The sequence below is a fragment of the Brucella sp. NBRC 14130 genome (assembly GCF_040371715.1).
Classification (GTDB): Bacteria; Pseudomonadota; Alphaproteobacteria; order Rhizobiales; family Rhizobiaceae; genus Brucella; species Brucella intermedia.
Map to the genome: position 1 here is coordinate 454,641 of NZ_BAABTE010000003.1, position 57,175 is coordinate 511,815.

The following is a 57,175-nucleotide window of genomic DNA, read 5'->3' on the forward strand; positions in this document are numbered from 1 at the left end:
TTAACAGGCACCGCTCTCGCTGCAGGAGGGGCATTCTGATGCGCTTCTCCAGGCTGCGCCTTGTCGGTTTCAAATCTTTCGTCGAGCCCATGGAGTTCGTCATCGAAGGCGGGCTGACGGGCGTTGTCGGCCCGAATGGCTGCGGCAAATCCAATCTGGTCGAAGCGCTGCGCTGGGTGATGGGTGAAAACTCATACAAGAACATGCGCGCCTCCGGCATGGACGATGTGATCTTTTCCGGCTCGGCCACGCGGCCCGCGCGCAATACTGCGGAAGTCACGCTTTTTCTCGACAATTCTGACCGCACCGCGCCTGCAGCTTACAATGATGCGGACGAATTGCAGGTCTCTCGCCGCATTGAACGGGAGTCGGGATCGGTCTATCGCATCAATGGCAAGGAAGCGCGCGCCAAGGACGTGCAACTTCTCTTTGCGGACCAGTCCACCGGCGCACGTTCACCGTCGATGGTCGGGCAGGGGCGTATTGGTGAGCTTATTCAGGCAAAGCCTCAAGCCCGTCGTGCGCTTCTGGAAGAAGCGGCTGGCATTTCGGGCCTGCATACGCGCCGTCATGAGGCCGAGCTGCGCTTGCGTGCTGCTGAAACCAATCTCGAGCGTCTGGACGATGTGGTTGGCGAGTTGGGAAGTCAGATTGAAAGTCTGAAACGTCAGGCGCGTCAGGCGAACCGGTTCAAGGCACTTTCCGCAGATATTCGCCGGGCGGAAGCCGCACTTCTGCATTTGCGCTGGTCGCAGGCAAAGATGCAGGAAGGCGAGGCGCAAAGCGCCCTGGCGCAGGCAACCTCGGCTGTCGGTGACATGGCGCAAGCCCAGATGAACGCGGCGAAAGTACAGGCGGTCGGCGCACACAAACTGCCCGAACTGCGTGAAGCTGAAGCGAAAGCTGCGGCTGCATTGCAGCGTCTTTCCATTGCCAGAACGCAGCTTGATGAGGAAGGCGAACGTCTTCGTGCCCGCCGGGCAGAGTTGATAAAGCGTCTTGAGCAGCTTTCCGCCGACGTCGCGCGCGAAGAAGAAATGATGCGTGAGAACGCCGATATTCTGGCGCGTCTCGATGACGAAGAACAGGAACTGATCGCTGCCGCCGAAGAATCCGGCGAGCGCGATCAGGAACTGCATGCACTGTTTGAGGAAGCGGAAGTTCGCTTGCAGGACAGCGAGAACGCTTTGTCCCGCGTTACGGCTGAACGTGCCGAAGCTGCCGCAGAGCGTGTGCAGATCGAGCGGGCATTGAAGGAAACACGTGATCGTCGTGACCGTCTTTCTGTCCAGATGGAAGCGATCGAGCGCGACATCGCTGCTGTCGCGGAACAGATCGGTGGCCTGTTCGATCCTGCGGAAAAGCGCATCGTGGTCGACAGTTGTATGGAAGCGCTGGCATTCGCCGAGGAAATGGTTGCCACCGCGGAGGAGCTTGTTGCAAGTGCGCGCGAAGCCGAGGCCGCCAGCCGCCAGCCTTTGAGCGAAGCGCGCACGGAGCTGAACCGTATCGAAACGGAAGCGCAGACGCTGGCCCGCATTTTGAATGCCAGCGAAACGGGACAATTTCCGCCGGTGGTGGAAGAACTGCGTGTCGAGAAAGGCTATGAAGTAGCACTTGGTGCGGCACTCGGCGAAGATCTTGATGCGGCCAGCGATGAACACGCACCGGTCTACTGGGCTTACAATCCCGCAGCCAATGCCGATCCCGCTCTGCCCGACGGCGTGACACCTTTGGATCGGCTGGTAGAAGGGCCGCAGCAATTGCGCCGTAGGCTGGCACAGGTCGGCGTTGTCTCGGAAAGTGAAGGCAAGCGCCTGCAAACCATGTTGCGGCCCGGCCAGCGGCTCGTCAGCAAGACTGGTGCGCTCTGGCGCTGGGATGGTTATACAGCGAGCGCCGATGCGCCGACCCCGGCAGCCCAGCGACTGGCACAAAAAAACCGGCTGGCGGAGCTCGAACAGGAGGCGATTGCCGCGCGCAAACGTGCCGAGCAGGCTGAGCAGGATGTGCAGCGAACCGAAGCCGGCGTCCGCGAGGCGGTCGAACAGGAACGCGTCGCGCGTGATCAATGGCGTGCTAAGCAGCGCAAGCTTGATGAAGCGCGTGAGGCTCTGGCGGCTGCTGAGCGTGCAGCAGGCCAGTTGGCAACACGCCGTGCCGGTCTGGAAGACAGCAAGACACATCTGAAAGAAAATCTCGAAGAAGCGCAGATCCGTGTCACGGAAGCCGAAGACCGGCTTGACGCAATGCCGGATATCGATGCGATTGGCGAACGCCTTGCCGCATTGAGCAGCGAAGTCATGTCGGACCGCACTGCTCTGGCCGAAGCGCGCGCTGCTTACGAAGGGCTGCGGCGCGAGGCCGATGCCCGCAAACGGCGGCTGGAAATGATTGCGTTGGAGCGCCGCAATTGGAAAACCCGCGCCGAAAATGCGGACCGTCATATAGCTGCTTTGAATGATCGCCGTGCGGAAACGGCAGATGAGGCCGAGGTGCTTGCCGAAGCGCCTGACGAAATCGAGGGTCGCCGCCGGGCACTGTTGAACGAACTTTCGCAGGCCGATGCCCTTCGAAAACAGGCTGGCGATATTCTGGCCGAGGCTGAGGCTGCACAGGCGGAACTCGACAAGACGGCGGCCCTTGCTATCCAGCAATTGGCAGCAAGTCGCGAACAGCGTGCGCGTGCCGAAGAACGTCTTGCGGCGGCGGAAGAGCGGCGCAAGGACGCCGAAGCCCGTATTGCCGAAGCTTTGAACTGCCCACCGCATGAAGCTATCCGCCAGACAGGTTTAGGGCCGGACGAAGCTTTGCCTGATCCTGACCAACTAGAACGCCAGTTGGAGCGGTTGAAGATCGATCGCGAGCGGCTCGGGGCGGTTAATCTGCGCGCCGATGAGGAACAAGAAGAACTGTCCGGACGTCTGGGCATCATCGTCTCCGAGCGTGAGGACGTGATTGAGGCGATAAAGAAACTGCGCCAGGCAATCCAGAGCCTCAACCGTGAGGGACGCGAACGCCTGCTGGCTGCGTTCGACGTGGTGAATGTGCAGTTCCAGCGTCTGTTCACGCATCTGTTTGGCGGCGGCACGGCTGAACTGCAATTGATCGAAAGCGACGATCCGCTGGAAGCCGGCTTGGAAATTCTGGCCCGCCCGCCTGGCAAGAAGCCGCAGACCATGACACTGCTTTCCGGCGGCGAGCAGGCACTGACGGCCATGGCGCTCATCTTTGCTGTGTTCCTCACCAATCCGGCACCGATCTGCGTACTCGATGAAGTGGACGCACCGCTGGATGACCATAATGTGGAGCGTTACTGCAATCTGATGGATGAAATGGCGGCTTCGACCGAAACGCGCTTCGTGGTCATCACGCATAATCCGATCACTATGGCGCGCATGAACCGTCTCTTCGGCGTGACGATGGGTGAGCAGGGCGTGAGTCAGCTTGTTTCTGTGGACTTGCAGACGGCGGAACGGCTGCGCGAAGCGGGATGACGATCATAAAATCTTCAGAGCTAACAGCATGGGCGACAATTTCGGCCGCGTAAATCACTGGATGGTGTAATGTCCTAGCGCCACTAATATCCGCCAGGCTGCCATTGCTGACGGAAACGTTGATCGGTCGCGACGGCACGGGCCGGAGACATCATCAGATCGGCAAACTGAGCTTGAATATCGGGAAACGGCTCGCGCGCAAGGGCGATATCCGTGCGGCGCGGAACGGCGTCGTCGCTGAGCTGATCTGAAGAATACCATCGAGACAAAAATTGTAAGATTGGTCTGGATGGCGCAGACGATTGACTGGGCGTTTCTGGAAAAGCACTTCGGGGAAGTTTACAAGGATGGTGGTGGCCTGCCACCCTGACGCGGCTGATGGCAGGACCTGCAATCCTCAAGCACACCTTCAACCTGTCGGATGAGGCCGTCTGCGCCCGTTACCTCGACAGTCCTTATTTCCGTGTGCCTTGAGCTGGCGTTTGTGTGTGCCGGCGCAACTGTGTTGAAGTTGGGAGTGGGCCTCCCGAAGCCGACCTGCAGGGGCCGGCTTCAAACCACTCCATGCTGCTTCGTTTCAAGAGACGTGGTGATGAACGATGGAGAAAAGGCGGTGCGCGACGCCTTTAGGTGTGTGGCGAGAAGATGAGCGAAAGCGAACCGCTGACGACATATCGAAATGGGCTCAGACTCAGTCAAACCAGAACAAGGTTATCTTTGAGCAGGACGCAGAGGGTGGGATCGAACATCGGACCTGAACCTGGACGTCGGTCTCCTGATAGATGCACTTGCGGGTCGTCTGTCGGAAGAAAGTTCGAAAGCCCGTTTGCCAGAGTTCGCCGATGCAGTACGTGATCCGATGTGCGAGGAGGTCGCGCAGAGGAATGGACAGCCGCATGAGAGGTAGTTGTTACCCGCGGGGCGGCAATCATCTGCGCGCATCCACGCTCGATGCGGCACGAAGTTTGAGGAGACCTGTACCATGGCCAAAATTGAATATCTCATGCCCCGGGGACGGTGACTGTGGTTCAAGAGGCTTTGCTTGACCCCACGAGGCTTGAGCTCAATGCTTCTCAAGAATGATAGCTCGTCGTGGATAGTGTATTCACTTATAGGCCAACAGCCTTGCGCAGAGCCTCATTCATGCGGCTCTGCCAACCTTTGCCAGTAGCCTTGAAGCGTTGAACCACATCCTGATCGAGCCGGATCGTAACCGGTGTCTTGGGATCGTCGATACGCGGTCGGCCCCGAATGGCCTTCTCCATCTTGGCGGCCATTTCCGGGAGGGCTTCTTTGAAGGGTTTTGCCTTGGCAAGTTGTTCATCGGTGGCTTCTGGCGCATCAGGATCACTTGCGATCATCTTCTGGATTGCTGCCTCTTCTTCCTGAGTGAGAGGGCGCTTAGAGGAAAATTTGATACCCATCATAGCTTCCTTTCCTTTTGGCTTGCTGGACGCATGGAGATAACGGTGAGGCTTCCGAACCAATCGGCTTGAAGACGACGACGATAATGATCTGACCGTTGAATTCGCCGATTGCCATCAAGCGATCTGCCTTGGTAGGGAAGACCTTGGCCGACAAGAAGAATTCTAAATGCAAGTGTTGAGTTTCAATTGAGTTTGAACCAGTTTTCCATTTCGCTCTGATCCAATTGCGAGACAGATACCATTGTGTTTTCAAGAGCATGAATTCAACTGACTGGGACATGGTCAAACGGAAAACTGGTTCAATTTGAGATGAAATTCAACAGAATATTGTTACGAACCTTTTGCGTGTGCGCGCCCATGATAGTATCGATCGTTATTTAAGAGCGCTTACCTTAACTTAATGCTTATTTAAGCTAAGGGCCAATTGCTTAAATAACACTGCGCCCGCATAATTGGGCATGTCCGAATCAGATTCTAACCTTCGGCTAGGCCGCTTCGTCAAGACCCCTGTTGCGGGCGAAATCGTGCGTGCCTTCGTGCCGCCTTCACTGCCGCCCGAACCGCCGATCGACGTGCTGGCCCTTCTGGAGCGGCTAGGCCTGGCCGAACGCGCGTTGGGTCGTCTGGACGGGATCACGATGTTGCTCCCGCGTCAGGAGCTGTTCCTCTACATGTATGTAAGGAAGGAGGCCGTCCTTTCATCCCAGATCGAAGGCACACAATCGACTCTTTCGGACCTGCTCCGCTTCGAGACCGAGGCGCAGGTCGGCCAGCCGATTGACGACATCCGCGAAGTCTCGAACTACGTCGATGCGATGATGTATGGGCTGGAACGGCTGGAGGAGCTACCGCTGTCACTGCGTCTGATCCGCGAGATGCACGAACGCTTGCTACAAAGCGGACGCGGCGGGACGAAAAATCCCGGCGAGTTTCGACGGTCTCAGAACTGGATCGGCGGCTCACGTCCCGCCAACGCGCTGTTCGTACCGCCGACGCCGACCGAGATGGACGATTGCCTTGATGCGCTTGAGCGCTTCATGCACGAGGACGGCTCCCGTCTACCCGCTCTCATAAAGGCCGGACTGCTGCATGTCCAATTTGAGACCATCCACCCGTTCCTTGATGGCAATGGCAGGATCGGCCGCTTGCTGGTGACGTTGTATCTCTGCGTCAACGGTGTGCTGCGCAAGCCACTCCTCTATTTGAGCCTGTACCTGAAAACGCATCGCGCCGACTATTACCGCCTTCTTCAAGAGGTGCGCGAGCACGGGGCGTGGGAAGCCTGGCTCGATTTCTTTCTTACCGGAGTTGCGGAAACGGCCAATCAGGCGTTCGAGGCCGCTACCCGTATTGTTGATCTGTTCAAGGAAGACCGCGAGCGGATTACGACAGAGAGCGACCGGGCAGGCTCCGCACTGCGTATCCACGATTTGTTCCAGCAGAACCCGTTCCTGACGGCCAACCAGCTCGTCCAACAAACAGGGCTTTCGGCTCCGACCGTGAATGCGGCACTCGCCGATCTGGAACGGTTTGGCATCGTTGAGGAAATCACCGGGCGCAAACGGGGGCGCGTGTTCAGTTACCGGCGATATCTCGCCATCTTGAGCGAGGGAACCGACCCGCTCCCCATGACGGCTTAAAAGGGGAGTCCGTGCCGATAAAAACTACATCCGCCGCACAATTCGCGACCGCCTTCACTTGGCGTTTTCCTTGGACTGGTATTCGTCAAACAGTGCCATGATCTGTCGCATCATGACATGCATGGGGTCATCACCCATTTCCTGTGTGATCGAAACCAGCTGAGCCGGGAGGAAATCCGGCAGGCAACAGGGTATGGTCTTGAGGACGTCGCTGCGGTGATGCGTGCGCTCGCCACCATTGCCGAAGGCGTCGATATTTCGTTTCGCACGCGGCCCATGCTGTCGGATGTCGCGGACGAAATGGTGCTGGAAGCTGCATTGAACGGGCAGGCGGAGGCCATCGTGACGCACAATGTCAAGGATTTCCGTCCGGCACTTGGACTGGGTATGACCGTGATAACACCGGGAGAGATCGTCAGGAGACTGAACACATGACGCAGACCCAACGCTATAAATATCCGCTGCAACTTCCGCAATCCTTGAAGGAGACCGCCGCGCGTCTGGCGCAGGAGGATGGTGTGTCGCTCAATCAGTGGATCATTTCCGCCGTCGCACAGAAGATCGGGGCCGTGGAGACGGCCAGCGAATTCCTCAAGGCACGTGCGGGTACGACGAAACGCGGTGCTCTGACAGGCTTTCTGGACAAAGCGCCGGATATTATGCCCGTGCCGGAAGACAAGATGTGATGCAATGATGTGCTGGCAGGCATCTACGGTGAAAGCCTTTTTTGCTTGCTTGAGGGGGCCGGAACGAAGCCGCCCCTCAAGGCCGAGCCGCTTACCGCGGTGGCGCGTTCCGCGTCAGCCTTGACCGGCCGGCTCCGTCCCGGCGAGGGCTTGTGAGGCAGGAAGGCGGGCCTGCGCTGACAGGCAGCGCCAGCCGCGACGAGCCATGCAGACGCAGTGCATTGCCGAGTGAAGGGGAACCGATTCATGACCCGTGCCGCCCTCTATGCCCGCTATTCGTCCGACAATCAGCGGAAGCCTGCGCTCCCGCTTCGGTCGCGTGCTGCTCTTCGACCCGACCAATACGAAGTCGGCGGCCTATAATCCACTGCTCGAGGTGCGGAAAGGCGAATGGGAAGCCAGCGATGTGCAGAACGTTGCCGATGTGCTGGTGGATCCCGAAGGCTCGCTGGAGAAGCGGGAATCACTGGGAGAAGACATACCACTCGCTGCTGGTCGGCGCGATCCTGCACGTCCTCTATGCCGAAAAGGACAAGACGCTCGCCGGCGTTGCCGCCTTCCTCTCCGATCCGCGCCGGCCGATCGAGTCGGCGCTATCCGCCATGATGACCACCCCGTACGTCGGCGAGAAAGGCCCGCATCCCGTCATTGCCAGCGCCGCCCGCGAAGTGCTCAATAAATCCGATAACGAACGCTCCGGCGTGCTCTCCACCGCGATGAGCTTCCTCGCTAATCTCCTTATACAGGGTCAAGCGCCCTAAATTGACATCCAGCCTGGAACCTATCCGCCTCTCCCAACAATATAGAAATCATCGGGCGCTTGCGCCGCTCACAAAGCATTCATGCCATCTCCTTTCAATCCGGTCGAACCGAACGGGGCCGCTATTCAGCGGCCTCCCGGATCGTCCCGACGATCCATTCATTCAGGCTCTTGCCCGATGCTGCTGCGGCAATGACTGCGGCGGCATGGTCGTCAGGCGTGAGGCGGACATTGAACTTGCCAGAGAACTTCCGACGCGGCTCGATGCCCTTCTCCCGGCACATTTCGAGATACACGGCCAGCGACTTGCGGCCTTCCTCAATCAGATCGTGGACGCTCTCGGCATAGAAGTCGGCCCCACCATTCAGGCCGACAAACTCGCCGCGCAGCATCTGAATCTCGGGATCGAAAGCGATGACTGCCTTCTCACCATTGATTTCAACGACATTGTTCATGGCTTTACTCCGTGTTCGTCCAGCCATTTACGGATGCTGGCAACCGCACCTTTGTCCGTATCCGGTGACGGATGCGTGCGATGAAAGACGCGCACTTCGCCGAACAGGAACACGCCGACGCGCGAACCTTCCCGCTCGCTGACTTCCGCCCCGAGAACTACAAACAGCGCCTCTATGTCCGCCCAGCGGATCGAACCGTTGACTGGGCGGGCGAAGATCAGTTCCAGCGTGGCTCTGTGACGCTTTTTCATGGAGTATCCAGTATCATTTTTTAGTACCGTTTTCAAGCTCGATTTTGGCTCCCGAATCGGGCGATCCAGCGTCGGGGCCGAACATTTCATCGAACAGGTCGCCGAACCATCGCTCGAACACCTCGATCTCGGTTTCCGTGACCGGAACGGGATCGGGCCAGTCGTCGGTCACGGTCCATGTGGTGAGGGCGTGTTTCGGCGGCCTGCCGGAGAATGGCCACGGGTAAATGTGACGGCTTGCCAAAACCTGATGCAAAATCTTCCAACCGCGCCTCCAATCAAAGCGCATAGATTCCACCGTTCGCACAATGGCTAAAGCTTATCTGACTTCGCTGCTCTGCAACTGTTGTGAACTGATGTGAAAAAGATTTTCAAATTGAAATATTTCTGATAACAATATTTTCATAAAGATAAAAACAAACGGGAACCACGTGAATCTGTCAACTTTGATCGGGTCGTGCCGGGGTAGTCTGACCTCAAACCAGCAGAAGATCGCAGATTTTGTGCTCGCCAATCCATTCGCGGTCGCGACAATGGGTATTGAGGAGCTTGCACAGGCAACCTCTACCTCGTCGGCAACGATTACCCGTTTTGTGCGGGCGCTCGGATTGGGGAGCTTTACAGATTTCAGAGGGCTCGCGGTGCAAGGCTATCAGTCATTGCTGCGCCCCGTGGAAAATGTCGACCGCGCCCGTCACATCCCGCCCGGAAAAATTGCGGAGGACTCCTTCCAGAGTGCGGCGGAAAGCCTGCGGCAGGTTATGAGTGAAGCCGGGAATACCGCATGGGAGGGCGTTGCCGCCCAGATGATGCACGCGCCGCGTGTTGCCTTTCTCGGTTTTGGCGTCAGTGCGAACATGCTGCAATATCTCGCTGATAAATCGATCCTTTCTACCCAGTCGCAGATCATGCTGAACGGGGCAGGCGGGCTTGAACGTGTTGCCCAGAAAGTGCTTCGGCTGGGGCCTGGAGATCTTGTGATAGCGATGGCCTTGCCACGCTATTCACAGGCAACCGTTGATTTTCTGAAACTCGCGAGGGGCAGGGGAGCCTATTGCATTGCCGTAACCGATGGCCCTGCCTCGCCGCTGTGCCCACACAGTCATGAACAGATTTTTGTGCCTGCGAGCCACCCCGTTTTGCACAGTTCGACGATTGGGGCACTCGCTGCCTTCGAAGCGATTATTGCCGTGCTGACGGCACATCATCAGAGCGTCTCGGATGCCGTCTCCGTAACGCGCTCTCTCATGCCCTATCTTTATGCGGAGGATGAAGATCTGCCGCAGTCCAAATCGAGGACCACGGATGTCAGTGAAACCGAATAAGCCGGTAGAAGCACCGATCGTACGCGTTGAAAATGTCAGTGTTGATTTCAAGGGCGATGATGGCACGTTTCGTGCGGTCAGGAATTTGTCGTTCGAGATCCGACCGGGTGAAACGCTGGCAGTTGTGGGCGAATCCGGATCCGGTAAATCTGTCACCTCTCTTGCGATCATGCGCCTTGTGGAATTCGGTGGCGGCAAGATTACGGAAGGCGCTATCGAATTTACCAACCGCGATGGAGTTACACACGACCTTACCAGATTCGCGCTTGATGAGATGGAAGGTATTCGCGGCAACGATATCGCGATGATTTTCCAGGAGCCGATGACCTCTCTCAACCCGGTTTTTACTGTTGGCGAGCAGATTGCCGAAGCGGTGCGTTTGCATCAGAAATGTTCTTCTGCTGAAGCACGGGCTGAAGCACTGCGCATGTTGGAAAAGGTCCGTATTCCCGATGCCAGGCGCATACTTGACCGTCATCCGCACCAGTTGTCGGGTGGCATGCGTCAGCGTGTCATGATTGCCATGGCTCTTTCTTGCCGGCCGCGCCTGCTGATTGCCGATGAGCCTACCACGGCTCTGGACGTCACCATTCAGGCGCAGATTCTGCGTCTCATCCGCTTGCTGCAGGAAGAGATGGGCATGGCCGTACTCTTCATCACTCACGATATGGGCGTTGTGGCGGAAGTCGCAGACAAGGTACTTGTTATGCGTAGCGGCGAGAAAGTGGAAGAAGGCACAGTAGAAACCATTTTTGCTGCACCGCAACACTCTTATACCCGCGCGTTGCTTGCCGCAGTGCCACGTCTTGGAGCCCTTAACGGTGAAAACCTTCCGCGTCGTTTTCCTCTATTGAAAGCAGATGACAGCGGCTCGGACAGTTTTGCCGAGTATCCTCCGCAAGACACGATCAAATCACCTGACCCGGTATTGCAGGTGCGTGATCTGGTGACACGGTTCGATATCAGGAACGGGCTCTTCTCGAAACTCACTGGTCACGTGCATGCTGTGGAACAGGTCAGTTTCAGTTTGCACCAGGGTGAAACACTGGCGCTGGTCGGTGAATCGGGTTGTGGCAAGTCAACGACCGGACGCACAATTATGATGCTTCAGGAAGCCACTTCTGGAGCGGTCCTCTACAATGGCAAGGATATTTTCAAACTTGGAAGAGCGGAAAAGCAATCCATTCGCCGCAAGATCCAATACGTCTTTCAGGACCCGTTCGCATCCCTCGATCCGCGCCTGACTGTAGGCTTTTCAATTGCGGAACCGTTAATCACCCACGGACTCGCAAAAGGGGCGGAAATTCACGAGCGTGTAGTGGAATTGCTTCGGGATGTAGGTCTGCGGCCAGAACATGCACATCGTTATCCACATCAGTTCTCGGGCGGGCAACGTCAGCGCATCTGTATAGCGCGTGCTCTTGCGGGAGACCCCGATATTCTCATTACCGACGAGGCGGTTGCCGCGCTTGATGTCTCCATTCAGGCTCAGGTCATTAATCTGATGATGGAACTGCAGGAAAAACGCGGACTTTCCTACATATTCATCAGTCACGACATGGCGGTTGTTGAGCGGATATCCCATCGTGTGGCGGTGATGTATCTCGGGCAGATCGTTGAAATTGGTCCGCGGCGCCAGATTTTCGAGAATCCACAACATCCCTATACGCGACGGCTTCTCTCTGCGGTTCCAATTGCCGATCCCCAGCGACGTGAGCGCAGTCGCCCGCTTATCGAGGGGGAAATCCCAAGCCCGGTGCGTTCACCGGACGACATGCCGCTCGTCAGCTCTCTTATCGAGGTGGAGCCTGGCCATTTCGTAGCACGCCATCCCATCGGCGATTTTCATTGATCTTAGGAAGGAGTTGACAATGAAACTGAAGAACTTGCTGTTTTCGTCGGCGTTGGCCGCCGTGATGATGCTCCCGGGCGCGACGGCCTGGGCGAAATCCCTTACCGTTGCGGTACCAAATAACCTGACAGGTCTTGATCCAACGAACATCAATGACACGCTGTCGCAGACCTCGCTTCGTCTTATCTATCAGGGTCTTTTTGGCTTCGACAAGGATATGAAACTCATTCCTCTGCTGGCTGAAAGCTATGAAGCCAATGGCGAAGCGACCGAATTTACCATCAAGATTCGCAAAGGTATCAAGTTCCACGACGGCTCGGATTTCAATGCCGAAGCAGTCAAGGTCAATATCGAACGTCTTGCCAACCCAGACAACAAGCTTTCGCGCCGCAGCCTGGTCTCAATGGTCAAGGAAGTGCAGATTGTTGACGATGCTACAGTCAAATTGATCCTCAAGGAACCGTTTGGCGCGATGATCGCTTCGCTTGCTCATCCAGGTGCTATGATCATTTCACCGGCCGCGCTTGAAAAATATGGCAAGGAGATCGGACGCAATCCGGTCGGAACCGGCCCGTTCAAGTTCAAAAACTGGTCGGCAGATACGCTTGAAGTCGTGAAAAATGACAACTACTGGAAAGAGGGGCTTCCCAAGATCGATGGCGTTACGGTTCGTTCAGTGCCGGAATCGGGCGCGCGCTTTGCAATGCTCCAGACGGGTGAAGCCCAGTTTATCCCTTCCTTCCCTCCTGAACTGATGCAGGTCGCCGAAAAGAACCCGAATGTCGAGGTCGACAAAGATCCTTCTATCGTCGAGTGGTACGTTTCTCTCAATAATCTGAAAAAGCCTTTCGATGACGTTCGCGTCCGGCACGCGCTCAATTACGCCGTAGACAAGAAAGCCTATTGCAAGATCGTCTATAACGATCTTTGCGAGCCGGCAGATTCGATCATTCCCAAGAACCTTGCTTTCCATGTTCCGGTTGGCAATTACGAGTACAATCTCGACAAGGCCAAAGAATTGATGACGGAAGCAGGCCTGGAGAATGGTTTCGAAACGGAAATCTGGGCGAACTCCAATACGGAATCCATACGTGCGGTTCAGTTCATCCAGCAGCAACTGGCACAGATCAATGTGAAGGTGAACGTAATGCCGCTTGAGGCTGGCGTTGCTGCGCAGAAAATCTGGTCCATCGAGAAGCCGGAGGATGCTGCCGTACAGATGTATTATGGCGGCTGGTCTGCTTCGACAGGTGATGCCGATTGGGGTATTCGTCCGCTGCTTTATGGCCAGAGCTTTCCGCCAGCAATGTTCAACGTTGCTTACTTCAAGGACGCAAAGGTCGATGCTGCCATCGAAGGTGCAATCAGCACGGCTGATCCGGCCAGGCGGGCAGAATTCTACGCGGACGCACAAAAGGCCGCCTGGGAAGGCGCGCCCTGGATATTCCTCGGTGTGAACCAGAACCTATCGGCCAAGACCAAGTCGCTTTCCGGCGTCTATATGCTTCCCGATCGTGGTTTCCTGCTCGAAGAAGCAGCATTTGCTGACTAACAGCTCGTGAAAAGAGCGCTGGCCTTTGGGGGCCGGCGCTACCTTTCCGAAAGGGAATTTATGTTTTCCTATCTCATCAAACGGCTTGTTGCCACCCTACCTGTCATCGTGCTGGTGATGGTTTGCGTTTTCGCCTTTGTGCATATGCTGCCAGGCGATCCCGCCCGCCTCGTGGCAGGGCCTGACGCCAGCCCGCAGGATGTTGCCGCAGTTCGTTCGTCGCTTGGGCTGGATAGACCGTTGCCGGAGCAATTCACGCGCTATATAGCGCGCGCAGCTCAGGGCGACTTCGGTGTTTCGCTGAAAACGCGTCGTTCGGTCACCGAGGAGATTGGCGAACGCCTGATGCCTACCGTCTGGCTCACCGTATTTGCAATGCTCTGGTCATCGCTTCTCGGTTTGCTCATTGGCGTGATTTCCGCAGTAAAACGGGGCAAATGGCCTGATTATGCCGGAATGATCGTTGCAGTATCCGGCATTTCATTTCCGCCATTCTGGCTGGGCCTGTTGCTGATCAATATCTTTTCGGTGAAACTTGGCTGGTTTCCGACCGGCGGGTACGGTACGTGGCAGCATTACGTGATGCCTTCATTCACCCTCGGGGTAGGAGTTGCAGCCGTGATGGCGCGCTTTACCCGCTCAGCGTTTATCGAAATTGCGCGGGAGGATTATGTTCGCACAGCACGTGCCAAAGGCGTGCCGGAGCGCAGGGTCATATGGAAACATGCGCTGCGCAACGCTTTGATCCCAATTATTACAATGGTCGGTCTGCAATTCGGCTTTCTGCTCGGTGGATCGATTGTGGTCGAAAGCGTTTTCTCTTGGCCAGGTGTAGGAAGACTGCTGGTCGATTCCGTTTCCTATCGCGATTATCCCGTCATACAGGCATTGATCCTGCTGTTTTCGCTACAGTTCATCTTCATCAATTTGCTGGTTGACGTTCTTTATGCCTTTGCAAACCCGGAGATCCGCTACAAATGAGCACGACAACCGTTTTGGTGGAACCCTCCCAGAAAATGCGCAGACCATTAGCTGAATTCTGGCGGCGGTTCAAAAAGCAGAAGGTGGCCCTCGTGGCGCTCGTCTTTATCATTGCTTTGGTACTGGCGGCAATTCTGGCTCCCGTGCTCGCGCCCTACGATCCGAGTACACCCGACTATAATGCTGTTCTGCAAGGACCCAGTGCCGGGCATTGGGCAGGAACGGATGCCTACGGACGGGACATATTCAGCCGTATTATCTGGGGTGCGCGCATTTCGCTTGCCGTTGGCTTTCTTTCGGTGACGCTGGGTGCTCTTTTTGGTGTCACTCTGGGTATCGTTTCCGGGTTTTACGGCGGTTGGGTGGATTCGATTATCATGCGATTCTGCGATCTGCTGCTTGCTTTCCCAGGCATTCTGCTTGCTATAGCTGTAATTGCTGTGCTCGGACCTGGTATTACCAATGTGATCTACGCAGTCGCAATCTTCTCTATTCCGGTTTTTGCCCGACTTGCGCGCGGTACGACGTTGCAGTTGAAGCGAACCGTCTATGTCGATGCATCGCGGGCCATCGGCGTGGCTGATCGCGTTATCATGCTTCGTCATATCTTGCCCGGCACCTTGCCAAACGTCATCGTCTATTTTTCGATGCGTATAGGCACCTCCATTCTGACAGCCGCTGCCTTGTCCTTCATCGGTCTCGGCGCACAACCGCCAAGTCCCGAATGGGGCGCCATGCTGGCTGATGGCCGGACCTATATGGGCGTAGCTGACCATTTGACGTTATTCCCCGGCATCGCAATTTTTGTCACCGTGCTGGGCTTCAATCTTTTTGGCGATGGCTTGCGCGACGCGCTCGATCCGAAGCTACGATCCGACTGAGGAGCGGTTGTTATGCGAATCTATATCTCCGCCGATATTGAGGGAGTTGCAGGTGTAGTTGCTCCAGCGCAAGGGCAGGCTGGTCATGCGGAATATGAGAAGGCGCGCATTCTCATGACCGAGGAAGTAAACGCCGTAATCGAGGGGTTGGTAGAAGCGGGCGCGACCGAAATCCTTGTCAACGACTCTCACGGGCCGATGACAAATATCCTGCCATCTCTGCTGCATCCGGCAGCCGATCTGCTTCTGGGCAAGCCTAAACCGATGAACATGGCCTGCGGTTTGACGGCTGAGTTCGATCTGTTCCTTATGGTCGGGCATCATTCCATGGCCGGCAAGGGTGGGGTGCTTGCTCACACCACAAACGGTTTTGCATTCCGGGAAGTCCGCATCAACAACTTGCCTTACGGGGAACCGGGTATTTACGGTGCTTATGCTGGAGAGCTTGGCGTTCCAGTTGGTCTGGTTTCCGGCGATGATTGCACGAGGGACGAGAATATTGGATTTTTCCCGGATGCTGAATTTATCGTTGTCAAACAATCTTTCGGTCACCGGGCTGCGCGACAGATATCCGTTCAGCGGGCGCGCGCTATGCTAAGGGAAGGGGCGATACGTGCAGTCCGAGAAGCTGGTAGTAAAAAAGCCTTCCGGCTGAATGGGCCATACAAGACAGAATTCTTGATGAGCAATGCGGCACTCGCCGATCAAATGGCAATACTCCCCCCAGCCAGACGGGTTGATGCCGTCACGGTGGGTTTTGATTGTGTGACAATGGCAGAGGTGGTCGGCTGGATGACGGCACTTTCCGCCATGAGTTTCGCGTTGCGCTGACGCGATTGGATAAAGCAGAACTCCTTCCACATTGAGGTTAGAATGTCTGAAACGATGCCGGTTATCGCGCTGCATGGTGGTGCGGGAACGATACTGAAATCTATTATGACGCCGGAGCGCGAAGCGGCCTATCATGCTGCCTTACGCGCCTGTCTCGAGGCGGGGCTAAATATTCTGCGCGAGGGTGGCACATCGCTCGATGCTGTAACGGCTTCGGTCATGGCATTGGAAGACGACCCGTTGTTCAACGCGGGACGTGGCGCGGTCTATACCACCGACAGCACCCACGAAATGGATGCGGCCATCATGAATGGAATGACGCGTGAATGCGGTTCGATTTCAGGAATTTGCGGCCCGCGTCACCCCATACTTGCTGCACGCGCGGTGATGGAAACGACCGAGCATGTATTTCTGGCCGGTGATGGCGCCAGGCGTTTCTGTGAAAATGCCGGTCTTGAAATGCAAAGCCCGGAATGGTTCGGTACGGAACATCGGCTCCATGCCCTCAAGGTCGAAATGGACCGTCGCAAGAAGGGGCTTCCCGATGATGGCGATCCTGCTCGCAAGCACGGAACCGTCGGGGCGGTCGCGCTCGATCGCTTCGGTCATCTCGCTGCAGCAACTTCTACAGGTGGCATGACCGCCAAGACGCCCGGTCGCGTCGGTGATAGTCCCGTTATTGGCGCCGGAACCTGGGCGGACGATGCCACTGCGGCCATTTCGGCAACTGGACATGGCGAATATTTTATTCGCCGGGCGGTTGGACACGAGATAGATGCGCGTATGCGCTGGGCAGGGCAGGACTTGCACAAAGCAGCAGGCGACGTCGTGACCGAACTTGGTGAAATCGGCGGTTCAGGCGGGCTTGTGGCCGTGGACGCAAAGGGCAATATCTGCCTGCCCTTCAATAGCCCGGGCATGCATCGTGCATGGTGCGGTGTGGACGGTGTCGTTCATACCGGAATCTATCACCATTGATTTCGTATGCACACCCGTGTCAACGGCGGAATAAAATCAGGCCAAAGGGCGGTGTAAAAGTAGGCCGCTGGCGGCGTCGGCGATTTTGCGAGGGTTTCAGCCGGCCTTACTGGCTCGGCTTTGCGCGAGACGATAACTGTCGCCGTTCAGGGCGCCTCGAAGGCGCTTATCACCAGTGGAGGAAGGATCCCCCCAGATAATTGTCTATAGGTCTGGTAGTTAACAAGCGGCTTGCCGGGCAACCGGTCGGGCTGAAGCCTCGTGACAAAGGCCGCCATGGGCGGTCGAGCTATGCCACCTGGAGGCCCTTGGGTATTGGAAATGATTGGCACAGTGAACCGTGCAGCCGGGAGAGCCTGTGCCACCGTCGGTCTTGGAGATAGGCCAGAAAAGGCGAGCGAACGAATGCAGATCAGCCAACGGCAATCACGCTGGCGACAAGCCGGATGCTGATGACAAGGCCGATGCCGCCAAACGGCTTGGCGCAGTGGTATTATCCAGTGCCCAGCTGATCGGCAGGCAGATGGCGCGCGAGGATTTCGAAAAGTCCCTGCGGGCTGCAAATGACAATCAAAGGGATAAGAGTTGGAAATCGGGCTCGATAATCAGGACGATGAATAACGTCCACATTCCGTTTCTCCGTTGAAGATACAATATAGAAATGATATCTAGAAAGTGTGTCTATATGAGGAGATTACCATGGCCTTGAGCATCAAGACCGATGAAGCAGACCGGTTGGCGCGGGAACTATCCCGTCTTACCGGCGAGACCATGACTGACGCTATCACTCAGGCCATGCGAGAGCGACTGGACCGGCTTCGTGCCGAGCGCGAGGCGCAGCGCGATTACGTTGCGCGTATGAAAGCTTTCGTTCGTGATCGTGCCAGTCGTTATGACCGCCGTCCGGTTACGAAACAGGAATGGGACGAAGCCGTCGGCGATACCTCAGAAGAGCCAGGCTATCATCAATGATGATTGTCGACGCATCAGCGATCATAGCGATCCTCTTCGATGAGGTGGAAGCGCCGGAGTGCATGGATGCTCTCCAGTCTGATACGGCGCGTCTGATATCGGCGGTGAATTACGTCGAGGCCGGTACAGTTCTTGCGGGCAGGATCAGGGAGGGAGATCGGCATGCTGCGATTGCCGATCTGGATGCATTCCTTGCTGATTTCGGCATCTTGGTTGCGTCCATAGATGACAGGCTTGCACGAGCTGCGATGAAGGCGCGGGTGGAATACGGCAAGGGATTTGGAACGAGAGCCGGTTTGAACTTCGGTGATTGTTTTGCCTATGCCTTGGCAAAACGGCATTCCGCTCCCCTTCTCTATGTCGGTGATGACTTTGCGCTGACTGACATTCAATCCGCGCTATCACGCGGCCCCTGCCAAGGCTAGCGCTTAGCCTTCATGCTGCGGAAGCGAGCAGCTTGGCCCGTTCGATCCGCTCACGCTCGCGCGGCGAATGCATCGCTTCCCACAAATCCGTCCGGCGCTGCACGTTCACCCAGAAGTCAGGGCTATTGTCGAACACACGCGCCAGAATGAACGCGGTCGGAGCCGTCACCGTACGGCGGTCGTTGCAAAGCTCGTTCACATACTTGCGCGGAACCCCCATCGCCCCGGACAACGCCGATTGTGTCAATTCCCAAGGCTGCATGAACTCTTCCACCAGAATTTCACCAACTGTCGCGGGCTTACGTACGGTCATCGGCATTTTCGTCACCTCAACGATAGCTGTGATCGTCCAGATAAAGGCCGGACGCTTCACCCTTATTTCCACCTCATCGGAACGCCAACCGCTATTGCTTGGTGACGTGGATGGAATGAAAACCCTCAAGATTGCCTTTCACCGTCTGATTTCGTCAAGCTTCGCCCGGGAACATAGTTGCGTGCTCTCGACGAGAGTGCATATGGGCCAGACGACCTTCATAAAGAAAGGGTTCCGTCAAGGTGATCCCTCGGGTTTCGGATTGCGCAGTTTCCTGATCGATGATGCTGGCAATCCAAAGAGTTAACTTCGCCCACGCGAACACAAGAACATCCAGACCGATCGCGTCATTCTTAAACCGGGACCACCAGAGGAACTCGAAGTGGTCAAGCGCATCTACACCGATTTCGTAGAACGCGGATTGACCGAACCGCAAGTTGCCAGTCGCCCGGCGTGACGGATCATGGTTTGCGCGAAACGGCCGCAGCAAGGCCTCGGGATGTATCGCTCACCACATTTCAATGCAAAAGCGCGCCGGCTAGGGATCAACGTTTCGTTTGTCATGGGTGTTCCTGCGCCGTTTCGGAATTTGCCTGCCAACGGTTATATGACCGATGGCAGGCTGGCGATACAATCTATACGCTGCTAGGGGCTACAGAGCAAAATTAGCCTGAATAATTCATGTCGAGTTGACGGATGTAGCCTAACCTTTTGAAACAGCGTAAGAAATGGTTGTCGAAGCCGATCCGTGCAGTTTCCGGGAGACTACATCCGCCATGAACGATCATACGGTGCCGCTGAGCGGTTTGTCACCCATTGATGGCAAGAATGTTGTTGCCCGGTTTGACGGCGGAATGCTGTCATCGGATGGTGGCCTTCTGGCTTTGAATGAAGTCGAGAAGCGCTATCGTATTGCCGAGCGCCTGGCAGGCTGCATCAAGGATCCGCGCCGTTCAGATCAGATTGTACATGGTCTTTCGACGATGATCAGCTTCCGCATACAGATGATTGCAGCAGGTTATGAGGATGGCAATGATGCCAACCGGCTTCGCAGCGATCCGGTCTTCAAGATGGCGCACAATAGTTTGCCCTCAGGCCGGTCGCTGGCCTCTCAATCAACGATGTGTCGGCTGGAGAACCTTCCGGGCGTTCGTGAACTCCTCGCCATGGGCCAGGCCATGATCGACCTTTACTGCGCCTCCTTCCGGCAGGTACCGAAGCGGATCGTGCTTGATATTGATGATACTTTTGATGCTGTTCACGGTTGCCAGCAGCTTCGCCTGTTCAATGCCCATCATGACGAATACGGTTTTCAGCCGATTGTCGTCTTCGATGGTGACGGCCGGTTCGTCGCCGCAGTGCTACGCCCGGCCAAGCGACCAGGCGGCGCTGAAATCCGCGCCCACCTGCGCCGCCTTGTACGGATGATCCGAAACAACTGGCCCAATACCTGTATTCTGATCCGGGCCGACAGCCATTACACCAGCCCACTCGTCATTGACTGGTGTCGCGCCAATGACGTTGACTTCATCCTTGGCGTGGCGCCGACCACGACACTGCGCAAGCGCTTCGAGACCTCGGCAAAGGCGGGCAAGGTGCGCAGGTTCACGGCATTCTTCGATGGGGCGGCGAGCTGGAGCCGGGTGGAACGCATCATCGCGCGTATGGAAGCTGGTGCCCAGGGGACAGATACCCGCTTCATCGTGACCAACCTCACAGGCAACAGACCGAAAACGCTTTATGAGGGCGTCTACTGCCGACGTGGCATGGCCGAGAACCATATCAAGTCGTGGAAGACGCATCTGGCGGCTGACCGCACGTCTTGCACCAGAGCCACCGCCAACCAGTTCCGCCTCTTCCTGCATGCTGGGGCCTATTGGCTGATGTGGGGCCTGCGCGCTGCGATGCCGAAACGCTCACGCTTCGCCGTCGCTCAGTTCGACACATTGCGGCTGCGCCTGATCAAGATCGCAGCGCGAGTGATCGAAATGAAGACCCAGATCCGTCTCCATCTGCCGACCTCTTGCCCAAGCCAGAATATCCTGCGCCTCGTGCTTGAACGCATTCCAAAGCTGGCAACTTAAAAAAAGGGCGTAAACGCCCCGAAACCTCAACCCGTTCGTCGCAACTTCCAAACCCAGATGACACAACGACCGGTTAAAACCGGCGAATGTCCCCCTGTGAAAAACGCTCACTTCGGCACACGGCAATTTGCACGATGCGCGCCATATCCATTCCGCTATGAATTAACCGGGTTGGCTGTTAGTGATGACGGACTTACTTCGTCATTTCATCGACCGTCTTCACGAGCATAGGCAGGCCGTCTTCGGGGGTAAGATCGCCCCGCATAACCTTGGCAATGATGTCGCGTTCCGCGCGCCAGATGCGCACCGACGATCCGGTCGGATAGCCCTCCCACGGGCGCGCCAGCTCGATTTGGGATGCCACTGTTTTGAAGCGCGGTTCCTTTTCGTAAAAAGGAGCAAGATAATCAGCGCCGTCAGCCAGTTTGTTCGTCGGCAGATATCCTGTCGTTTCTACCACGATACTCTGTCCTTTCGGACCGGTGGCGAATTTCAGATATTCCCAGGCCGCCTTTTGCACTGCCTCATCTTGTGAAAGAATGATGCCCGCCGCGCCGCCCGTCGGGAGGCCGCCATTTTCCTTATCGTCAACCGGTACTCTTATCGTGTTCAGTTTGAAGCGGTCTCCTACAAGACCGATAATCTGTGCAAGGCGGGCGGGTGTATCGATGAAATAGGCTGTTTGTCCGGCTGCGAATTGCTGGCGCGCCTGTTCAAATTCCAACAAATTCTCGCCGCCCTCAGTCACGATACGACGGAGAATTTTGAGGGCTGCCAGACCCTTTTCATTGTCGAAACCGGCATTTCCCGTTTCAGGCTCGACGAGCTGCGTTCCTTTCTGCCGCAAAATGGTCTGCCAGAGCCAATCGTCGGGCCAATCGTAGATTGTATAACCGATACCCGCCATCTTCGGGTCTGCGTCATGGATTTTCTTGGCGCGCGCCAGAAGATCGTCCCAGGTCGCCGGTACCTCCTTGGGGTCCAAACCTGCTTTCTCGACGGCGCTTTCATTGACGTAAAGAATTGGGAGCGACGCGTTGAAGGCCATACCGTATTTGGTACCATCTACAACGCCGATATCGAGCATGGACTGTGAATAATTCTCCGTTATCCAGTTTTGTGGTTCGGCATCCAGAAACGGCTTGAGGTCCACGATCTGATTGCGCTTGGACAAAGTGCGCGCAAGCTCGGGCATAAGATGATAGCCGGGAAAGTAGATGTCTGGAAGCTGATTGGTGACGGCCAGCCGCTGCATCAGGAGATGGCCTTCGTCGTAGTCCTTGGCAGGAGCCCGGAATTTTATCTTGATATCCGGGTGTTCCTTCATGAAGGCTTGCGAAATTGGATCATGGAACTTCGCGAAGCCGGATTGTGCGTAGAGCACGTCCAGTGTCACCTCGGAGGCGGGTGCCGTTCCCGCCATACAAAGCGTCAGGGTTCCGGCGGCGATGAATTTTGCTATATGTTTCATATGTTCCTCCCTGGATTAAGACGTTTATTTATTGAGGCTTCTTATTTGACACCGGTCATGGTGATGCCCTGGATGAAACGCTTGCGCGCAATCAGGAAGCAGATCACGAGCGGGGCTGTAAGCATGGTGGCGGCCGCCGTCAGGGCTCCATAATTCGAGCCAGTTTCCGCGTCTGCGAAGAGCAGCATGCCAAGCGGTGGCGGAGCGAGCTGATTGTCGGAAATGACGATGAGCGGCCAGTAAAGGTCGTTCCAATGCGCGACGATCGAGAATACCGCGAAAGCGGCGATTGCCGGCATGGCGCTCGGCGTGACGATGCGCCAGATGATTTCAAGCTCGCCCATGCCATCAAGTCGTGCGGCATTGATGATATCGTCGGGAAAGCTCCTGAAAAACTGCCGGAACAGGAATATGGCGAAGGCCGACAGGAAAAACGGCAGCATCATCGAGAAATAGCTGTTGAGCTGGCCAGCCCAGGCCAGGGCGATATAAAGGGGAAGCGCTGGCACCTGGATGGGGATCGCCAGTGCTAGCAGGATCAGAACGAAGAAAAGGTTGCGGCCGGTAAATTTCAGCTTGGCCAGTGCGTAGGCACACGGGATTGCGACAATCAACTGGACCAGAAGGATACCGCTGCACACAATGACGCCGTTCAGTGCAAAGCGCAGCAACGGAGCGCTTTCAAGCGCGAAGCTGTAATTTTCCACGCCATAAAACTGCGTTGGCCATAACCGCAACTGAGCGCTGAATATCTCATTTGGTGGTTTGATTGATGTAACCAGCATCCAGACGAAGGGCATGACGATAAAGATTGCGCCCACGATCAAGATGGTGTGGACCGCGATGAAGCCAAGTCCCCGTTTCAGCCCCGAGAGGCTGCGGGCAGGCGGGCTTGCGGCTTGTGCTTTCATGTCCGGTATCGGTGTCAATAGTGCACCCTCCTGTCTATGAAAAAGGTCTGGATGCCCGAAAAGATCAGGATGAATGCCAAAAACACCAGAGTCAGAGCTGCGGCATAGGCGGTCGAGAAATACTGGAAGCCTTCCAGATAGATCGCATAAAGGATCACATTGGTGGAATCTTGTGGGCCCCCTCGCGTGATCGCGACTACCGTGTCAAAGACCTTGAAGGCGGTGATGGATGTGGTGATGAGGACGAACATGGTCGTCGGCCCAAGCATCGGCCAGGTCACGGTCAGAAAACGATCGATCACGCCAGCCGCGCCATCAATATCAGCGGCTTCATATAGGTCTTTGGGGATCGCCGAGAGACCGGCCAAAAACAGCACCATGTTGAAGCCGACCAGTTGCCAGATTCCAATGACCGCCAGCGTCGGCAGCGCATAGGCGGGGTCGCTGAGGAAATTGACGGGCTGGAAGCCCAGGGCAACAATAATCGCATTGATTGGGCCAAGGCTTGGATGAAGCAGGAACTTCCATACTGATGCCATGGCAATAAGTGTTGCCGTGACCGGCAGGAAGAAGATGACCTCATAGATTGCGCGGCTACGCGTTCGGCCATGGATGAGGAGGGCGAACAGGAGGCCGAGCGCCACTGATCCGGGAACCACAAAGGCCACGTAGATGAACGTGTTGAAGAGCGATCGACGGAAGGTCTCGTCGTGCAAGGCATTGGAAAAATTCTTGAGGCCGGTAAATGACAGCGTCAGGTCGCCAAGCTGATAATCGGTGAGGCTGAGCACCACCAAGACAATCAGCGGCACGATATGGAGCAGCAAGAGCAGCATGAATGCGGGTGCCGCCAGGCCAAGCCCTGTCAGCTTCTCGACGAATTCTCGCCGGCCAAGCCTTTGTCCAAGGGCCGGTTCAACGCGTTGAGCCATGTTTTGCCCTCCCGGAATCGTCGTCTGACAAGAGCACATGCGTTTTTCCGGCCCGCCGTCCGTCGGGGCCGAAAATATGGCAAAGCGTGGGGTCGAAGGTCAGTCGCACGGCGTCGCCTTCGTGGATGTCTTCGTGCGGTGATGTTGTGCGCATGATGAAGCCAGTGGCGTCCGTGCCGGTCAGGTCGAGGTGATGGAGAAATTCGGCGCCGAGATTTTCCGTGCGGCGCAGGCGTGCGTCGATGATCGGTTGGCCTGCAGCTGCCTGCTTGGGCGAACGCAGGTCGAGCGCCTCCGGCCTGATGCCGATGGTCACGCTCTCGCCTTGCGGCAGGTTGACGGCGATGCCAAGCGGCCGACCGTGTATTTCCACACGGCCGGCCGGTCCAATCGATGCGGGCATGGTATTGATTGTTGGGCTGCCAATGAAGCGGGCCACTTCCAGATTGGCCGGGTGCTCATAAAGTTCCGTCGGCGTCCCGAGCTGCTGCACCTTGCCGCCGTCCATCATTGCGACACGGTCCGACATGGTCATGGCTTCGATCTGGTCGTGTGTGACATAGATGAAAGTCGCGCCCATGCGCTTGTGCAGTTCAGTCAGTTCTGTGCGCATGTGGACGCGCAGTTTCGCATCCAGATTGGATAGCGGTTCGTCCATCAAGAAGGCACGCGGCTGGCGGACCATCGCCCGGCCGAGCGCCACGCGCTGGCGCTGCCCGCCAGAAAGCTGCGCAGGTTTGCGGCCAAGCAGCGCCTCGATCTTCAACTGGCCGGCCACGGCTTCGACCTGTTTTGCAATCTCTTGTGTGAGCCTTTTGCGGCGCGGCGAGAGATGTTTGATCAGCGGAATGCGCTCCAACAGGCTGAGTTTTTCTACTGTGAGGGGAACAGCGATGTTGTCGAAAGCCGTCATATGCGGATAAAGCGCGTAGCTCTGGAACACCATCGACAGCTTGCGCTCATGCGGGCGCAGGTGGTTCACCGATGCGCCGTCCACGCTGATCGTACCTGCCGACTGGCTTTCCAGGCCGGCTATGATGCGCACGAGTGTCGACTTGCCGCAGCCCGAAGGCCCAACGAGGGTAAGAAATTCCCCGTCGCGGATCGAAATATTAATGTCGTCCAGCACCTTGAGGCTTCCGAACGATTTGCTGATGTTTTGGATATCAACCTGGGACAAAAGCTCTCCTCCAGCATTCGTCGCCCGCCCAAACTATCGTGGGGGGTAAACCTCGTGCACAACGTCATCGATCCACATCATCTTCAGTTCCGGCAGATGTACACGCGTAAAGCTGAAACCTGTTTCCGAGAAATCGTAGCGTACGGCGCCAAGCTGTTTTTCGCCGCCCAAAGGCGGCTGCATGTGTGGACCAACCGCGAAGGCGGCTGACGGACACCAGACGAACTGGACGCCGTCGAGAATGAAATCGTGTGAGAGATGAAGATGACCACTGGCGATAAGATCGACACCGAAACGCTGCGTGAGGCGCTGCAGCCGGGTGCGCGGTTCCCGCTTTACCGACCAATAGCCGTTGTCGATATCCTCCCAGCCATTGATAAACAAAGGTTGGTGGGTAAACCATGCGATGCGGCGGCCGTCCGCGCTCTCCATTTGTCGTTCCAGCCAGTGAAACTGCGCTTCTTCCGCCGCAAGACCGGAACTTAAGATCATGGAATCGAACCCGAGAAGGCGCCAGTTTCCCACATCCTTTGCCCAGAAATCTGCGCCAAACTGTCGGTTCCAGCGTTCCAGACGATGTTCGTTGGCCGGCTGATGTGCGCTTTGCGGTTCGCCGACATCGTGGTTTCCCGGAACAACCAGCATCGGGGCGGGCAGGTCGACCATCACTTCGCGGCAGAAGGCAAAATCGTCCTCAACATCCGCGCCGTCCACGCTGATATCGCCGGAATGGATGATGAGTTTGGGATTTTCACTGGCAAGCCAGTTTTTCAAAGGCCGCCAGTTTTCCACGAAATGCGCCTTGTGGCGTCCAAGATGCGTGTCTGAAATCTGTATGACGCGGACCATTCTTTCATTCCCCTGATTGCAAACTGATCAGATCAATTCACCGCATCGAAAAAAGTTTACAACTGTTGGTGTGGCTTTGCAAATGTAACGCTGTGATCGGTCGGTCTGTCATGTTCACCGATGAGGATATTGGCAGCGGTTATCGCAGCCGGTAACTCTGCGGCTCCGTTGACCACGAAAGCAGCGCCGCTGGCCTTGAGAAGCGAAGCCCGATCGGGACGCGGATCTGCTGGATCGACAAATCCGATCGCAGTCATGCCTGCTGCATTGGCGGCGACGACGCCGTGCGAACTGTCGTCGATCATCACGCAATGCTCCGGCTTGACGTGGAATTGTTCAGCGCAATGCAAAAGAAGATCCGGGGCAGGCTTGGGTCTTGCCACCATCTGGGCGCTGAACACTGCGGGATGGAAATGTTGCCACAAATCAAGCTTGCCCAGACTGCTTTTGAGGCGCTCGATGGAACTGTTCGAGGCAACGCATTTGGGCCGCTTCACGCTTTTGACCACCGCATCAATGCCGGGCATCGATGTGAGCGAACGCCCAAATTCCTCATAAAGGCGCGTGTGCCAGGCGGAGAAATGGACATCGACGTCGACCATGCCTAATTCTTCCGCACAGATCCTGCGGATAGCCGGTTCTGAATGGCCGGTGAACCTGACATGCGCCTCCTCATCCGTGATGGACATGCCGGCATTGCGCAGCATTTCGGCAAGTGTCCGGCTGGCGATGGGCTCGCTGTCGATCAGCACCCCGTCACAGTCAAAAATAATGAGAGCAATATTTTCAAGAGCATCCAAGCCTGCTGATGTTGTGTCGGTCATGGCAATCATCCCTGCATGAAGGGCATTGGATGGACGGCAGGAAAGCAAGGCCGCATATCGTACGGGATAGGTCGATGTCGTTTTGCCCTTTTGATTTCCGGCCGCATCGCTCTTTCCTCCCGGTAGTGCTTCAACTCTGACGACATTCAGTCTAGATAGGTTGAAACAGTTGTCAACGTTTAATTACAGATGTAAATATACTCGATATTGAAACCGTGGAATCAGCGATTTGTCCCGTACATTCTAACGGTCGCTATCTTTCCGTGCAGGACAAGCGCTGCTACACCAAAGCAGACAGGCAGAGGGTCCGCCTGGCGAGGCCCGGTTGGCAAATGAGGTTCTGAGGATGAACGGAAAGCCTTTGTTGAACGGTCCAGCTGCGCTCTCTGAAGAACAGATGCAGATGCGCGTTGTCTGGCAATATTTCATGGAAGGTCGCACACAGGGAGAAATCGCGCAGGCCTTCTCCACCAATCGCCTGCGCATCAACAAGATTATCGCCGAGGCGCGCCGGTCGGGGCTGGTGACGATCACGTTGAACTCGCGACTGGTGTCATGCGTAGAATTGGAGCGACAGCTCGTCGCCGATTTTTCTTTGCGCCACGCCAGTATCGTGCCGACGCCCGACAATCCTGATCTGGTGCCGGTGCTGGTGGGACAGGCGACCGCCGATTATCTCGTAGACCAGCTGAACACCACCGACATATCGGGGATCGGCGTGGGTTGGGGCGCGACATTGCGCGAGATGGTGCGTCACATGCCTAAGCTGAAACGGCCCGATGTTTCCGTCAATTCCGTCTTCGGCGGTCTCACGCACGGCATCGAGATCAACACCTTCGATATTGCGAGTGATCTGGCGCGACAGCTCAATGCGCAATGCGCTTATCTCGCCGCGCCGATTTACGCTGGCAGCCCCCAATCTCGCGACGCCATTGTCAGTCAGGACGTGTTCGAAAGCGCTTTTGAGCGGATCAGGAAGAACGACATCATCCTTGTCAGTATTGGCGACTTGACGATGCGTTCGCTGCTAATCCGCTACGGATTGCCGAGTGACGTTTCGTTGGATGAACTGATTGCAGCTGGTGCCTGCGGCGATATCGTCGCGCAGTTTATTGACCGGAATGGTAAGCCCATCGACCATCCGATCAACCGGCGCGCCATAGCGCCGTCATTCGAGACCCTAAAAAGCGTGCCGACTGTGGTGTTCGCGTCGGGCGGGCTTAACAAGGCAGAAGCGCTTGCTGCCGCGCTGCTCTCCGGCACCGGCAATGTACTCATTTGCGACGAGGAAACCGCGCGCCGTGCTCGGCAGATTGCGCTTGATGCATTAGGTGTTTAAGGCGAGTAGCCAGATCAGCTACCTTCCAAACTGTGCTGTGAGACGCTTATCATCTTTAGCGATAAATAGCTCTCCTCATCGCTGGCCGCTTTTCTCCAATCAGCGGAAACCATCAATCCAGCTTGGAAATCGCCAAATGCGAGCGATTTTTGGACATCAAGGGGAAAGATAACTACCGCATCAGGCTCCAAAAGCCATGCTTTCGACCATGCACCTTTTTCAGATCCGCAACGTAGTCATCATGCGTTTTGAACTCTGCGAACTCTTCTATCTGATGTGCCAGAGACGCACATTCCATGAGATGTCGCGCGGCGTGCTTGTAACGACTGGAGCGAGCATAATTGAGTGTAAAGTCGATCATGGCACGCAGAAGGAGGGTCGCTGCCAGTGGATATTTTGCGCTTAGCACTTCTGCTGCAGGAGAGAGCAATTCGTAACGATCACCATCTAGTCCGGCGGCTCGGTGCATTACCAATTTGGCTGCTTCGGCAGGAGAAGGATAGTTCAAAAAGAGTATTAATGCCTGCTGGACATCGGGATGGGTCTGAGCGTATGCAAATGCCTTTTCCTCAGCCTCCACATCGTCAAAATCCGGTAATCGGCGCACAAATTCCTTCAGCATCTCGTCATCGAGAGACTGTTCAAAGCATTGCCAGCGAAACTGTTGTGCTTCTTCACCACGACCGAGCATTTCAAGAGCGTCGGCTCGTGTCGCCTGCCAATCGTAGGGAACTTGATACCGCTCACCGATTTGTGCCTTGTCAAGGATTCTCAAAGCTTCCTCGGCTCGCCCTGCCGAAACCAGCCTCCTGCCGATCTCTGTCGCTACTGTGGGGACAATATGCGTGTGCTCGGCATGCTGAGCGATATACAGATCCACGTCACCTAACGCGTCAGCGATTTGCTGCAAGGACACTTTTGCTGTGAAGAATGCGCTACTCGCATAGACATCGTCACGATAAACAGGCTCGTTTGAGCTCAGCCCTGTCAGTTGTCTGCTTTCGTTGGTTCGTTTCGTGTCGCGTGTCTTCGTTCCGCCTTCGAATAGCTGCTGCAATTGCCGCAGCCCTTCTTCGCCAAGGGCCGGTACCATGGATGGGATCAATCTGTCGAATTGACTGTAGCCATTGTTATTCTGGAGTGCTGCATAAATTCGCCCGACAAGGCTCTCCGTGGAAATCTTGACCTGTCCAGCTATCCGTCCTGCGTCATCAATTGCCTGATGAAAGCTTTCGGTGAGCAATCCGCTACCGTCATGTGTGCGTTCGTAAATAGAATCTCCTAACAACAAAAACTGCCATATGAGTTCGAAAGCCTCATCGGGATTCGTCGGAGCTATTTTTTCGACGATTGTTTTACGCTGGGTTTCCAGATCGGATTTGACCGTCTTGACTTTCTGCCAGTCGATCCAACTCTTGGCGCGAGCGATACTGCTGAGACGTTTGCGAACCTCCCTGGCCAATTCTTCCCCGCTAGAGTTACCAGCAAGTTCCATTCGAAGACGTCGCTTGTGGTTGGCATTTCCGGTACTAATTGCGATCAGCAGTTCAGCCAGTTTCTCTACGCCGAGTGCTTCGAGATTTTTTGCATTGAGCGTCGTTTTGGATGCCATGAAATAAAAGCCATTCGATTAATGCATAGCTGAAATCTGAATAGCGGACTGAACAGGTTTTCACCAGCATGATTAACGGCTTCTTGCCTGATTTGGAGAGTGCTCGTCTTGAATGTGAGAGCTGATGGGCAGAGGAAGAGATCCAGTTCGCGATTGACAAAGGCTCGTTGAGGCAACTGTTTGTCGTGATCTCCAGCCAAGACGCGAAAGCAATGGCAATAGGAACGAGATGATGAATAGTGACACGAGTAAGTTCCGGTCTGCTGTAAAAACAATGAGCTTGGAAGTGCTGGAAGGCTAGTTCGAATCGGCGGATGCCCCTTTAGAGTGCATGCAATTAACTAATCTTGATGGCTTCTTGACGAGAATAGCTGTTGGCCACGACGAGATTCCGATAGGCGAATGGCTATCAGAGGTCTGGGGCGAGGATCCTGAATTCGTCGATGATGAGGAGAAATCTGCGGCCACCCAAGCCATCATCAATCTCTATAATGAGATTGTCAGTCAGCTAGCGGAGGGGCTTGCTGAACCCATATTAATGCACATTGCAGAAACCGATGAGTTTATAGCTGACGGTTGGGTGAAAGGCTTTATGCGTGCGATTGCCTTGCGGTCGTGCCGATGGGAAAAGATGATGGGATCTGAAGCTGGTGTGCTTCTGGCTCCGGTCGTGATGCTGACTGACATAGACACATTTACTGATGGGGCAGATCTGGGATTTGACGATTTTTGCGGATCGAAGAGGATGCGATCTATGCGCTGCCTGACGTGATGGTTGCCATCGCTGATTACTGGAGTATGTCGGCAACCGAACGTGGTGAATTAACCTCTGAACTGAGAGCGATATTGAAAAGTCGGACGCAATGATCCTTGTCGATGTGGATCGGGCAAGAAATTCAAGAAATGTTGCGGTGCTCGCGGTTGAATAAACATGTATTCGGCTTGGGCCAGATTCCATGGAAGAAAAGTTGGTCATCAGGTTATATTTGTTTCACAAGATGCTCGCATCATCTCAATGTGTATCGTTGGGGCGATTGTTGAAAGGTTGGTCCGACCATTGAGCACCGCGATCCAGCCTGAAGAAGAGGCGGAGCTAAAAACCAATCTCGTTCAGGTTTGTTTGAGATTTGCCGTTCAGTTTGCCAGATGGCCATGGCACCTATCGCTTAGTTCGCCACGAAAGGTCATGACAGGGGAGCGTGGCCCCCGAGCAGAGATGAAGATCACGCTTTTGTATCGTTGCGATTTGCCGCTTTAACCGGACGGGAGGAAACTTTAAATGAAACGCAGTTTTGCGGCCTTTATCGTTTGACGAACCGGTTGACTTCCGCAGCCTCGTCCATTTCCTTTCGCCGGAAATAGATGGCGCGCCCACAGCGGATTGGACTGTGTCCCTGTACAATGATGATCTGCTCGTCTTTGCGCATCGACTGAGTAATTTCGTGCGGCATGATCAGGGAGCGGCGCTGTAAATTCAGGTTCTCAGATTTCCGCGAAGCGCTGTTTTTTGCATCCCAGCCGATATTGCGTGAACTGCTTTTCACTTCCACCGTCATTTCACCACATTGCGCCGAGACGTTTCGAGCGGTGTCGAGCGCCTTGATCGCGGCGTAGCTTGCGAAGGCGCATCCATCGATCCATGAGAGGGCACCGTCTTTGCCGAAATGTCGTTCAAGCTGGCCAACGGACTGGTACATCAACATCATGCTGATGCCGTATTTGCGTCCGCGATCGCGTGCTTCTTCCAACACGCGCATGTAGCCAAGCAGATCGACCTCATCGAGCATGAAGAGGGCACGGCGCTCAAATGCACCATCGGCCTCGATCATTGCATTGATCAGGGAGCCGATGATCACTCGCCCGATCCCCGGATAGGAACGCAGGATCGATGCGGGGATATTCAGAAATACGTCCTTCTTGCCGGTCGCGATTTCGGCGGATTTGAAACTGTCACCGCAGACAAGCGCCGCGTAATTGTCCAGTGACAGCCACTGGGTATCTTTTGAGGCGGTGGAATAGACGCCGGAGAAGGTCTGTTCGGTCATATTGACGAAAACGCCGAGCGTTTCGCGAATGAAGGTGGACCCAGAATGTTCCTGAACGTCACGGAGCATGGCAAGCACAGACGTTTCAGGTTCCGAAACGATCTGGCGCAGGCTACGTAGATTACGCCGTCCGGAAAACTCCGGCGACAACATCACATGGGCAAGGAGCCCGGTCAGGAGATTGTGCGCCTGGTTCTGGAAAAACGAACCGGTAGAGCTTTCGAAGCGAACGCTTTCCGACAAAAGCATATGGGCTATTCCAACAATGTCCTCCTCTTTCTTCGTGGAGGTCTCAATACCGTCAAGGACGTTGAAGCCCATGATCGGATTGGTTGGATCAAGCACCATCACGTCGCGCTGAAGTTTGTTGCGGCGATGTTCGATGACCATCGGGGCGACTTCGGTTGAGGGATCAAGGCAGATGATCGGGCCGATATAGCGCAGCGCTGTCGGCACGACGTTACTCGTCGTCTTGTAGCCGCCTGATCCGGCAAAGAAGAGCATATGCGTTGAATCGAAATCCTGCTTGTAGGTAAGAAGCGGTGCCTTGCCGCCGCGTCCCCATGTGGCTGGGTCATTTGGATCGAATGGTAGTTTATGAACGAGCTCCTTGTCGACGCGATAACGTTCGCCAACGACGATTTCGCCATCTTCCGGGAATAGTCGTGCTAGCGCCCGCATTGGCAGCCAGTCTGCATCGCCGAAGCTTGCGCGCCGGGCCCGCTTTATCTGTTCAGGCACGACACTGGAAATGCGTGCTGATACAGCCGCGGCAATAAAGCCAATGACAGCGCTGACGACCGCGATCATATCAAGGTATGACAGCGCCTGGTCCCAACTCAATGCCCGGCTTTCCACGAAGGGGGAAAGACGGGTAATTTCGCGCAATGCGTAGAAGCCAGTTATCAGCAGGAAGCAGGCAAGACTTGCCAGCGCGATTGGTTTCCGCTGATGCAATGGCAACATCCAGACAGTCAGGAGCCCGGCAAGTGGGCCGCATATAAGGGCTGGTACAGGAGACGCTCGCAAAACCCAGTATTGCGGTTTCCCTGATAAGCCAGCGGCCAATTCCGGCCAACGCCAGTTGGCAATATAGAATGCTAAACTGGAAACAGCGATTGGCACCAGGACGAGCAATTGGCTTGGATGCGGTTTTGCGCCAGTCGTCATTGCGCAGCATCCGGCTCTTCTTGCCAATGAGGATCTGATGCTTTTGCGCGGAAAGCCATTTCACCGCGATTGCGCAAGCGCTGAAACTCAGCCGTATCCGGTAAAAGTCGTGCCAGTTCCAGCAAGCCACCTAGTAGGAATGCCCGGTCTGCCGTCGACAGACCGGCACGAACGACAATTTCGCCGAGTAGGTATTTTTTGCGAAGGTCTTTCTTGCGTTTAACTGACACGAGGAACCTCCGTCGACGCTCCAGTCCCACCATTTGTCTTTCTATGCGACGCAGCGGATGCGCCACCGCTGTTCCCTTTTTTCCTTTCGCGAAATCGTGTCGTAATTTCACTAATGATTTGATCGATCTCCGTATCGGCGATGTCCATTTCCGCCAAACCGGATTTCGTGGCTGCACGCGCAAAGCGCTCGGCGGACTTTACCAGTAGTTCTTTTCTACGTTCGTGCAGCTTCTCGATTTGCGTGTCGATATCAAGAATAGAATTTTTGCCTGCCATCTATCGGGTTCCTTCCCATTTCACCGCTTTGCCCCTTGTTTATTTAACTGTGTATAAAAAGATAGTTAAATATGTTATAAAGCGCAAGTGTGCAACTATTTGTGCGGTAAGGGCTGTTTTAACTGTCTAAAAATCGATGTCGATCAAAGCTCGTGTGCCGAGATACGACATTCTTTGGAGGTCTGGAGGAGTGTCATGGCGATCATGTTCGTCAGAGCGAAGGTGATCAGCAGAGGGGCGGGGCGCAGTATTGTCTCGGCTGCTGCCTATCGCCATCGTGCACGGATGATGGACGAGCAGGCGGGAACTTCATTTAGCTATCGTGGCGGGGCTGATGAACTCAAGCATGAGGAACTGGCGCTTCCCGATGAGATCCCTAACTGGCTGACGACAGCCATTGAAGGAAAGACGGTCGCCGCGGCAAGCGAGGTTTTGTGGAATGCGGTCGACGCTTTTGAGAAGCGGGTCGACGCACAGCTTGCCCGTGAACTTGTTATTGCGCTGCCGGAGGAACTGACACGTGCAGAAAACATTGCGCTCGTCCGCGAATTTATCAGGGAAAATCTGACCGCAAAGGGCATGGTTGCCGACTGGGTCTATCACGACAGGGACAGCAATCCGCATATCCATCTGATGATGACGTTGAGACCGCTGACGGAACAAGGGTTTGGCAGCAAGATGGTGGCGGTATCTGGACCCGACGGCAAGCCGTTGCGGGTGATCAAGCCCGATCGTCCGAACGGTGCTATCGTTTACTCACGCTGGGCCGGTGACAAGGAGACGATGAAGGAGTGGAAGATTGCCTGGGCAGAAACGACCAATCGGCATTTGGCGCTTGCTGGCCATGACATTCGTCTTGACGGACGCTCTTATGCCGAACAGGGGCTCGATGGGATCGCGCAAAAGCATCTTGGACCGGAGAAGGCTGCTTTGGCGCGCAAGAATATGGAGATGTATTTCGCGCCGGCCGATCTTGTTCGCCGCCAGGAAATGGCAGATCGGCTTCTTTTAGAGCCTGAACTTCTTTTAAAGCAGCTTGAGCGCGAACGTTCCACTTTCAACGAACGCGACATCGCCAGAGCGTTACATCGTTATGTTGATGATCCAGTCGATTTTGCCAGTATCCGCACACGGGTGATGGTGTCCAATAATCTGGTGTTGTTAAGGCCTCAGCAAGTTGACCGGCAAACTGGTAAGGTGGCGCAACCGGCTGTCTTTACGTCGCAAGAGATCTTGCGCACAGAATTTGACATGGTTGGCTCGGCGGAGGTTTTGTCCAAGCGAACCGGCTTCAGGATCGCTGACAAACAAAGGGCGTCGGCGGTGGGGGCCGTCGAAACGGCTGATCCTGAAAAGCCTTTCAGACTTGAGCAGGAGCAGATTGACGCTGTCCATCATGTCACCGGTGACAGCGCTATTGCCACCATTGTTGGTCTTGCCGGAGCGGGCAAATCGACGCTTCTTTCCGCTGCACGTATTGCGTGGGAAAGCGGACATCATCGCGTTTTGGGTGCGGCACTTGCTGGCAAGGCAGCCGAGGGATTGGAGGAAAGTTCGGGTATCAAATCGCGAACTCTTGCCGCATGGGAACTTGCCTGGGCGAACGAACGCGATTTACTGAAACGCGGCGATGTTTTTGTCATAGAAGAGGCAGGAATGGTGCCGTCGCAGCAGATGGCCCGTGTGTTGGAGGCAGCAAAGGATGCCGGAGCAAAAGTCGTCCTTGTCGGTGACCCGATGCAGCTTCAACCAATTCAGGCCGGGGCAGCGTTCCGCGCTATTGCTGAGCGGATAGGTTCTGCAGAACTTGCTGGTGTTCGTCGCCAGCGCGAAGGATGGGCACGCGACGCCTCACATCTGTTTGCACGCGGTGAAGTCGAAAAAGGTCTTGATGCATATGTAAAGCATGGACACCTTGTCGAAGCGCGAACCCACGACGAGATTATCGGCCGTCTGGTTTCAGATTGGGCAGATGCACGCCGCTCGTTTCTCCAGCAATCAAAGGGAGAGGAAAGTGCATTTTCATATTGTGACAAATTGCTCGTGCTTGCCCATACCAACAAGGATGTAAGGCGCCTCAACGCAGCTCTTCGTGAAGAAATGAAGAAGGAAAGTGCGTTGACGGTGCCGCGGGAATTCCGAACTGAACGTGGTATGCGGGAATTTGCTGTTGGTGACCGGATCATCTTCCTCGAAAATTCCAGGTTTGTTGAAAAGCGGGCAACCGGGCTTGGCCCACAATATGTCAAGAATGGTTTGCTTGGTACTGTCGTTTCCACCGGCGGCAGACATGATGATCCGCTGCTTTCCGTCCGTCTCGATAACGGCCGCGACGTTATTTTAAGCGAGGATAGCTATCGAAATATTGATTATGGCTATGCCGCAACCATCCATAAAGCGCAAGGAACGACTGTCGAGCGGACCTTCGTGCTTGCCACCGGCATGATGGATCAGCATCTGACCTATGTGGCGATGACGCGACATCGGGATCGGACAGATCTTTATGCAGCACGTGAGGATTTTGAGCTCAAACCGGAATGGGGTGGGAAATCGCGTATTGACCATGCGGCCGGCGTTACTGGGGAATTGGTTGAGACCGGCATGGCAAAGTTCCGGCCGCAGGACGATGATGTTGACGAAAGCCCTTATGCCGACGTGAAGACTGATGACGGAATTGTGCATCGGCTGTGGGGCGTCAGCTTGCCCAAGGCGTTGTCCGACGCAGGCGTATCGGAAGGCGATACTGTTCTTTTGAAAAAAGACGGTGTTGAAATCGTCAAGGTCACAATTCCGGTCCTCAACACGGAAACGGGAAAGAAAACTTACGAGGAAAGGCAGGTGGAGCGAAACGTCTGGACGGCAAAGCAGATCGAAACCGCAGCCATGCGTCTTGAGCGCATTGAGCGCGAAAGCCATCGCCCGGAACTCTTTGCGCAGTTGGTTGAACGTCTTGGCCGTTCAGGCGCAAAAACCACAACGCTCGATTTCGAGAACGAGGCCGACTATCAGGCGCATGTTCGCGACTTTGCCCGCAGGCGCGGTATCAACACAATTTCCGGGATGGCTGCAGACATAGAAGATAAGGTGGCGCGCCAATGGTCATGGATTGTGGAAAAGCGTGAGCAGGTGGCAAAACTTTGGGAGCGAGCAAATGTCGCGCTTGGCTTTACAATCGAGCATGAGAAAAATGTCTCCTATGATGAAGAGCGATCTGAAAAGCGTGCGGCCGACAACCCCATCGAGCGGGCCTATCTTATTCCACCGACAACCCGATTTGTCCGTAGCATAGAGGACGATGCCAGGCGTGCTCAGCTCAGTTCAGGTGGCTGGAAGAAGCAAGAGGCGGTCCTCCGGCCGTTTTTGGAAAAGATCTATCGTGATCCCGATAGCGCTTTGGTCACATTGAATGGACTTGCATCGGATGTCAGCGTCGAACCGCGTCGGCTTGCCGATAATCTGCAGCATCTTGGCCATCTGCGTGGATCGGGTCGCCTGATCGACGATCGTATTGCCCGAAATGACCGCAAGGCTGCACTCAGTGCACTGTCGGAATTCGTCCCCCTGGTGCGAGCCCATGCGACAGAATTCCGACGTCAGGCCGAGCACTTCAAAAATCGCGAAGAAAAACGTCGTTCATATATGACCTTATCTATCCCGGCACTCTCGAAGCCGGCAATGGCCCGCCTCACCGAGATTGAAAACGTGCGAGAACACGGTGGACCGGATGCCTACAAGATTGCTTTTGCTTATGCCGTCGAAGATCGTTTGCTGGTTCAGGAGGTAAAGGCAGTAAATGAGGCGCTGACGGCTCGCTTCGGCCGGACTGCTTTTACTAAAAATGTCGATGCCGTCGGCGAACGCAACATGATTGAACGCATGCCAGAGGATTTTGATTCCGGTAAACGCGATAAACTGACCGATCTGTTTGGAGCCATACGCCGATTTTGCGACGAACAGAAACTTGCTGAACGGCAAGACCGTTCGCAGGTGGTTGCCGCCGCCAGCGTGGAGCCGGGGAAGAAAACGAGAGCCTTGTTGCCCATGCTTGCTGCTGTGACGGAGTTTAGAATACCAGTTGAAGATGAGGCTCGGGCGAGGGCGCGCGACGTTGCACACTATCGTCATGATCGAGCAGCCTTGGTTGAAATAGCCAAACACATCTGGCGTGACCCGGCTAGCGCTGTCGACCAGATCGAGGTTCTTATCTTGAAGGGTTTTCCTGGCGAGCGGATTGCTAGAGCCATCGCGAATGAACCCTCAGCCTATGGTGCAATTCGCGGATCTGATCGTATCATGGATAGACTGTTGGCAATCGGTCGCGAGCGACGAAACGCCCTTAAGGCCGTGAGTGATGCGGAAAGTCAGATCCGGTCACTTGGTTCGTCTTATAGGACGGCGCTTGAAAACCAGATCAAATCAATCACCGAGGAACGTCGACGCATGGCAATCGCCATTCCGGGCATGTCGTCAGCTGCCGAAAATGCATTGCGTAAGCTTATAGATGCCACGAAGACGACGGGCGCCAAACCCAATGTTGCCGCCAACTCGCTTGATGCCGTCATCTATCAAGAGTTTGAACGGGTTAGCCGGGCGCTTGACCTTAGATTCGGACGTGATGCGATTTTGCGTGGGGAGAAAACGGTCATCAACCATGTCTCGTCAGCACAGCGTCCAGATTTTGAGGCAATGCGGAACAGGTTAAAAATTCTTCAGCAAACCGTTCGCAAGCAGGCGCGCGACAAGATAATTGTGCAGCGCCGACAGCGCAGCATCAAGCAGGTACAGAGCATCGACCGATAAACTCGACTTAAATGAGATGGAACAAGAATGGATAAAACCTGCGATAGTCCCTTCAGTCATATGTTTGTAACGGACGCATGCGCTCAAAACTGCAGGACTATGTCGCTTGTGCGTGGTATTGTTGACGAATGGAGATAGATGAGGACAAAATCGATGACGTGGTTCTGGCCCTGCTGTGGCTGACGCTCCACAACGAGCGTTGCGCCTGGAAGGGGTTTGACTGGTCAACGACGGATCGGTTGCATGACAAAGGCCTGATCTGTGATCCGGTAAACAAGTCGAAGTCATTGATCTTGACGGATGAAGGTCTGCGCCGTTCAGAAGAACTGTTTCGCCAGCTCTTTACGCGGTGAACGTCGGTATTTTGCCATCGTATTCAAACCGACATTCAGGATTTGCAGCGTATTCTTCAGCCCCATTTGCAACTGGATCCTCAATGGTTTTGCTAAGCTATGAGAAGTTGACGGCGGCTTGATCATGATGGGCGCAACCGCACCATTCAAGGGTTTGGTATGTCGTTTATGCGCCTGATTTGCAAGTGCATCGCATAATTCGTTACCGTCCCACAGACCAACGACGTCATCGGGCGGGAAGTTTATTCGCTTCGATGAGCAACGGCCTTTCGCTCTGACTGCAGGGGACATGCGCTCGTCTAGACGCTGTATTCCCAGCCGTCTCCAAAGCTACCAAGATACTTGAACGATTTCGCGCGGGTGTCCTGAGCTGTCGACAGCAACGAGAAACTGCGAGTTTCTAGCGGACCAATCCCCATTGTTCGTCCGGCAAACCAAAGCCGAAATCGCGCATTTGGAATTCATAAAGGTGGCTATTGGTCCAACCTATCGCGGCGTGCAACATTTCGTACAACAGACGGTATTATAGTCCCTGTGAAAGAAAGAGCCAGGCGACTTCAGGTCTTGGGCATCTTTTCACGAGCGAAGCGCTCAATGGAAAAATCGAGAAAGACACGGAGTTTAGGGGCCGTGTGCTAACGTGTGGGATAAAAAGACAAGATACGTAAACTCGGCGGCCTCTCAATTTGCCAGTGCCGATCCGGTTGTGCTCTTTCATTCTCGGTGCACTCAGTATTGACACCAAGCGCTGTGGTTGACGCCATCGGCATGGAAGCCGATCTGACTGGTGTTACGTGTATGGCAAGGAGTGCTTGGGCACGCAAATGGCTACCCATCTGTGTTGCCGCTCACCTTTACGGCGTGGCAGTTGACTGCGGTGGTGTTCTGCTGCTTCCAATTGTCGTAGTTGTTGGTGGCTCCATACCCGCTCCGACGCATTTCAATCTCATGAGGTTCATCTGGCGCGGTCTGGTCGGCTGAAATCTGACTACGTTCTCTGGCTTCGCGAGATTGGGTGCCTAGCATTTCCGGTTGTTTCTGCACTTCTTTTCATCGGTCCTCTGAGGGCGGTACCCCTCGGCTGGATGTTGCTCGGGCGGTCACTAACGATGTTGCAGATTGTCGGTATCACTAACTTTTTTCGGTAGCATCTGGCTCATCCAACATTCAAGCTGATGTGTTTCTTTAAACAACGAGTGCGTGAATGAGTGCCGCCCGACAAATTCCGGGAGATCCTGAAAAAGCCGTCTGACGGCTATGGGATATTCGTGACTACACTGGACGACATAGACCAGCTTCTGCCTGTCAAGTTAAACTTACTCCTTCAAAAAGAGGAAAGACATCAAAAAATCTGCTCCGCATAATATTCAATTCATAAGATGTCGGAGGAAATTCAATGCATTCTTCGCAATCATTCGCTTACGATAGGATTTTTTCTCCTTTGCTTGGAGCTTCCCGATTGACAACTGTTGGAACCGGGCGCGCGATAGCTCATCATGGCGAGATATTGCAGGGAGTTTTCCCTGATGAAGCTGGACATCTCCATAGGGGGTTGATCACATTACCATGTTCAGCGTTCGAATCCGTTATAACTTTTTGGCCCGAAGATGGTGGCGAGCTCTGCACTCGCCCCACAGGCATGAATAAAGCTGCTCGTGCGGCACGGCTGACATTCGAGTTATTGGGGCAGAAAAAATGCGGTGGGTGCCTTACGATTGAAACGAATGTTCCGGTCAGTCTAGGGTTTGGATCATCAACTGCAGATGTTGTTGCGACGATTCGAGCAGTTGCTGCTGCTATGGGCGTGGAACTGCGCAGAACAGTTATATGCCGCCTTGCGGTTGCAGCCGAAACAGCCAGCGACTCTATCGTATTCGGCGAACAGGCTGTACTTTTCGCCCACAGGGAAGGCCGCGTGATAGAATACCTTCCCGGTGAGTTTCCATCTCTGATCGTCGTGGGGTTCATATCGCCGAATGATAAGCCCGTCGACACACTTACATATGTGCCAGCTCACTATGATAGATCTGAAATTGAAAGTTTTCGCGTCTTGCGCGGCCTTGCTAGGAAGGCAATTCTTGAACAGAATGTCGTTCTACTCGGCCACGTCGCAACAGCAAGTGCTCGAATAAATCAACGTTATCTTCCAAAGCGACATTTCGAGGAGCTTCTCCAAATAGCGGCCTATTGCGACGCTCTTGGTGTGCAAGTCGCTCATAGTGGTAATCTAATGGGGCTCTTGCTCGATGCCAGCGATCCGAACGTAACGGAAAAGGTCGCTGCCGCGTTTAAAAAAGCTGCAGAGCAGGGATTTATGAGCATTCATCAGTTCGCGGTGAACGTCGATGTGCAGCCGCTCCGGGTGGCGTTATGAACTTAACGTCTTTTCTTCACGGTTACGAGACGCCTCAAATAATCGAGCTGAGCCCGAATTTCTATGCGGCCCAGTTTCGCTTGATGAAGCTGTTACCGGCCCACTACATCTTGGATCGCGCAGAAGAAAACAAGCTAATAAAGGCTGGCGGAGATATCGTGGAGACAAGCTCGGGAACCTTTGCGCTCGCATTGGCTATGTTGTCCGCAGTTCGTGGTTATCATCTTACAATTGTCAGCTCTACAAGCCTTATGGATCGTGGTTTTAAAACCCGATTGGAACAACTCGGCACTGCAGTGAGGCTGGTTGAGGACCCGGGGGGAACAGGCAACCAGGAGGGTCGTCTTTCAGAACTACACCGTGTGCTTGAAGACAAGCCGGATACGTTCTGGCCGAAACAATACGACAATCCTGATAATCCTGCAGCCTATTCGCGTCTGGCGGAAGTCATTGTGGATCGTCTGGGGCAAGTTGATTGTCTGGTCGGCTGTGTTGGATCTGGGGGATCGCTCTGTGGCGCAACACGATATCTTCGTCGAGTTTATCCTCAATTGCGTGCGATAGCGGTTGACACGAACAATAGCGTTTTGTTTGGGCAGAAAGCTGGCCCGCGCTTATTGAGGGGGCTTGGAAACAGTATCGTGCCGGAGAACCTTGATCACTGTTTGGTTGATGATGTTCATTGGGTGGGTGCTCTACAAGCCTTTGCTGAAACTCGCCGATTGTATCGTAAATGTGCCCTCTATGTTGGTCCTACCAGCGGTGCTGCTGCTCTTGTGGGAAGTTGGTACGCAAAAAAAACTCCCAATAAGAAAATTGTCGCCATCATGGCTGATGAGGGCTATCGCTACCAGCCGACAGTCTATGCCGATAAATGGCTGAAAAACCTGCCGGGATGGCCGACGGTTATAAAACTAGAGCCTACGCAGATTACGGAAGTTAAGTCAGAGGGCGAGGAAGCCTGGACTTATATGAACTGGGCGCGACGAAAAATGCATAGCTGAAACTTCCTCCCTTTTCAAAGGCGCGAAGTAAGCGCCGTCTCCGCCCCATTGGATTGGCTGTATTTTGAGGCTGGCCGGGCGTGCAAGAAGGTTTCCAGGACTATCTGGAGATTTGCATGGCAGATGATGGATTTGTTGGGCGCTACGAAGTTGTCGAGCCGCGCCGCGGAAACCGGCGTTGGCCAGATGATGTGAAGGCGCGGATCGTGGCGGAAAGCCTTGAGCCTGGTGTTCGTGTTGTTGATGTCGCGCGCCGTCATGACGTTGTTCCGCACCAGCTTTCCTTGTGGCGCCGGCAAGTGCGCGAGGGCATTCTGACGCTGCCTTTTGAGTCTATGCCGGGCCTGTCGGAGAGCGGCGATGCCGAGCCTGCGTTTGTGCCTTTGGCGATTGCGGCAGAGCCGAGCGAGGCGGTGAATGTTTTGGCGCCGCCGAAACTGCGGGAGGCGGTTTCGTCAGTCTTGACGCTCACGATCGACCCGGACGTTGTGATGCGGGTTCCCGGCGATGTGCCGGTTGAACGTGTGGCCGCTCTGGTGCGCGCCATGCGAGGGACGGCATGATCGTCGCGGGCCAACGACTGCCGATCCTGATTGCAACGCGGCCGGTGGACTTCCGCTGCGGGCATCAGGCGCTGGCTCTGATGGTGCAGACCGAGTTGAAGCTCGACCCGCATTCCGGGGTTACGGTGATCTTCCGGTCGAAGCGCGGTGATCGTCTCAAAATCCTGGTGTGGGATGGCACCGGAATGGTGCCGACCTACAAAATTCTTGAACATGGAAGCTTTGCCTGGCCCAAGGTGCAGGATGGGACGATGCGTCTTTCCAGGGGGCAATACGAAGCGTTATTCGAGGGGCTCGACTGGCGGCGAGTCATGGCGCAACGGGTGAGCGCGCCGTCGGCGGCAGGGTGAATATCCCGCTGCCTTTGCATTGTTTTATTTGGATTTTTTGTGCTGTCTTGCTATAAGACCGCATGTCGTCGCCCCTTGATCTCAGCCTGTTTCCGGACCTTTCGCCAGAGGTGGTGAAGGCGTTTGCGGCGATGCAGTTCGAACTGTCGGTCGAGCGTGCTGCACGTCAGCACGAGCAGGCTGTGGTTGCCGAAAAGGACGCCTTCATCGCCGAGCTGAAGGAACTGGTCGAGAAGCTTGAAGGTCAGGTTCACGACTATCGGCGCACGAAGTTCGGGCCGAAATCGGAAAAGCTCGATCCGGCGCAGATGGAACTGGCGCTGGAAGACCTTGAAACGGCAATCGCCGAAACACAGGCGCGGATTGCCGCCGTCGAGAAAAAGATCGAAGCCAGCGCATCCGATCCGGAAAAAGTCGCTCCTCGCAAGGAGCGTAAGGCCCGGGCGCTGCCCGAACACCTGCCGCGGGTCGAGAGAGTGATCGAGCCCGAGAGCATCGTTTGTCCCTGCGGTTGCGGCAACATGGTCCGGATCGGCGAGGATCGGACGGAACGGCTCGACCGGATTCCGGCGCGCTACGAGGTGATCGTCACGATCCGCCCGAAATACGCATGCCCCAAGGGTCGAACGGGCGTCATCCAGGCCAGAGCGCCAGCGCATCTGCTGGAAGGGAACTGGCCGACGGAAGCCCTTCTGGCTGAGATTGTCGTCTCCAAGCATTCCGAACATATGCCGCTCAACCGGCAGGCCGAGGTCATGGCGCGACACGGGGTGCCGATAGACCGCACGGTCCTGGCCGATTGGGTGGGGCGCACGGGCAGCGAAATCGCACCGGTGGTCGACCACATGGCCAAACGGCTGCTGTGGGAAAGCACGCGGCTCTATGTCGATGAGACCACGGTTCCGGTGTTGGATCCGGGGCGGGGCAAGACGAAGACCGGCTATCTATGGGCCGTGTTGCGTGACGATCGCGGCTGGAATGGCTCCGCGCCGTCGGGCGTGGTGTTCCATTATCGACCTGGGCGTAAAGGAGAATATGCCGCTGAAATCCTCGACGGGTTTAACGGGACAATCCAGGTGGATGCCTACGGTGGTTACTCTCACCTCGCCACGTCGGACCGGGTGGGTGGCGATCCCTTTAAGCTGGCTTTCTGTTGGGCGCACGGGCGCAGAAAGCTGATCAAGGCCACGCCAAAGAGTGGATCGCCCATCGTCGACGAGGCGCTGGTGCAGATTGCCGCGCTCTACAAGATCGAAGACAGTATCCGGGGCTCAGATCCCGAATATCGCCGGGCAGTTCGACAGGACCTGTCCCTCCCGCTGGTGGACGAGTTCTTCACCTGGCTGGCAGCGCAAGCCAAGCGCGTCTCACGCAAGTCTGACCTCGGAAAAGCCCTGGCCTATATGCTGACGCGGCAGGACGGCTTCCGGCTGTTCCTGGACGACGGCCACGTCGATATCGATTCCAACCTGGTGGAAAACGCGATCCGCCGACCCGCCATGAACCGCCGCAACGCGCTCTTTGCGGGTCACGATGAAGGGGGCCGCAATTGGGCCCGGTTTGCCAGCCTGATCGGCACTTGTAAAATGAACGGCGTTGAGCCCTACGCCTATCTGTGCGATCTCTTCACCCGCCTCGCAAACGGCCACCTCGCCAAGGACATCGATGCCCTGATGCCATGGGCCTATGCCGCCCGCATCAAGGCCTCACAATGAGCTCGTCAGGTACTCTTCGGTGAGCTCATTTGACCGCCGAGGATCGGCCTCAGATCGCTGCAATTGAAAAATCAATGGGGCGTGAACGCCGCATACGGCGCGAACGGAAACGACACTAATCGAGAGGCGTCGCGCCAGTTCGGCTTGTGTCCAATTTAGAGCGTTTCCCTGCCTGATTGAATCAGCAGGCTTTGCAAATCAGTTACTTTCTGATTCAAGCTATCTGCCGATGGAGGTCGGCAGATATGTCGCGAGCCCTTTCCATTGATCTTCGAATACGTGTAGTTGCTGCCGTTGATGGCGGTGCATCGCATCGAGAGGCTGCTGAGCGTTTCGGTGTAAGCGCAGCCAGCGTTAGCCGTTGGCGTAACCTTCAACTCCAGCAGGGAAATGTTCGACCCGGTCCACTGGGCGGCGACCGCAATTCTCACAAGACAGAAGCTCATGCTGATCAGATCATGATCTGGCTCGCCGAACACAGGGACGGTACTCTCTTCGAACTTCGCAGTGATTTGGCCGCCCAAGGCATCATAATCAGCAAGTCGGCACTGCACCGCTTTCTTGTCCGGCACGAACAAACGCGTAAAAAAAGACTGGCCATGCTGTAGAGCAAAGCCGTCCAGACGTTCTGGAAAAGCGGCAATGCTGGTTCGAGGAGCAACTTGATCTCGATCCAGAGCGGCTCGTGTTCATCGATGAGACCTGGACAGCGACCAATATGGCCCGTAGTCATGGGCGGTGCCGCAAGGGTGAGCGGTTGCGAATGGGTTTTCCTCACGGCCATCGCAAAACGACCACGTTGGTTGCGGGGCTGCGCAATACGGGAATGGTCGCGCCACTTGTCATCGACGGCCCCATCAACGGTGATTGGTTCGAGGCGTATGTCGCTCAGGTGTTGGTTCCAACATTGAAACCAGGTGATATTGTCATCCTCGATAATCTGTCCAGCCACAAACGACCGGCAGCAAGAGAATTGATCGAGGCGGTCGGCGCGACAATGATGTTCCTTCCACCTTACAGTCCAGACTTCAACCCGATCGAAAAGGCCTTCTCCAAGCTGAAGGCGCTTTTACGAAAGGCTGCCGAGAGAACAGTCAATGGGCTTTGGGATCGCATCGGTCAGATGGTTGAACTCATCGAACCGCAAGAGGCTCAGAATTACTTCAACTCGTGCGGATATGATCCAACTTGAAAGGGAAACGCTCTAATAAGCCTCTCGCGGCGCGGCATTGTGCATTTGTGATGAACACTGTTGGTGCTCATTCTATTGATTGGACGCGATTGATGCTCGTCGATGAGCGATGTAGTTGGCAAAAAAATAGAGACAACTGATGGCAGTTATATTAGAGTGAACATAAGGCAGTGACGCGCTGCCTTGGGGCGTGCAAACCTCTGTTAGCGGTTGGTGTTGGCCGTTACAACATCACACTCCTTGACCTTCTGGTCGGGGAGCCTGTGGCGTATGCAACAGGCCTCCGGCTAAAGGCCACAGGGCCGCCTAACACGGTTTGCAACTCCCCGATCACCAAGGGGTCAATGAGCATTGAGCGGGGGCGTACCGCAAATGCTTCAATTGGAAATCGTGACAATGGCTAATATCGAACATGAAATCGAATATAGCTTCGCCCTTTATACGTACACTTACGGTGATGATCCTAATCAATCCGCGGGACAGTTCTACAGTTCGCAGGCAGAAGCGCGAGAGGATCTGGTAACCTTCCGCGCGTCGTTGATTAGAGACGATGATAGAGACCAACTGTTGCCCGATATGAAGATCATTGAACTGCGTACATGTCCAATAAACCAAAGGGCACTCGTAGAACTTTTCAATGGAATGAATGGAGATTTGGGCGGCTTCATTCGGTCTCGCAGGATTGTGGAAGTTATCACCGAGCCGCAACTTGAACATGAGTAAACGATTTCGTTACGCTGCGTACGAATGGATACGGTCTCGAATTCTGACCAGTAGTTTTTATTTTGAAGTGAATTAGCCGTGAAGCGCCTTAAGCAGTAGAAGTTTGGCGCTTCGGTCAAGTCATACATCGCAATAGCAGGTCGTCTCAGGCAACCGCACCCAGTAAGGGTTTACCATGGGTGAGGCCATTCACCTTATCGACGATCCCACGCGCGTCGATACCAAAATGGCTGTAAAGGTCGCCAATCGTTCCTGTCTGACCGAAATGCTCGACCCCGAGCGGAATCGTCTTATGACCGGTAACCGAACCGAGCCAGGACAGGGTCGCGGGATGCCCATCGATAACGGTAACGAATTTGCAGTGTGGGGGGACATCGTTCATCAGTTTTTCGACGTGGCACTCAGCTTGCGTGAGACCCCGGGCACGCGCGCGTTGTGCGGCGGTCCAGCCCGCATGAAGCCGGTCGGCAGATGTAACTGCCAACACGCCGATATCGCGCCGCCCTTCACCGATGATGCCAGCAGCCTTGATAGCCTCGGGCGCGATCACACCCTGGTAGGCGATGACCACGTCGCAATTCGGTCCAGGTTCACGCAGCCAATAGGCACCGTCAATCGCGCCTTGTCGGAATCGATCATCGATCCGCTTGGTCGGCTGCTCGATCGGATTGGTTGAAAGGCGCAGATAGACCGACCCACCGGTTTCGTCTCTAAGCCAGGTCCGTTCATCGGGATCGCCGCTTCCGTCGCGCTGCATATAGTCGAATGCCCAGTTCATAATAACAGCAAGTTCGTCGGCGAAAGCTGGCTCGAAAGCAGCAAGCCCATCCTGCGACATCCCGATGAGTGGAGATCCAATCGATTGGTGCGCGCCACCTTCAGGCGCCAATGTCACACCGGAAGGCGTTCCCACGATGATGAATCGTGCATCCTGATAGCAGGCGTAATTCAAGGCATCCAAGCCGCGCCCTACGAATGGGTCGTAGACAGTTCCGATCGGTAGAAGGCGCTTGCCGAAAAGAGAGTGTGAAAGGCCTGCCGCGCCCAACAGCAGGAAGAGATTCATTTCCGCAATGCCGAGTTCAATATGCTGGCCAGCCGGGGTGAATTCCCATTTTGCGGTTGAAGGTATTTTATGATCGATGAAAGTATCAGGGCGCTTTTCGCGGGCAAACAGTTTGCGCCGGTTGACCCATGGCCCAAGGTTGGTCGTTCCTGTAACATCGGGTGACATCGTTACAATTCGCGCGGCTAGTTCCGAGTCTGTTTTCGACAATTCGTCCAGGATTTTGCCAAAAGCCATCTGTGTCGAGATTTCTCGCTCGGCGCTTGTCGGGATCGCTGGTACCACAATGGGAGCGTCGTGGTAACGTCGCCGACCATTGGCAAAAAATGGCACTGTGTCTAGAAGCGTCTGCAACTGCTGCGGATCCTCGACCGTTGCCCATCGATCCCATTCCTGCCCTTCAGGAACGCCCATATGCGTTTGCCATTCAGCCATCTGGGCCTTTGTCATAAGGCCGCCGTGATTGTCCTTATGTCCGGCGATCGGGGTGCCCCATCCTTTGATAGTATATGCTAGAAAGCACACCGGTCGGTCATGATCGATCTCGGCAAATGTCCCGGCCATGGTGCTCACGCAATTGCCGCCGAGATTTTCCATAAGTTCGGCGAGTTCGACGTCGTTGCGCTTTTCGATCAGAGCGGTGACATCCCCCTGATCGCCGAGATCGTCCATGAGACGCCTGCGCCAGACGGCTCCGCCCATGAAGGTCAGCGCCGAATAAAGCTGATTTGGGCAATTGTCGATCCATTCTCGGAGCCGCTCCCCACCGGGTTCCTCGAAGGCCGCGCGTTGCAATGCGCCATATTTGATCCTGATAACGTCCCAGCCGAAAGCGTTGAAAATGTCTTCGATCCGTCGAAACAAGCCTTCCTGAACGATGCCGTCGAGTGATTGCCGGTTGTAGTCGATGATCCACCAAGTGTTGCGCAAGCCGTGTTTCCAACCCTCCTGCAGGCATTCATAGACATTGCCTTCATCGAGTTCGGCATCTCCGACCAATGCGATCATCCGGCTAAGGCATAAGTCTTTGCTCCAGTTCTTCGATGTAATGTAGTCCTGAATCATGGAAGCAAAGGACGTGATCGCGACACCGAGGCCGACAGAGCCAGTCGAGAAATCAACGTCATCGATGTCTTTGGTGCGGCTGGGATAGCTTTGTGCCCCATGGAACCCCCGAAAGTTTTCCATTTTCTCTCGCGTCTGGTTGCCCATCAGATACTGGATGGCATGAAAAACAGGTGAGGCGTGGGGTTTGACGGCAACGCGGTCCTGCGGGCGCAGTGCGGAGAAATAAAGCGCCGTCATAATTGATACCAGAGAAGCGGACGACGCCTGATGCCCGCCAACCTTGATCCCGTCCTCCTTTGGACGGATGTGGTTGGCATGATGAATCATCCAGTGTGACAGCCATAAAAGCCGTTGTTCGATCGTCTTGAGATGTTCATGCTGCATATTGATTGGGCCTCTCGCGTTGTAGTCGCATATGATTGGCTCGCAGAATTCGGGCCGCGTCAATATGCTGTTAAAGTGATCAAGCGTTCGGAGATCGATGGCGGCGCGACGGTTTGACGTCGTAGCTCCTTTTTTCACGAAGGCCGGCGGACGAACCAGACGCCAATGTTCTTGATCATTGGAATGATCAGAATGGCCAGCGTGAACAGGATCAGGCAGATGCTGATCGGGCTTTCCGTGAAAATCATAGGGCTACCTTCGCCGAGAATAAGGCTCTGACGCAGATTTTCCTCAAGTAGGGAGCCGAGCAGAAAGGCCAGCAGGAGAGGGGCCATGTCGAAACCGGCCTTACGCAACCCGTAGGCTACAAATCCGCATCCAATCACGACGCCGACGTCGAACATGCTGTTGTTCAGGCTAAACGCGCCTATGACACAGAACAGAACGATCAGCGGTGCCAGAACGGCCTGAGGAACCTTCAGCAAAAGGACAAAAACGCGGATCATAGGAACGTTGAGAACGACGAGCATTGCGTTGCCGATTAACATGCTGGCGACGATCCCCCAGAAGAGTTGCGGATGTTCCGAGATAATCTGGGGTCCTGGAACGACATTTTGCATCAGAAGCGCTCCCATGATGATGCCGATCACCGCATTTGCTGGGATACCGAGGCAAAGCATGGGAATAAAGCTCGCCTGTGCCGCAGCGTTGTTAGCACTTTCGGGTCCCGCGACACCTTCGATCGCCCCTTTGCCGAACCGCTCAGGTGAGCGGGAGAGTTTCTTCTCCATGAGGTAACTCGCAAAGCCGGCGACGAGCGCACCGCCGCCCGGCAAAAGCCCCAGGAAAAAGCCGAGAACCGTACCACGCGCAATCGGTCCGCCCGAGGCTTTCCAGTCTTTCCGATTCGGCAGAAGGTCGCGCAACCGATAAGAAGGCATTCTCGTGGCTTCGTGCGCTTCTTTCTGTTGGATCAGCATCAGGACCTCGCTCATGCCAAACAGGCCCATGGCCAGTATGGCGATGTTGAAGCCATCACGCAGGTAACTGACTTCAAAAGTGAAACGTTCCGCTCCGGAAATCAGATCGACGCCAACGGTTGAGAGAAGCAGACCGAGCGCCACCATCGTCCACGCGCGGATACGCGGCCCCTCGCCAACGCTTGCCGCTAGCACAAGGCCCAACAGGACGATCGATGACTTCTCGACCGGCCCGAAAGCAAGTGCAACCTTGGTAAAGGCAGGCCCAATAATCGCAATCGCGAGAGTCGCGGAAATGCCTGCGATAAAGCTTCCAAATGCGCTGATGCCGAGAGCGGCGCCGGCTCGGCCCTGTTTGGCCATGGGATAGCCGTCGAAGCACGTCATCACGCTTGAGGCTTCTCCGGGGACCCGCATCAGGACGGAGGTTATCGAACCACCATATTGCGATCCATAGTAGATGCCGGCGAGCAGGATAATAGCGCTTGTTTGATCCAGTACCATGGTAATGGGCAACAATAAGCTAACCGTCGCGGAAGGCCCTAGACCAGGTAGGACGCCAACCGCGGTCCCTAGGACGGCGCCAAGAAGCGCTACCGCGATATTGGTTGGTTCTAGAGCAATGCCGAGGCCCATCATGAGTTGGGAAAGGGAATCGATCATTTATAGCCTCCAAATGCCGTGCGGTAGGGGGACCGAGAGAAGAATTTCAAACAGGACCCAGGTTGCCACGGCGACAGCGGCCGAGAGCAAACCGGCAATCTGCCATTTCATGCGCTCGATGAACAACAGGACTCCTGAGAGGAACAGGAACGCCGCGGCGACAAACCCGAGGACTTCGAGCAAGACGCAGAAGAGAGCGAGTACCACGCAATAGGCGATGACGCGTGGAATCTCGATTGGGTCTTCGTCGGGCACGACGCCCTGGGTCGTGCAAAGCAGGCTCGTGACAATCAACAGCAGGGCGGCCAGGAAGGGAAACAGACCTGCCGCAGGTTCGCCACTCTCCCAAAGGTGCATGCGAAGTCCACTTGCTGCGGCTCCAAGCCCGATTCCAGAAAGTGCGTAGGGAACGAAACGAGCCGGGTTCATAAATGCTCCTCCATCGTTTCAATCTGACTTCCGATCCTGGTATATGCCTCCTTGACCATGCTCGTGAATTCTTCACTCTTCTGAAACAGAGGATAGCCATTGATGAGTTTTAGAAAGTCCGCATACATCGGGCTAGACACCATTTCGCCGATTGCCTCTTCCCACCAGGAGACGATGTCGGAAGGCATCCCGGCGGGCCCGAACAGACCGTATGAAGCGGGAATGGCGATTGGATAACCCCGCTCTGCAAAACTGACGATGCCTTTCGGGCTCGCTTGCGGGTTCGGACTGGTTTCAGCCAGCAAACGTACAGATCCCGCCGCCAGATGCGGTCCGAAATCTGACGACACAACCATATCGATGTGCCCGCCAAGGAGTGCGGTTACAGCATCGGCGCCTCCGCGAAAGGGAACGAATGTCGCTTTCGCTTTCTCCTTGCGGAACGCGGCGTCTGTCGCGATATGGGCAAGTCCCCGCGGTGCGGCGGTGGCCCACTTCAACTTCGATGGGTTGTTACGGCAAAAATCCAGCAATTGATCCCAGGTCTGATGCGGACTGTCTTTTCGCACAAAACAGGGAACGGAAATCCCAGCATAGCTCGCAATATAGGTGAAGTCCTTTGTCGCGTCGTACGGAACTTTCTGCAGGTGGGGTGCGACCAATACCGGGCTGACTGAATATAACGACAGGACGGAGCCATCCGGCGATGCTCTTCGCACCTGGTCGGTTGCGATTGTTCCGCCTGCGCCGGGCCGAAAGTCCGGTGTCGCAACGAGACCGCGCTCCCGCTTCACATAACTGGTCACGACACGAGATGCGATATCGCCCGCGCCACCGGCTGCGAAGCCGACGATCAGCATCGGATTGTCCGCGGGATAAGGTTTGGTAGCCGACCATGCCAAACGATGGCCGGCTCCGATAAAGAAGGCTGTTGCAGCCAGAAATTCCCGTCGTCTCATTTTCCTTCCCCTTCAATTTGATTAGTGGAATTGCGGGCGTATCGGTATTTCTTTGCTAGATGTCGCAATGCCTGAGGGCGTCTTCGATATTGCTGAAGCGCGGGAGAGGCTTTTCCGAAATGGATTTGTCGATGTCCTTCAGACCAGAAGCCGTGACAACCGCGACAGCGCTTTCATCTCCGCGGATTCTGTTTCGACGTCGTGCTGTCGCGATAGCAGCGAGCGGCATCACGGAAGAAAGCTCCAAAAATACGCCTTCGCTCGCGGCAATTCGCTCTTGAAAGGCGACCAGACCGTCATTGGCGACGGGAATGGCGGTGCCGTTGGAAGCGCGTAGCGCCTTGAGGGCCTGGTATGTGCTTCTTGTCGCTCCAACCGAAACGGCGAGCGCATTGAACGAAGCGGCCATGTCGGGTATCTGGTCGCTTCGAGTCTCAAGCGCTGTGGCGAGAGAGCCATGCGCTTCCGCCGCAAGCAGGCGCGGCATCCGGGCGATCAATCCGTCTACCATCAACTCGTGAAATCCGAGCCAGGCGCCCGCGATCGCGTCGCCATAGCAGACCGGAAACGCGCACCAGTCCGGCACTTTCCCATTGAACTGTTCGATTATTTCGTAGGCGAGGGTTTTGTACCCCTCGATGCCGATCGGATGGCTGCCGACAACTGGATGTCTGTAAGGCGACGTTGCAAACCAACCATAGCGTTCGACACCCTTGGCGAGAAACGGCCAGCGCTCCTGCTTGTTTTCGAAGGGTACGATTTTGGCGCCATATTTCTGGATTTGCGAGAGCATGGGCCCCGCAGAACCCGCAATGGTCGCAACGATGCACTCAAGTCCCGCGCGCGCTGCATAAGCGGCGAGCGATGCACCAGCGTTTCCGCTTGAACTCGTTGCGACGACTGATGCACCTGCCTCTACCGCGGCCGTTACCGCGACGGTTGAGAACCGATCCTTATGTGACCAAGTTGGATTGTAGCCCTCGTTCTTGATGAAAAGATTTGGCACGCCGATCACTGCACCGATCCGTTCCGATCGAAGGAGTGGTGTCAGACCTTCGCCCAGAGAGACAGCGGAGCTCTCATCAAAAGGGAGCCTTTCAGCATAACGCCAGAGCGAAGGCAGCCGGGCTATTCCCTTAACGGTCGAGGTTGCAGGAGTGGGAGCACGATAAAGCACTTTCAGATTTGAAGGAGCGATTTCCAGACATGACGGGCAACCGCGTGAATCGATCGGCATGTCGATCGGAAATTCGTTACCGCATCGATAGCAGGAATATGCTGCGATCCTGTTCATCATCACAGCACCATCAGGCTGTCGCCATTGTTGGTCAGCAATTCCGCGCCGCCCGAACGGACGACAAGCATATCCTCGACCTGAAGGCCAATATGTCCCAGTTCGTAATACGGCGTCTCGATACAGAGAACCATTCCCTCCTCAAGGATATCGGAGCTGCCTGCGGCAAGAAGCGGAAGATCATATCCATCCAGACCGATGCCATGGCCAACATGACTGCGTTGGTAATGAGGGATGCCCTCTGCGCGTACCGTATCGACAACGATTTCAAAGATCTTCGATACGGAAACGCCTGGGCGGATTTGCTCAATGCCTCGCTGAACGCCTCTGTTCAGCGCATTGTACTTGGTCCGAACTTCCTGCGATGGCTCTCCAAAGCTGACATTTCGCGCAATATCCGCACGATAGTGCCTGAAGTGGCCGCCGACATCGAAACGGATCATATCGCCAGCCTTGAGTGCACGATCTGAAGGCTGGACATTCATCAATGCGCTACGCTCGCCAAAACCGATACAACCCAAAACCGGAAAGCCATCTTCCTCGACCGTCTGGCCGTGAAATACTCTGGCGAGATCATGTTCTGTCGCGCCGACGGTCGCAACTTTAAGCGCAGAAGCAATGGATCTCTCGGTAATCGCGCCGACGGTCGTGAGTCTTTCAATCTCTTCAGAAGTCTTGACCGCCCGAACCCATCGGAACAGCGCAGCGGCGTTAATCCAGTTGACGTCGGGGAGCTCGCTACGCAGCTTCTCCATATCGCCAGGCAATAATCCGCTTTCATCAAGGCCAATGCGGGCCTTCAACAGCCTTTGTAAGCGGATTTCTGTTATAAGGGCATCAATTGCATTGCTGTCGTCAGGCAGATTGAAGAGTTCTTTCTGTCTAAAACTTACCGCGTCGAGTTCCGTTGAAGAGGCAGTATCGACAGTGAAGGAGCCGAATCTACGGACTTTCGTATCAACGTTTTGATCGGCGAGGAGATCGAGTGTGGAAGTTCCAGTGATGACAACCGAGGATTGAATGTCCGTTTTCGCTTGACGTAACACGAAGGCCTGCGGTCCGCGCCTGATCCATTGTGGCAGACACCAGAAACCACTTGTGTAAAGGACATTTTCTGGTGACGTAGCCACTATTGCCGCTAGATCATGTTTGATCATTGCTGTTTGAAGACGTTCTTCGTGTAGTAACATTGGCTATCCTTTCCTCCTCAAAATTTACGTTTCTTCAAAACCCAATCCTTTCGAGATACGATCCGCAGCCGTAACTATCTTATCCGCTACGTCGCTGATCTTGACCTTTGGGTAGACCGCACGCGGAAATGCGATACTTATTGCGGCTGCTACCGAGCCCGCCGCGTCATAAATTGGAGCTCCAACCGAAATGACTCCCTCTAGATTCTCCGACATGGCCGTGGCGTACCCGAGCGAGCGTCCAAGACGTAGTTGCTCAACCAATTTGTCTACTTCCACGACTGTTCGTTCTGTAAGGCGCCGGAGCGGTTCATGGCCAAGCAGATCTGCAATCAACCTATCGCTCATACCGAATAGCAAAGCCTTGCCGAGAGCGGTTGAGTGAAGCGCCATCGACTCACCAGGATGGGCGCGAATGACGACAGGACTGTCGGATTGTACGGCGAGTACATAAACGCCAGCAGATCCGCGTCTAACGCCAAGGAAGCCGTTGAAACATCCGCCAGCCGCCAGCTGTTTGAGTTCTATTTCCGCAAGTTTCAGAAGTCTGCTGCGTTGAAAAACATGCTGCGCAAGCCCAAGCACAGCGTAACCAATTTGGTAGCGGCGATTGTTTTCTTGTTCCACGTGACCTTGCGCGGCCAATGTATTCAGCAGCCTTTGGGCAACTGAGGGTGTCAATTCGAGCCGTCGTGCAATTTCCCGCACACCTAAGGGTTCACGTGCGTCTTTGAGCAAATTGAGGATCAGAAGGCCTTTTTCAAGCGAGAGATTGCTACTCATATTTTGTTCCAATTATAAGAACATTGTTCCATATAATGTACATTAAAGTCCTTACGTCGACTGCGTGTCAAGCGGAATGTTCATTATAGTGTGTCGTCATATAGTGTACGCCACTGCAACCGTCGTCAGATGGACATACGCTCGGTTGTTGGTCTCAATGTTCAGAGAATTCGGCGAGAACGCCGCCTGTCGCAGGAAGAATTGAGCTTCCGTGCGGCGAAGACACGTGCCTATATTAGTGGGCTGGAAGCGGGGAAGCGCAATCCGACCATTTTAACGCTCGCGATGCTGGCCGATGCCCTTGCGGTCGAGCCGAACGATCTACTCCGCCGACAGCAGAAGGTTGATAAATAAGGAAATAGCGGCCCAATCACCTTTATTTTTGTGGCGTTAGGAAGGGGCGCTCAATGAGGCGTTCCGCATTAATTTGCAGGGCAAGAGACAATGCCTCAATGGTCTCCAAGGTGGGAGAGCATTCTTCTCGTTCGAGTTTGCCAATGAAGTTTCGATCAAGGCCAGCGAACTCGGCCAAGCGTTCTTGAGTAAGGCCAGATTCTTGACGACAAAGCCGCAAATTTCTCGCAAAGATAGCTGTGAGTCTCATGCAATCTAGCAATCCAAATTTTCACGATCAAAGCCACCTACTATAATAATCAAACGCATGTGGTCGGTCTTGCGGCACCGTAGCTTAGAGCGATATTTCTTTGAACGAATTTAGCTGGCAGTGGATTTGTAGTTCAAAAGGATTTCTGCAGTCTTTTTCCTGGAAGATATGAGAGAATATTCAATGATCTCTAGGTCACGGGCTTCTGTTTCGCTCGACAGTTAGAGGTAAAACAGTTGCAAAAAGATGGGGTATTCAAGAAATCCAATCGGAAGCTGCTGACCTCACAGGAGAGAATTGTGTTGTATTGGACCGCGGAGGGAAAAACACGATGGGAAATCTCTATTATTCTGGGGGTTGCGGAAACCACAGTCGTAACTCATCTGCGAAATTCACGTATCAAGCTAGGTGCGACGAATAAAACGCATGCGGTTGTTGAAGCAATTCGTCACTCCGAAATATCGGTATTCAACAAGTCGCATGGGTTTGCGCCACAGGGCAGTGGGCCATTTCCATTAGCGACAAAACACGGAGCCAATACGAACGGTGGATCGCGCGCACCGCTTTTTAATGCCGCCCGTTTTCATAGGCTCAGCGAGTCGATTGCGAATGCGCAGTCTCCTGAACAATTTTTTGGGGCGATTGACAAGAGTTGTGCCGTCTTAGGTTTTGATGCTGTCATTCTTTCCTGCCACAAATCAACTAAGGAATCGCTGTTGCTCGACCCAACATACTGTACCATTCCGTTGGATGTCATGCGTGAATATAAGCGTCTGAACTGGATTGAGAGTGATGTCCTGCTTGCACAATTAATTGGTGGTAATCGCGCTTTCGTCTGGGATAGCACCTACGACCGCTACAGGGATATTCGAAGCCAGAGCTTTCTTAATTTTCTAAAGCGATTCCGTTTGGTGACTGGGATCTTGGTGCC

Annotated in this window: 53 protein-coding genes and 5 pseudogenes (1 of these 58 running past the window's edge); 33 read left to right on the forward strand and 25 right to left on the reverse strand. The window is 55.0% G+C overall.

The features are described from left to right. The first annotated feature begins 38 nt into the window (after positions 1–38). From smc to ABWW28_RS08325, 3 genes and pseudogenes are all read left to right on the forward strand, one after another. On the forward strand, positions 39–3,497 hold the full coding sequence (gene smc / locus ABWW28_RS08315; protein ID WP_353390727.1) for a chromosome segregation protein SMC: 3,459 nt from the start codon (positions 39–41) through the stop codon (positions 3,495–3,497). A 104-nt stretch (positions 3,498–3,601) separates the two neighbouring features. After that, a complete protein-coding gene (locus tag ABWW28_RS08320) occupies positions 3,602–3,748 on the forward strand; it encodes a hypothetical protein (RefSeq protein ID WP_353390729.1) in 147 nt (48 codons plus the stop codon). A gap of 29 nt (positions 3,749–3,777) precedes the next feature. Continuing rightward, positions 3,778–3,962, forward strand: a pseudogene (locus tag ABWW28_RS08325) (transposase); the annotation flags it as partial. 644 nt (positions 3,963–4,606) lie between these two features. Here the strand turns inward: ABWW28_RS08325 and ABWW28_RS08330 are convergent. Next, a complete protein-coding gene (locus ABWW28_RS08330; RefSeq protein WP_041545288.1) occupies positions 4,607–4,921 on the reverse strand; it encodes a BrnA antitoxin family protein in 315 nt (104 codons plus the stop codon). Next, positions 4,921–5,096: pseudogene (locus ABWW28_RS08335) on the reverse strand (BrnT family toxin); the annotation flags it as partial. The pseudogene ABWW28_RS08335 and the gene ABWW28_RS08330, both read right to left, overlap by 1 nt. 286 nt (positions 5,097–5,382) lie before the next feature. Here ABWW28_RS08335 and ABWW28_RS08340 point away from each other — a divergent pair. From ABWW28_RS08340 to ABWW28_RS08355, 4 genes and pseudogenes are all read left to right on the forward strand, one after another. Continuing rightward, complete coding sequence (locus tag ABWW28_RS08340) at positions 5,383–6,564, forward strand: Fic family protein (protein ID WP_353390730.1); 1,182 nt, start codon at positions 5,383–5,385, stop codon at positions 6,562–6,564. Positions 6,565–6,681: 117 nt separating this feature from the next. Next, positions 6,682–6,999, forward strand: a complete 318-nt coding sequence (locus ABWW28_RS08345; protein ID WP_012090878.1) for a PIN domain-containing protein — start codon at positions 6,682–6,684, stop codon at positions 6,997–6,999. Then, the gene (locus tag ABWW28_RS08350) at positions 6,996–7,250 is read left to right on the forward strand and encodes a toxin-antitoxin system HicB family antitoxin (protein ID WP_353390732.1); all 255 of its coding nucleotides are present in this window, start codon (positions 6,996–6,998) and stop codon (positions 7,248–7,250) included. Before ABWW28_RS08345 ends, ABWW28_RS08350 begins: the two co-directional genes overlap by 4 nt. 301 nt (positions 7,251–7,551) lie before the next feature. After that, a pseudogene (locus ABWW28_RS08355) lies at positions 7,552–7,978 on the forward strand (type IV secretory system conjugative DNA transfer family protein); the annotation flags it as partial. Between the two features lie 154 nt (positions 7,979–8,132). Here the strand turns inward: ABWW28_RS08355 and ABWW28_RS08360 are convergent. The 3 genes from ABWW28_RS08360 to ABWW28_RS08370 are packed head-to-tail and all read right to left on the reverse strand — an operon-like array spanning position 8,133 to position 9,005. Continuing rightward, positions 8,133–8,465 carry a type II toxin-antitoxin system HicB family antitoxin gene (locus ABWW28_RS08360; protein ID WP_012090880.1) on the reverse strand — a complete coding sequence of 111 codons (333 nt, stop codon included), beginning with the start codon at positions 8,463–8,465 and terminating at the stop codon, positions 8,133–8,135. Beyond that, entirely contained in the window at positions 8,462–8,716 is a 255-nt protein-coding gene (locus tag ABWW28_RS08365) for a type II toxin-antitoxin system HicA family toxin (protein ID WP_279675699.1), read from the reverse strand. Before ABWW28_RS08365 ends, ABWW28_RS08360 begins: the two co-directional genes overlap by 4 nt. Before the next feature lie 13 nt (positions 8,717–8,729). Next, positions 8,730–9,005 carry a hypothetical protein gene (locus ABWW28_RS08370; RefSeq protein ID WP_235915181.1) on the reverse strand — a complete coding sequence of 92 codons (276 nt, stop codon included), beginning with the start codon at positions 9,003–9,005 and terminating at the stop codon, positions 8,730–8,732. Positions 9,006–9,147: 142 nt separating this feature from the next. Between ABWW28_RS08370 and ABWW28_RS08375 the strand changes: the two genes are divergently transcribed. The 10 genes from ABWW28_RS08375 to ABWW28_RS08420 all read left to right on the forward strand — a co-directional run bounded on the left by ABWW28_RS08375 (position 9,148) and on the right by ABWW28_RS08420 (position 18,513). Then, positions 9,148–10,041 carry a MurR/RpiR family transcriptional regulator gene (locus ABWW28_RS08375; protein ID WP_012090883.1) on the forward strand — a complete coding sequence of 298 codons (894 nt, stop codon included), beginning with the start codon at positions 9,148–9,150 and terminating at the stop codon, positions 10,039–10,041. Continuing rightward, entirely contained in the window at positions 10,022–11,893 is a 1,872-nt protein-coding gene (locus tag ABWW28_RS08380; RefSeq protein ID WP_353390735.1) for an ABC transporter ATP-binding protein, read from the forward strand. Before ABWW28_RS08375 ends, ABWW28_RS08380 begins: the two co-directional genes overlap by 20 nt. Before the next feature lie 19 nt (positions 11,894–11,912). Next, positions 11,913–13,445 carry a glutathione ABC transporter substrate-binding protein gene (locus ABWW28_RS08385; protein WP_040129733.1) on the forward strand — a complete coding sequence of 511 codons (1,533 nt, stop codon included), beginning with the start codon at positions 11,913–11,915 and terminating at the stop codon, positions 13,443–13,445. A gap of 60 nt (positions 13,446–13,505) precedes the next feature. Then, positions 13,506–14,426 carry a glutathione ABC transporter permease GsiC gene (gsiC, locus tag ABWW28_RS08390; RefSeq protein WP_012090886.1) on the forward strand — a complete coding sequence of 307 codons (921 nt, stop codon included), beginning with the start codon at positions 13,506–13,508 and terminating at the stop codon, positions 14,424–14,426. Next, positions 14,423–15,307 carry an ABC transporter permease subunit gene (locus tag ABWW28_RS08395; protein WP_012090887.1) on the forward strand — a complete coding sequence of 295 codons (885 nt, stop codon included), beginning with the start codon at positions 14,423–14,425 and terminating at the stop codon, positions 15,305–15,307. Before gsiC ends, ABWW28_RS08395 begins: the two co-directional genes overlap by 4 nt. Positions 15,308–15,319: 12 nt before the next feature. Further along, positions 15,320–16,138: a M55 family metallopeptidase gene (locus ABWW28_RS08400; RefSeq protein ID WP_012090888.1), complete on the forward strand. Its 819-nt coding sequence runs from the start codon at positions 15,320–15,322 to the stop codon at positions 16,136–16,138. 42 nt (positions 16,139–16,180) lie between these two features. Next, complete coding sequence (locus tag ABWW28_RS08405; RefSeq protein ID WP_012090889.1) at positions 16,181–17,116, forward strand: isoaspartyl peptidase/L-asparaginase family protein; 936 nt, start codon at positions 16,181–16,183, stop codon at positions 17,114–17,116. 358 nt (positions 17,117–17,474) lie between these two features. Beyond that, on the forward strand, positions 17,475–17,762 hold the full coding sequence (locus ABWW28_RS08410) for a hypothetical protein (RefSeq protein WP_125302027.1): 288 nt from the start codon (positions 17,475–17,477) through the stop codon (positions 17,760–17,762). Positions 17,763–17,815: 53 nt separating this feature from the next. Then, positions 17,816–18,088 carry a type II toxin-antitoxin system VapB family antitoxin gene (locus ABWW28_RS08415; RefSeq protein ID WP_353390739.1) on the forward strand — a complete coding sequence of 91 codons (273 nt, stop codon included), beginning with the start codon at positions 17,816–17,818 and terminating at the stop codon, positions 18,086–18,088. Next, on the forward strand, positions 18,085–18,513 hold the full coding sequence (locus ABWW28_RS08420) for a type II toxin-antitoxin system VapC family toxin (protein ID WP_012090892.1): 429 nt from the start codon (positions 18,085–18,087) through the stop codon (positions 18,511–18,513). Before ABWW28_RS08415 ends, ABWW28_RS08420 begins: the two co-directional genes overlap by 4 nt. Positions 18,514–18,523: 10 nt before the next feature. Here the strand turns inward: ABWW28_RS08420 and ABWW28_RS08425 are convergent, their stop codons facing one another. Continuing rightward, positions 18,524–18,832, reverse strand: coding sequence for a HigA family addiction module antitoxin (locus ABWW28_RS08425; protein WP_012090893.1), 309 nt, complete (start codon positions 18,830–18,832; stop codon positions 18,524–18,526). 770 nt (positions 18,833–19,602) lie between these two features. On the opposite strand from ABWW28_RS08425, the gene ABWW28_RS08430 reads away from it, so the two are divergent. After that, positions 19,603–20,910: an IS1380 family transposase gene (locus ABWW28_RS08430; RefSeq protein WP_353390741.1), complete on the forward strand. Its 1,308-nt coding sequence runs from the start codon at positions 19,603–19,605 to the stop codon at positions 20,908–20,910. Between the two features lie 193 nt (positions 20,911–21,103). On the opposite strand, the gene ABWW28_RS08435 is transcribed toward ABWW28_RS08430, so the two are convergent. The 6 genes from ABWW28_RS08435 to ABWW28_RS08460 are packed head-to-tail and all read right to left on the reverse strand — an operon-like array spanning position 21,104 to position 27,077. Continuing rightward, positions 21,104–22,381 (reverse strand): ABC transporter substrate-binding protein, encoded by a 1,278-nt coding sequence (locus ABWW28_RS08435; RefSeq protein WP_012090895.1) that lies wholly within the window; start codon positions 22,379–22,381, stop codon positions 21,104–21,106. 41 nt (positions 22,382–22,422) lie between these two features. After that, complete coding sequence (locus tag ABWW28_RS08440) at positions 22,423–23,310, reverse strand: carbohydrate ABC transporter permease (protein ID WP_012090896.1); 888 nt, start codon at positions 23,308–23,310, stop codon at positions 22,423–22,425. Beyond that, a complete protein-coding gene (locus ABWW28_RS08445; protein WP_353390744.1) occupies positions 23,307–24,224 on the reverse strand; it encodes a carbohydrate ABC transporter permease in 918 nt (305 codons plus the stop codon). The genes ABWW28_RS08440 and ABWW28_RS08445 overlap by 4 nt, the downstream gene beginning before the upstream one ends. Then, on the reverse strand, positions 24,208–25,404 hold the full coding sequence (locus ABWW28_RS08450; protein WP_112700970.1) for an ABC transporter ATP-binding protein: 1,197 nt from the start codon (positions 25,402–25,404) through the stop codon (positions 24,208–24,210). Before ABWW28_RS08450 ends, ABWW28_RS08445 begins: the two co-directional genes overlap by 17 nt. A 33-nt stretch (positions 25,405–25,437) precedes the next feature. Continuing rightward, on the reverse strand, positions 25,438–26,253 hold the full coding sequence (locus tag ABWW28_RS08455; protein ID WP_353390746.1) for a metallophosphoesterase family protein: 816 nt from the start codon (positions 26,251–26,253) through the stop codon (positions 25,438–25,440). A gap of 56 nt (positions 26,254–26,309) precedes the next feature. Beyond that, positions 26,310–27,077, reverse strand: a complete 768-nt coding sequence (locus ABWW28_RS08460) for an HAD family hydrolase (protein ID WP_151615793.1) — start codon at positions 27,075–27,077, stop codon at positions 26,310–26,312. 346 nt (positions 27,078–27,423) lie between these two features. Between ABWW28_RS08460 and ABWW28_RS08465 the strand changes: the two genes are divergently transcribed. Continuing rightward, the gene (locus ABWW28_RS08465; protein ID WP_353390748.1) at positions 27,424–28,416 is read left to right on the forward strand and encodes a sugar-binding transcriptional regulator; all 993 of its coding nucleotides are present in this window, start codon (positions 27,424–27,426) and stop codon (positions 28,414–28,416) included. A 172-nt stretch (positions 28,417–28,588) separates the two neighbouring features. Here the strand turns inward: ABWW28_RS08465 and ABWW28_RS08470 are convergent, their stop codons facing one another. Next, the gene (locus ABWW28_RS08470) at positions 28,589–30,028 is read right to left on the reverse strand and encodes a DUF6880 family protein (RefSeq protein ID WP_353390750.1); all 1,440 of its coding nucleotides are present in this window, start codon (positions 30,026–30,028) and stop codon (positions 28,589–28,591) included. A 316-nt stretch (positions 30,029–30,344) separates the two neighbouring features. Here ABWW28_RS08470 and ABWW28_RS08475 point away from each other — a divergent pair. After that, positions 30,345–30,800: pseudogene (locus ABWW28_RS08475) on the forward strand (UPF0149 family protein); the annotation flags it as partial. An 87-nt stretch (positions 30,801–30,887) separates the two neighbouring features. Continuing rightward, a pseudogene (locus ABWW28_RS08480) lies at positions 30,888–30,953 on the forward strand (SEC-C metal-binding domain-containing protein); the annotation flags it as partial. A gap of 376 nt (positions 30,954–31,329) precedes the next feature. Here ABWW28_RS08480 and traG read toward each other — a convergent pair. Genes traG through ABWW28_RS08495 form a run of 3 tightly spaced genes read right to left on the reverse strand, consistent with a single transcriptional unit; the run spans position 31,330 to position 33,750 of the window. Next, a complete protein-coding gene (gene traG, locus ABWW28_RS08485) occupies positions 31,330–33,243 on the reverse strand; it encodes a Ti-type conjugative transfer system protein TraG (protein ID WP_353390752.1) in 1,914 nt (637 codons plus the stop codon). Next, positions 33,240–33,473, reverse strand: a complete 234-nt coding sequence (locus tag ABWW28_RS08490) for a conjugal transfer protein TraD (RefSeq protein WP_012090906.1) — start codon at positions 33,471–33,473, stop codon at positions 33,240–33,242. Before ABWW28_RS08490 ends, traG begins: the two co-directional genes overlap by 4 nt. Beyond that, positions 33,463–33,750, reverse strand: a complete 288-nt coding sequence (locus tag ABWW28_RS08495) for a TraC family protein (protein WP_012090907.1) — start codon at positions 33,748–33,750, stop codon at positions 33,463–33,465. Before ABWW28_RS08495 ends, ABWW28_RS08490 begins: the two co-directional genes overlap by 11 nt. Before the next feature lie 195 nt (positions 33,751–33,945). On the opposite strand from ABWW28_RS08495, the gene traA reads away from it, so the two are divergent. Beyond that, positions 33,946–38,550 (forward strand): Ti-type conjugative transfer relaxase TraA, encoded by a 4,605-nt coding sequence (traA, locus tag ABWW28_RS08500; protein ID WP_353390754.1) that lies wholly within the window; start codon positions 33,946–33,948, stop codon positions 38,548–38,550. Between the two features lie 128 nt (positions 38,551–38,678). Then, the gene (locus ABWW28_RS08505; protein ID WP_012090909.1) at positions 38,679–38,903 is read left to right on the forward strand and encodes a DUF6429 family protein; all 225 of its coding nucleotides are present in this window, start codon (positions 38,679–38,681) and stop codon (positions 38,901–38,903) included. On the opposite strand, the gene ABWW28_RS08510 is transcribed toward ABWW28_RS08505, so the two are convergent. Then, positions 38,868–39,194, reverse strand: coding sequence for a hypothetical protein (locus ABWW28_RS08510; protein ID WP_143851060.1), 327 nt, complete (start codon positions 39,192–39,194; stop codon positions 38,868–38,870). The genes ABWW28_RS08505 and ABWW28_RS08510 overlap by 36 nt on opposite strands. A 444-nt stretch (positions 39,195–39,638) precedes the next feature. Between ABWW28_RS08510 and ABWW28_RS08515 the strand changes: the two genes are divergently transcribed. The 8 genes from ABWW28_RS08515 (at position 39,639) to ABWW28_RS08550 (ending at position 46,824) form a co-directional block, all read left to right on the forward strand. Beyond that, positions 39,639–39,884: a hypothetical protein gene (locus tag ABWW28_RS08515; protein WP_143851059.1), complete on the forward strand. Its 246-nt coding sequence runs from the start codon at positions 39,639–39,641 to the stop codon at positions 39,882–39,884. 415 nt (positions 39,885–40,299) lie between these two features. Beyond that, complete coding sequence (locus tag ABWW28_RS08520) at positions 40,300–41,277, forward strand: GHMP family kinase ATP-binding protein (RefSeq protein ID WP_012090910.1); 978 nt, start codon at positions 40,300–40,302, stop codon at positions 41,275–41,277. Continuing rightward, positions 41,274–42,281, forward strand: coding sequence for a PLP-dependent cysteine synthase family protein (locus tag ABWW28_RS08525; RefSeq protein WP_012090911.1), 1,008 nt, complete (start codon positions 41,274–41,276; stop codon positions 42,279–42,281). Before ABWW28_RS08520 ends, ABWW28_RS08525 begins: the two co-directional genes overlap by 4 nt. Before the next feature lie 116 nt (positions 42,282–42,397). Then, on the forward strand, positions 42,398–42,844 hold the full coding sequence (tnpA, locus tag ABWW28_RS08530) for an IS66-like element accessory protein TnpA (RefSeq protein ID WP_353390757.1): 447 nt from the start codon (positions 42,398–42,400) through the stop codon (positions 42,842–42,844). Then, positions 42,841–43,194 (forward strand): IS66 family insertion sequence element accessory protein TnpB, encoded by a 354-nt coding sequence (gene tnpB / locus ABWW28_RS08535; RefSeq protein ID WP_353390759.1) that lies wholly within the window; start codon positions 42,841–42,843, stop codon positions 43,192–43,194. The genes tnpA and tnpB overlap by 4 nt, the downstream gene beginning before the upstream one ends. Positions 43,195–43,256: 62 nt before the next feature. Beyond that, a complete protein-coding gene (gene tnpC / locus ABWW28_RS08540) occupies positions 43,257–44,909 on the forward strand; it encodes an IS66 family transposase (protein ID WP_353390761.1) in 1,653 nt (550 codons plus the stop codon). Positions 44,910–45,154: 245 nt separating this feature from the next. After that, a protein-coding gene (locus ABWW28_RS08545) for an IS630 family transposase (protein ID WP_011982578.1) occupies positions 45,155–46,101 on the forward strand; the annotation gives its coding sequence in 2 pieces (ribosomal slippage) (positions 45,155–45,494 and positions 45,494–46,101; 948 coding nt in all). Between the two features lie 396 nt (positions 46,102–46,497). Continuing rightward, positions 46,498–46,824, forward strand: a complete 327-nt coding sequence (locus ABWW28_RS08550) for a hypothetical protein (RefSeq protein ID WP_040129701.1) — start codon at positions 46,498–46,500, stop codon at positions 46,822–46,824. A 145-nt stretch (positions 46,825–46,969) separates the two neighbouring features. Here the strand turns inward: ABWW28_RS08550 and ABWW28_RS08555 are convergent, their stop codons facing one another. From ABWW28_RS08555 to ABWW28_RS08585, 7 genes are all read right to left on the reverse strand, one after another. After that, on the reverse strand, positions 46,970–49,342 hold the full coding sequence (locus tag ABWW28_RS08555) for a thiamine pyrophosphate-binding protein (protein ID WP_012090916.1): 2,373 nt from the start codon (positions 49,340–49,342) through the stop codon (positions 46,970–46,972). Between the two features lie 134 nt (positions 49,343–49,476). Further along, complete coding sequence (locus tag ABWW28_RS08560; protein WP_012090917.1) at positions 49,477–50,985, reverse strand: tripartite tricarboxylate transporter permease; 1,509 nt, start codon at positions 50,983–50,985, stop codon at positions 49,477–49,479. Then, the gene (locus ABWW28_RS08565; RefSeq protein WP_353390764.1) at positions 50,986–51,414 is read right to left on the reverse strand and encodes a tripartite tricarboxylate transporter TctB family protein; all 429 of its coding nucleotides are present in this window, start codon (positions 51,412–51,414) and stop codon (positions 50,986–50,988) included. Then, positions 51,411–52,373, reverse strand: coding sequence for a tripartite tricarboxylate transporter substrate binding protein (locus tag ABWW28_RS08570; protein ID WP_040129699.1), 963 nt, complete (start codon positions 52,371–52,373; stop codon positions 51,411–51,413). Before ABWW28_RS08570 ends, ABWW28_RS08565 begins: the two co-directional genes overlap by 4 nt. Positions 52,374–52,428: 55 nt before the next feature. Continuing rightward, complete coding sequence (locus ABWW28_RS08575) at positions 52,429–53,670, reverse strand: pyridoxal-phosphate dependent enzyme (protein ID WP_353390766.1); 1,242 nt, start codon at positions 53,668–53,670, stop codon at positions 52,429–52,431. After that, a complete protein-coding gene (locus ABWW28_RS08580) occupies positions 53,670–54,857 on the reverse strand; it encodes a M24 family metallopeptidase (protein WP_012090921.1) in 1,188 nt (395 codons plus the stop codon). The genes ABWW28_RS08575 and ABWW28_RS08580 overlap by 1 nt, the downstream gene beginning before the upstream one ends. Positions 54,858–54,881: 24 nt before the next feature. Further along, a complete protein-coding gene (locus ABWW28_RS08585; protein ID WP_012090922.1) occupies positions 54,882–55,640 on the reverse strand; it encodes an IclR family transcriptional regulator in 759 nt (252 codons plus the stop codon). A 129-nt stretch (positions 55,641–55,769) separates the two neighbouring features. Between ABWW28_RS08585 and ABWW28_RS08590 the strand changes: the two genes are divergently transcribed. Next, positions 55,770–55,994 carry a helix-turn-helix domain-containing protein gene (locus ABWW28_RS08590; protein WP_040129697.1) on the forward strand — a complete coding sequence of 75 codons (225 nt, stop codon included), beginning with the start codon at positions 55,770–55,772 and terminating at the stop codon, positions 55,992–55,994. 22 nt (positions 55,995–56,016) lie between these two features. On the opposite strand, the gene ABWW28_RS08595 is transcribed toward ABWW28_RS08590, so the two are convergent. Next, positions 56,017–56,244 carry a helix-turn-helix domain-containing protein gene (locus tag ABWW28_RS08595; protein WP_012090924.1) on the reverse strand — a complete coding sequence of 76 codons (228 nt, stop codon included), beginning with the start codon at positions 56,242–56,244 and terminating at the stop codon, positions 56,017–56,019. Between the two features lie 236 nt (positions 56,245–56,480). Here ABWW28_RS08595 and ABWW28_RS08600 point away from each other — a divergent pair, with 236 nt between their 5' ends. After that, positions 56,481–57,175, forward strand: partial view of a LuxR C-terminal-related transcriptional regulator gene (locus tag ABWW28_RS08600; RefSeq protein ID WP_012090925.1) — the 5' portion only. The gene runs 139 nt beyond the window's last position; only the first 695 of its 834 coding nucleotides appear in the window; the start codon lies at positions 56,481–56,483; its stop codon lies off the right edge, out of view.

Bases quoted from the DNA above. Each gene is read 5' to 3' on its own strand.
- smc (WP_353390727.1), top strand. From the start codon at position 39: ATGCGCTTCTCCAGGCTGCGCCTTGTCGGTTTCAAATCTTTCGTCGAG.
- ABWW28_RS08330 (WP_041545288.1), bottom strand. From the start codon at position 4,921: ATGGGTATCAAATTTTCCTCTAAGCGCCCTCTCACTCAGGAAGAAGAG.
- ABWW28_RS08340 (WP_353390730.1), top strand. From the start codon at position 5,383: ATGTCCGAATCAGATTCTAACCTTCGGCTAGGCCGCTTCGTCAAGACC.
- ABWW28_RS08345 (WP_012090878.1), top strand. From the start codon at position 6,682: ATGCATGGGGTCATCACCCATTTCCTGTGTGATCGAAACCAGCTGAGC.
- ABWW28_RS08350 (WP_353390732.1), top strand. From the start codon at position 6,996: ATGACGCAGACCCAACGCTATAAATATCCGCTGCAACTTCCGCAATCC.
- ABWW28_RS08360 (WP_012090880.1), bottom strand. From the start codon at position 8,465: ATGAACAATGTCGTTGAAATCAATGGTGAGAAGGCAGTCATCGCTTTC.
- ABWW28_RS08365 (WP_279675699.1), bottom strand. From the start codon at position 8,716: ATGAAAAAGCGTCACAGAGCCACGCTGGAACTGATCTTCGCCCGCCCA.
- ABWW28_RS08370 (WP_235915181.1), bottom strand. From the start codon at position 9,005: ATGCGCTTTGATTGGAGGCGCGGTTGGAAGATTTTGCATCAGGTTTTG.
- ABWW28_RS08380 (WP_353390735.1), top strand. From the start codon at position 10,022: ATGTCAGTGAAACCGAATAAGCCGGTAGAAGCACCGATCGTACGCGTT.
- ABWW28_RS08385 (WP_040129733.1), top strand. From the start codon at position 11,913: ATGAAACTGAAGAACTTGCTGTTTTCGTCGGCGTTGGCCGCCGTGATG.
- gsiC (WP_012090886.1), top strand. From the start codon at position 13,506: ATGTTTTCCTATCTCATCAAACGGCTTGTTGCCACCCTACCTGTCATC.
- ABWW28_RS08395 (WP_012090887.1), top strand. From the start codon at position 14,423: ATGAGCACGACAACCGTTTTGGTGGAACCCTCCCAGAAAATGCGCAGA.
- ABWW28_RS08400 (WP_012090888.1), top strand. From the start codon at position 15,320: ATGCGAATCTATATCTCCGCCGATATTGAGGGAGTTGCAGGTGTAGTT.
- ABWW28_RS08405 (WP_012090889.1), top strand. From the start codon at position 16,181: ATGTCTGAAACGATGCCGGTTATCGCGCTGCATGGTGGTGCGGGAACG.
- ABWW28_RS08415 (WP_353390739.1), top strand. From the start codon at position 17,816: ATGGCCTTGAGCATCAAGACCGATGAAGCAGACCGGTTGGCGCGGGAA.
- ABWW28_RS08420 (WP_012090892.1), top strand. From the start codon at position 18,085: ATGATGATTGTCGACGCATCAGCGATCATAGCGATCCTCTTCGATGAG.
- ABWW28_RS08425 (WP_012090893.1), bottom strand. From the start codon at position 18,832: ATGCCGATGACCGTACGTAAGCCCGCGACAGTTGGTGAAATTCTGGTG.
- ABWW28_RS08430 (WP_353390741.1), top strand. From the start codon at position 19,603: ATGAACGATCATACGGTGCCGCTGAGCGGTTTGTCACCCATTGATGGC.
- ABWW28_RS08435 (WP_012090895.1), bottom strand. From the start codon at position 22,381: ATGAAACATATAGCAAAATTCATCGCCGCCGGAACCCTGACGCTTTGT.
- ABWW28_RS08445 (WP_353390744.1), bottom strand. From the start codon at position 24,224: ATGGCTCAACGCGTTGAACCGGCCCTTGGACAAAGGCTTGGCCGGCGA.
- ABWW28_RS08455 (WP_353390746.1), bottom strand. From the start codon at position 26,253: ATGGTCCGCGTCATACAGATTTCAGACACGCATCTTGGACGCCACAAG.
- ABWW28_RS08460 (WP_151615793.1), bottom strand. From the start codon at position 27,077: ATGACCGACACAACATCAGCAGGCTTGGATGCTCTTGAAAATATTGCT.
- ABWW28_RS08465 (WP_353390748.1), top strand. From the start codon at position 27,424: ATGAACGGAAAGCCTTTGTTGAACGGTCCAGCTGCGCTCTCTGAAGAA.
- ABWW28_RS08470 (WP_353390750.1), bottom strand. From the start codon at position 30,028: ATGGCATCCAAAACGACGCTCAATGCAAAAAATCTCGAAGCACTCGGC.
- traG (WP_353390752.1), bottom strand. From the start codon at position 33,243: ATGACGACTGGCGCAAAACCGCATCCAAGCCAATTGCTCGTCCTGGTG.
- ABWW28_RS08495 (WP_012090907.1), bottom strand. From the start codon at position 33,750: ATGGCAGGCAAAAATTCTATTCTTGATATCGACACGCAAATCGAGAAG.
- traA (WP_353390754.1), top strand. From the start codon at position 33,946: ATGGCGATCATGTTCGTCAGAGCGAAGGTGATCAGCAGAGGGGCGGGG.
- ABWW28_RS08505 (WP_012090909.1), top strand. From the start codon at position 38,679: ATGGAGATAGATGAGGACAAAATCGATGACGTGGTTCTGGCCCTGCTG.
- ABWW28_RS08510 (WP_143851060.1), bottom strand. From the start codon at position 39,194: ATGTCCCCTGCAGTCAGAGCGAAAGGCCGTTGCTCATCGAAGCGAATA.
- ABWW28_RS08520 (WP_012090910.1), top strand. From the start codon at position 40,300: ATGCATTCTTCGCAATCATTCGCTTACGATAGGATTTTTTCTCCTTTG.
- ABWW28_RS08525 (WP_012090911.1), top strand. From the start codon at position 41,274: ATGAACTTAACGTCTTTTCTTCACGGTTACGAGACGCCTCAAATAATC.
- tnpA (WP_353390757.1), top strand. From the start codon at position 42,398: ATGGCAGATGATGGATTTGTTGGGCGCTACGAAGTTGTCGAGCCGCGC.
- tnpB (WP_353390759.1), top strand. From the start codon at position 42,841: ATGATCGTCGCGGGCCAACGACTGCCGATCCTGATTGCAACGCGGCCG.
- tnpC (WP_353390761.1), top strand. From the start codon at position 43,257: ATGTCGTCGCCCCTTGATCTCAGCCTGTTTCCGGACCTTTCGCCAGAG.
- ABWW28_RS08550 (WP_040129701.1), top strand. From the start codon at position 46,498: ATGGCTAATATCGAACATGAAATCGAATATAGCTTCGCCCTTTATACG.
- ABWW28_RS08555 (WP_012090916.1), bottom strand. From the start codon at position 49,342: ATGCAGCATGAACATCTCAAGACGATCGAACAACGGCTTTTATGGCTG.
- ABWW28_RS08560 (WP_012090917.1), bottom strand. From the start codon at position 50,985: ATGATCGATTCCCTTTCCCAACTCATGATGGGCCTCGGCATTGCTCTA.
- ABWW28_RS08565 (WP_353390764.1), bottom strand. From the start codon at position 51,414: ATGAACCCGGCTCGTTTCGTTCCCTACGCACTTTCTGGAATCGGGCTT.
- ABWW28_RS08570 (WP_040129699.1), bottom strand. From the start codon at position 52,373: ATGAGACGACGGGAATTTCTGGCTGCAACAGCCTTCTTTATCGGAGCC.
- ABWW28_RS08575 (WP_353390766.1), bottom strand. From the start codon at position 53,670: ATGATGAACAGGATCGCAGCATATTCCTGCTATCGATGCGGTAACGAA.
- ABWW28_RS08580 (WP_012090921.1), bottom strand. From the start codon at position 54,857: ATGTTACTACACGAAGAACGTCTTCAAACAGCAATGATCAAACATGAT.
- ABWW28_RS08585 (WP_012090922.1), bottom strand. From the start codon at position 55,640: ATGAGTAGCAATCTCTCGCTTGAAAAAGGCCTTCTGATCCTCAATTTG.
- ABWW28_RS08590 (WP_040129697.1), top strand. From the start codon at position 55,770: ATGGACATACGCTCGGTTGTTGGTCTCAATGTTCAGAGAATTCGGCGA.
- ABWW28_RS08595 (WP_012090924.1), bottom strand. From the start codon at position 56,244: ATGAGACTCACAGCTATCTTTGCGAGAAATTTGCGGCTTTGTCGTCAA.